Below are 44,367 nucleotides of genomic sequence, written 5' to 3' on the forward strand. Positions count from 1 at the left end.
AGTTTGATGCCCTGTTTCTAACTGCTGTTGTAACTCGGATATTTGAGATTGCAGTTGATTTTGATTTTGATTGGCTGTCTCGATTTGAGTTTGCAATTGCGATTCTAATTCGGAGCGAGTTGCTAAATCAGATTGCAGTTGCGATCGCTCTTGATATACAATTTCTAACTGATTTTCTAATTCGGATACTTGAGCTTGCAGTTGAGCTTGACTCTGATTGGCTGTCTCGATTTGACTTGGGAATTCCGAGAGTTGAGCGAAAAGGTGCGATCGCTCTCTGTTAGCCGTTTCTAATTGAAGCTGCAATTCTGACAACTGAGACAGCAGTTGTTCCCGCTCTCCAAGCACCGTTTCCGATCGACTTTGCAGCTCAGATAATTGAGAATTTAGCTGCATTTTATCTTGGTTGGCAGCTTCTAACTGTGTTTCCAGCTCAAATAATTCAGATTGAGATTGCTGCGGTTGTTGGCTAGCGGTTTGCAATTGAGAGTTGAGTATTTCTCTTTCTTGCTCTGCACTCTCCAGTTGAGCTTGCAAATCTGCAAGTTGAGACTGAAGTTGCTCCCGCTCTTGAATTGAGCGATCGAACTTAATTTGAACTTCCGACAACTGGTATTGTACCTGCAATCTGGTTTGACTAGCCGTTTCCAACTGACTTTCAAATTCCGAAAGCAGAGCGTCAAATTGAGAACGTTGTGCATCAACCGCCTCTAACTCTGCTTGCATTTCCCGGATTTGAGCGTTAAGTTGCGATCGCTCCTGAGTTGCAACTTCTAACTGATATTTAAGTTCGACCACTTCCGCTAACTGAGACTGAGCTTGCTCAGCATTTTCTAGCTGAAACTGCAAATCAGCAATCAGAGCATTAACTTGCGATCGCTCCTCAGCAATTCCCGCCAAAAATCCTTCCAATTCCGACACTTGAGTATTTAACAAATCTTGCTCGCCCGTCACAACTTCTAAGCGACTTTGCAACTGGGACAATTCTGAATTTAGCTGATTTTCATTCTGCATCTTTTCCCGCAATTCCGAAGTTCGGGCATCCAACTGCGACGACAGCTTCGATATCGCCTCCTGCGAACCCTGCATCCGCACCAAATTGCGTGAATTTCGCTTATTCAAAATTAGCCAGCAAACTAATGCCCCGCCTCCAAATCCTATTAATAAAAGTAATGCTTCCATTGGTTTTATCTAATTCATATAAAGTGATTTGCCTTGCAGCTTGCCCTCAAAAAACGGACATCCAGAAATCGCTAACTTACTCAGGCTATCACAACTTGGGCCCTTGCGTTCACTTGGCTCGGCAATTTATATTTATTTACAAAAACCCAACAGGTAAGGTGTGCATTGGTGTCAACAATCGCCTGAAAACCTTTGTATCTCTCGTTTATAGCCGAGTCTCCCTCCCCCTCGCATACCCCTTCAAAAGGCGAGTAGGGGTTGACGCAAGAGCGCTTCCGGTTCCCCCCTTCTTAAGGGGGGTTAGGGGGGATCGAAAACCTAATCGTCAAACAGTAAATCGGCACTAAACTTGACGCGCTTGTTGACACTAAAGTCAGATGTTCTGCACAAGTCCAATTAGCGAAGCAAATCCACAATATGAGGAATAATCCCCATATGTTGAGTCAGCAAATAATCCAACCTATCCGCCAGCAAACTAAAAATTAAATCGTTATAACTCATCCCGTATTCCGCCAAACCCAAAGCCACCAAACTCGTCACATTTTCTCCAGGATGCTTCAGATCCGGTTTCGGATTTGCTTCCAAAACATAAAGCGAGCCATCAGCATCGCTGCGGACATCAATCCGCACCAAACTGTTCAAACTAAACTCCCAATAAATTTTACTAGCCAACTCAATTAACTGCTGTTTTAGTTCAGGTTCCTCCGCGCCCATCAACCGTCCGCGATCGGCCGTAATCGCCTTTTTATCCATAGAAGTAAAGATGCGTTCCTCCGACTCCAAAACTCGTTCTACCGTCGAAAAGGCAAAGGGTTTCGGATTTTTGTAAAAACCGCCTTTAGCATAAGTAACATAGCCGCAAACCGCTACACAAAATTCTCGTCCCGGCAAATATTTTTCAATTAAAGCAGTATTGTGAGTTGCTCGGTGGACTTCGGAAACCGCCTGAGACAAACCTTCAATCTTGTCTACAAAATGAACGTGCAGCGAAGCGCGGCCGGATACTGGTTTAACCACAAAAGGCCCTAGATATTCGCCAAAAGCAATGGCAAACCGCTCGTGCAAATTAGGCTGCAAAATTCCTTGAGAAGGATGCCAAGTCATAAACGGAGCGGTTTTAATTCCGACTGATTGCAGTTCCCGTTTAAAAGCGTGTTTGTTATCTAAAGTTGAACTGTTTAATGGATTGTGACCGACATAAGGCATTCCCAACATTTCCAACAAGGCGGGAGTGTGACAAACTGGATTGTAGCCCTGGACGCCGCCCGTATTCAGCCACACTAAATGGATATTTTGTTGTTTTAGCTGTTGCGGCAAGTTCATGTCGTCAGGGATGACATAGACGTGGTTGAAACCAATTTCTGTTAATGCTTGGGCAATCTCGCGGGCGACTGTTTCGTAACTTTTCCAAGAGCGGGGATTGTGTGTTTTGTAAATCACGGAGTCCGGGCGATCGCAGTTGCCGCCGAATACCACAGCAATTCGCAATTTAGCAAAAAATACCTCTAAATATTGAGGCAGTAAACTCAAGTCATAATGCCATGAATTCATGTTAGTTGATTTTGCAAACATTTAAGTATTTGTTCCTTGTTGTTTCATTTTTTGTCGGTTGAACTGCTAGATTTTGCTAAATATATTCCCGCTAAAACCACGGCCAAAGCGAACCAATTAAATAAGCTCAAACTTTCGGCAAATAGTAACCAGGCAAGAATTGCGGTAATCACGGGTTCTAGCAGCAGGAAAAGCGCGACAAATCCCGATGATAAACGGCCGAGACTGTGGATGAGAAGTCCTTGGCCGAAAGCTTGGCAAATCACGGCTAAAGCAATTACAGCCAGCCATCCTTGCCAAGAATAAGGGAAAACCCGATCGCCCGCCAGCACCACCAGCGGCAAAATCAAGATGCTGCCAATAAAACAGCGCCACATCAAGATAGTTGTCGCCGGGAACTTGGCGCGCAAATGTTCTGCTATCAGTAGATTTCCTGCATAAAACATCGCCGATAACAGCGCAGCAATGTCACCGGCAAAATTGTCTCCCGCTATTTGCAAGTCTTTAGTGCCGATCGCAATTGCACCTCCCAACGCCACCGCCAGTCCCACCAAAAACCTGCTGTCAAAGCGCCTTCCCAACAGCAGCCATCCCCCCAAAGTAGTAAATAAAGGAGTTAAATTCCGCAGTACAGTAGAATTAGCGACATTCGTCTGAGTCAGCGACCAAGCCCACAAACCCAAAGAAGCAGAAGAAACCACGCCTACGGCTGTTAATAAAATGAAATCGCGCAGAGTGTAGGTCGATCGCACTTCCACCTCATCCCCAGACATTCGGCGGCGCGCTTCCCCCGCACCATTCCAGAGTCCAAATACCGCAGTTGCTATCCACAAACGGTTAAAAACCGTAGCATTCGGGCCGATTTCCCGTTCGCTCAACCTAATAAAAATGGCGGCCAGGGACACCGCCAGCAGCGCCGCCGACAAGGAGACGATCGCCCAAACTTTACCTTGACTGTCAGCTAATTCACCGTTTGTTAAATTGTCCGGGTTGCCCGAAACAATAGTTTTGTCTTCTGTTGTTAAGGCGGAGTTTAACTCATTTTTATCCAAAATATTGCGCTGTAGTTCAATATTTTCTTCTGGCAATCCCAGTTTTTTTGACATTGTTAAATTTTCCCATGAAGGCAGAAGGCCAGAATACCCGGCGGTTTCAACCGTACGTCCTATCTTAGGTTGAAGGTTTCACAGAAAGCCTTGTCAACGCCTCCTGGAGCGCCGGCGGCAATTGACGGATAATCTTGCCCTTGTCCCGATCGACACCAACCAAAGTTACCTGTGCAGTCACGTACAATTCTTGAGCGTCGGGCGATCGAATTTCGTAATCCCAAAGTAGCCTCACCCCCTCGCTAGCAAGCATCCGCGTTCTCACTGCCACAGATTGACCCATTTGTACAGAGCGGTGGTAGCGCAGCGAAAGCTCAACCACGGGCAATTCCACACCCTGCGCCACCCACTCTGCATACTCGATGCCGAGAGAGCGCAAACTTTCCACCCGCGCTTCCTCCATCCAAGCCAGATAAGTCCCGTGCCAAACCGCGCCGCTGTAGTCAGTATGGTGGGGGTAGACTCGCACCAAATATTCAAACCAGCCCTCCGAGTCCATCCCGGGCCGCTTTTGAATAGCACCAGCCGCTGCGAGTTCTGGTTGAGTTCGATCGTTCTCTAACACGTTACAAATTGTTCCAAAACGCTACATTTCTACAAATCATAAAGCAAACTTCAAGATTATGCTTAACATTAAGCCACTAGAGTAACAACGCCCTAGTGAGAGCGCTGCACCAGAAAACTCAACTGTTTTTACCCCAAAAACCATGATAGAAAAAATTTTAGTAGCCGTCGCCGGTCGCGGCTTGTGCGAAGAGATGTTTAATATGTTGATGGACATCCCTTCCTTGCAACAAAGCTCTGTCACCGTTCTGCACGTCGTGCCGCAGCAAGTAACTTCCGATGGCATGGCCGACAAGTTGGAAGAAGGAGGTAAAATTTTAGCACAAGCAGTGCAGTCTTTGAAAATAGATCCCAGCAAAGTCAATCCGCGGCTGAAACAGGGAGATCCAAAAACCACAGTTTGCCAAGTCGCAGAAGAAGAAAAATCCGACTTAGTGATTATGGGTTCTAGGGGATTCGGACGGCTGCAATCGATTTTGGAAAACTCAGTCAGCCAGTACGTTTTCCAGCTAACATCCAGACCGATGCTGTTAGTAAAAGACGATATCTACGTCAAAAAAATTAAGCGCGTCATGGTGGCGCTAGACAACTCAGAATCTGCAAAACAGTCATTGCAGCTTGCGCTATCTTTGGTTAAAGAAGTCAGCGGCGGACAGATAATTCTAGTACACGTCACCAAAGATTTGACGGGAAAATCTACTGAAGATTTAACAGCAACTGCTGAAAAAGACCCCGTATTGGCTCCCGGAGTAGCCCTCGCGAAACAAATGGGAGTTAGCTACCGCTGCGTGAGTGCGACAGGTAAGCCCGGGGAAGCAATTTGTCAGATTGCAGACGAGTTGAATGCAGATTTGTTGGTAATCGGTTCCCCCGATCGGCGGCCAAACGTTGCTAAAAACTTCCTGGATCTCGATCGACTCCTAGGAAATTCCCTATCAGACTACGTGCGAGTCTACGCCAACTGTCCCGTCTTGCTAGCCCGCACAGTTGTCAGCTAAACTCTCAACACTAACAGTTAACAAAAAAGCGCCCCAGCAAAAAACTGTTGGCGCTTTTTTTACAACCAGCTTTCGCCAGAAATAAATAGCAGCAGTTGCTACTCTTTTCCGCCTTGACGGCTAGCCGTTTGAATGTACAGAATGATTAGAAAAACACTGGGAACCAATACAAACAGAATGGTTGCCACAAACCCTAAATCGTTAACTTCCATGAAGACCCCCGCCTGTATCGGAAAATAGGAAAACACACACCACTAGGATACCACTCAAAGGCCAAAGGCAAACTGGAAGACAGAAGGAGCCTCGGAGCCACGGAGAGCCCGAGAAGCGGAAAGCGGGAGAATGTCTACTTCTTCTTCCCTCTTCCCTCTTCCCTCTTCCTTCCTTTGGCTACGCGATCGGACAAGTCTTCTTTCTATCCGTTACATCCGTTACATCCGTTACATCCCGTACAGTGCTTCGTTGCCGAACTTCCTTCATCAAGCCCAGCTAAGGCTTCGTCTTGACGCTCACCGGGCCGTTGACCATAGTTTGACAAGCCAACCGATAGTTTTCGGGCTTTTTCTTGAGCTTGCGGTTCTCAAAGTCAGTGCGGGGCGACAGATTTTCACCGCCCTCGACAATTTCCACAATGCAGGTGCCGCATTGACCGATGCCCCCGCAATTCATCATCTTTCCCGAAAACGTGTATAAGTCGATGCGGTTTTCTAGAGCTTTGAATCTCAAATTGGCTCCGTCTGCTGCGATGACTTCCTGATTTTCCTTCACAAACTTGATATTGGCCATTGCCGATCCTTTAACGCAGTTGACATAGAACTCTATTACAAAATATTAACTAATGTGTCGGTTATTAAGAATATTTAGGGCCCAGAAAGTAGAAATTGCTCGTGGGGCAACTCAAAATGCAAAAATCTGGCTCCTGATTTTTGCATTGGTGGTTTTGACTGGACGCTGGGCGTGCGGGGTCAGAAACTCGGTGTATCCCTAGATTTCACGCCGCCAAACCAATATTTTGCCCAGAAACCGGATTTCTGGGTCTTAGTTTTGAGTTGCCAAATACACGATGCCCAATGCCGTTGGCGGTAAAAGGTCGATCGCCCGAACCGAACCCAACCCAACCTAACCTCAAGGAGCATCCGAGAGGTTATTAGTCGGAAGATTGCTCACAGCGCGCTGGAGAGACGAAAGCCCCAGGTTGTAGTTGACAATTGCCGACAATCGGTTTCTCTCAGCCCTAGTCAAATCTGTTTCCGCCTGAATCACATCCGTCTGAGTGCCGACGCCAGCTTGAAACCGGAGTCTGGCCAGACGCAAAGCTTCCCTCGACTGCAAAACTCCGGCTTCAGAAGTTTCGATATTTTCAAAACTCGACTCCAAACCAAAATAAGCTTGTTCGACTTCCCGGCGCACTTGGTTGCGGATTTGGTCAAATCGACTTTCGGCGATCGAGATATCGGCATCCCGCTGTTTCACCCTCGCCTTCACCGCGCCCCCGTCGAAGAAATTCCAAGTCAGATTGGCTTGTACCGCATAGCCACTCGCCCAGCCGCGAGTTGAAAACGGTCTTGTATCGTCAGTAGTTAGCCCTTGAAAGTTGTAGGAACCAGTGACATTAACTTGAGGTAGCCCCCCCGCCCGAATCGATCGCCTCTGTTGCTGGCTGATATTCCTCTGTACTAACTGCTGTTCCAACTCGGGGCGATTCTTAAAAGCCTGGACAATACTCTCTTCCAAAGACAGCCTCCAGGAGCCAGCTTGCTCCACCGGGTCAGCCGCCGTCAAGTTTGCCGACTGACTGATATTCAAAATCTCAGCCAGCCGCCGCTGGGCCACCCGCTGATCGCGACGGGCCACGGACAGTTGCTGCACTTCGTTGGCCACATTTGACTGAGCCTGCAACACAGCAAAGCGGGTTCCCACCCCGGCGCGTTCCAAAGCTTCCGCATCCCGCAAACTTTGCTGGGCATTTCTCACCGAAGCTTGGCGGATAGCAACTTGTCCGTCGGAGTTTTGCAGGTTGTAGTAAGCCTCAGCAGTGTCGAAGCGGAGTTGCTCGGCTTGGCGTTCCAAATCCAGTTCCCGAAAGCGCAACTGTTCCCTAGCGGCGCGGATATTTGCGTTGCGGCGGCCGAAAATGTCGAGGTCGTAGCTCAACTGCAAAGTGTTGTTGAGACCGATCGTGCCGAAATTTTGAAACTCGGGAGAATTGGTCGGGAGTTGGCGGCTGGCGGGTAAATTTGCATTTTGGCGGAGTCGAGTCTGCACCCCAATCTGTCCGCTGGCGCTGACTTGGCGGGTTGCGGCCATTTGAAAAGTCAGATCTGGAAATAAAGCAGCCTGCTGTTCGCGCACGCCCGATCGACTTTGTTCGACTTGTTTCTGGGCGATTTGCAAAACTTGGCTGTTGCGGCGGGCCAGATCGATCGCCTGCTGCAAAGTAATTGACTGAACTTCCTCGATCCTGACATCCTCCGGCTTTGTCGGAAACTGTAGCGGATTCGGGTTGGGTTCCAGGGTAGCCGGGGGCTTGGTGTCTAAAATGCCCTTCGGGGTAAGAGGCGGGAAAGTTTCATTGGGAGTGCCGCGGGGAACTGGTGCTGGCAAATTCGGCGCCGGAACATTGCTGGGGTTGCTCGGAACAGGTTTCTGCCGAGTATTTGCCGGTGCTGGTGTTGGAGACTGCGCCAAATACTCCTGCTGGGTTGATGGGGCAGCCGGAGCAGCCTGTTGGGGCTTTGATGCTTGCTCTGACTCGGTTGGGAGAGTTGCTGCGATCGTAGCTTCCCCGGGCTGCTGAGAGTCGGAGGTTGGTGGGTTTTGGGCGATCGACTGTTCTGGAGCTTCTGATGTTGGTTCTGAGGCTGTGTTCGAGGTCGATCGAATATTCTGCGCTAATTCGATCGGATTGCTAAGGGAGGAACTGTCCTGAGATTGAGCCGGAGGCTGTGCTGAAGCACCCTGTCCGGCGTTGCTGAAAGTAATTGCAGCGCCCACTCCGACCACCACGATTTGACGAAAAACACGCATAATTTTTTAATTACTTTGCAATTCTAGAGACAATTTTAGAGCAAGATTGAGGTCTCAAGTTTCTAGTTTGTTTCCTGAACCCGACAGTTACAAGTCATAATTACCGTACTCGTGTTGCTTGTGAAGGCTTGATGCAAAATTTACAATTGAACTTCAGCAGTTGCCAGACCGATCGCCCCCGAGATTAGTTCCTCTACGCCACTTACCGGCAAAATCCGGGTTTTCAGGGACTTTTCGAGCTGTTCTACGGTCATGTCGTCAAGAAAACGAGGTTCCCCCTGTTTTAGCATCACCGAAGGCAGGAGGATGCCATCTCCCAAGTCTTTTCCCTGCAAAGCTTCGAGTAAATCTTGCCCGGTGAGCAAACCCGTAACAGTGATAGTTTGTCCCCAGTAGCGGCTGGACAGTGCCACCATGTTGACGGACAAGCCGGGAATCTGGTTGAGTTGTTGTGCGATCGGCAAAAAAGCCTTTTCAACAGCATTTCCCACCACCCAAATTAATTTTCTCGGAGAGTCAACTTTCGCCTCTTGATGCTTCTCAAAAGCCGTTTCAAACTGTTGAATAAACTGCCGAATCGAACCCACACCATTACCAATTTGGGGATAATCTGCATAATCAGCCGCCGACGGCAAATCCAAACCAGCAATTAAAAACCACTCATCAGCCAGCCAAATACAGCGCGATTTTGAATCTCCCTCAGTTGCTAAAATGGGATTTAAATCTTCTCCCCCCCTTGACAAGGGGGGGTTGGGGTTAGAATCTCCTTCAGTTGCTAAGATGGGATTTAAATCTTCTCCCCCCCTTGACAAGGGGGGGTTGGGGGGGGTGGATTTTGAATTCCTCCTTTTCGCCTTTTTACCGTTTTTCCCCTGACTTAAAACCCCTTGAATTTGCTGCACTTGCGCGATAACTTCCCGCGCTTTTTCCGGAGTTACAGCAATCAATTCATCTTCCGCAGGACGAAAGCGAGTCAAACCCACCGGCACCACAGCCACCGAAGCCACAGCCGGGATATTTCCAGTATGAAACTTTGCCAAATCTAGCAAAGTGCGTTCCAAATGTTCGCCGTCATTAATCCCCGGACAAACAACAACTTGAGCGTGAATTTGCAAGCGGCGCTCTTGAAACCATTTAATTTGTTCTAAAATCTTCCCAGCCCGAAAATTTTTCAGCAACCTAATTCGCACATCCGGTTCCGTAGCGTGCACCGAAACATAAAGAGGAGAAAGCCGCATTTGTTCGATGCGATTCCACTCTTTTTCAGTCAGATTCGTGAGAGTCAGATAGCTGCCATAAAGAAAGCTGAGGCGGTAGTCATCATCCTTGAGATATAAAGTTTCGCGCTTTCCTGGAGGCTGCTGGTCGATAAAGCAAAAAGGGCAGCGGTTGTTGCACTGAATTAGTCCGTCGAAGAGCGCGGTTTCAAATTCCACACCCAAGTCTTCGTCATACTCTTTTTCTATTTCCAACTTGTGAGTTTTGCCTTTAGCATCTAAAACTTCTAGTTCGAGAAATTCGTCGGCGCACAGGAATTGATAATCGATCAAGTCGCGGGGTTTTTGGCCGTTGATGGCGACGATCGAGTCTCCGACATCAAATCCCATTTCGGCGCAGATGCTGTCGGGGATAACTTTGGTGATTAGGGCTGGCTTGGTTGAGGATTCGCTCATAATTTCGGGATTAATTTTTGAGATTTGATAAATTATTTTTGACAATTTTTTGTAGATTAGGACTTAGGAACGGGTGGCGATAAACCGGGTTTTTACCCAAATACTTGCTTGAGGCCCTCTATCTCGGTTAACAACCCGGTTTCTTTGTTTGGAGTGCGTTCCTAACTATATATTTAAATGTGTAAATATCATTATCATAATTAGCGTTTTTTGTCAATTTATTCGGGCAACACCGAGTGCAGTGATTTGTCAGACTTTATATTTTTTTAGGGTGACTGTATGGATATGCAAAGAATTAGTTCATAATCGCCGTTAACACTCCTGCAATCATTTTACTTTTTGGATGCGACCGGCACCAAAACGACGCACATAGGTTGAACCAACGCGCACGATCCATATCTGAGCAGTGGGGTACTTTGTTCGGAGTCGGCTACAGGCAACTATCTCGTTACTATCGATTTCCCATGCAGATGTCTCAATATCGATCGCCACAATTTTACCTTTGTTACTGGGTTCCACTTGCGATCGCACTATGCGATCGTATATCTCATCGCCAAGTCGTGCAAACTCTTGCTTGCTATAACGGGGTTTCAGAATAGTCATCGCAGTTCTCTGTGGTTGTCAACTTAATTATACACTTTTAACTTTCAGAGGATGCTTGCATTTACCAAATCAACTGAATTGGCTTTAACAAAATAAACTTGTCCTGTCACCGAACATACACCATTATATTTTTTCCATACACTGTCCTGCAATCTGCACCTGAAAAGGTATTCCCGATCGCGTTGGCTGCCATCCGAGTTGCAGTGCTTGCCGTATCCATTGTGCTACATCAGAGGGTCTTACTGGTATTTCACAGTGATTTATACTCCCGTTTTGAGGATGAGGTCGATCGGTGATAATAACTAATACCGAACCTGAATTTTCAGCGTGTTCGACAGCAACATGAAGATTTCCGCCATGAAAGCATTCTTGTGTATAAGTAGGTTGTCTGCGGATGAGCCAGATGAAAGACTCCCCGTCAACAATGATTTTTCTGGTTCCTTTTTTCGGTATTGACATAGTTTGTTTCAACTGAAATATTTCCGCCTTTTGAATAAGCATTGAGAAACCGGGTTTCTGACGAAAAATATAGGTTTTGTGGCAGAGTTTTTGCCAGAAACCCGGTTTCTGACCTCTCGTGCGTAAGTCCTATGTGCTTTCTAAATCTTCCCGGTCTGATGAAAAAGCGGTAATGTTTGTCCGGTCATTGATTGCTGCCAAGATTGGTGAAAGCTTGCGGCTCAATGTCATACTGCTTTGCATGGGCATATCATATCATGTCCGGTCTATTACCAGCGATCGAGACGGTTTGTAGTGTGGACTTTAGTCCGCAAAATCCTGCGGACTAAAGTCCGCACTACAAACTTGTTCGTAGTGCGGACTTTAGTCCGCAAAATCCTGCGGACTAAAGTCCGCACTACGAACTTGATGATGGTTATTTTAGTTACCCACGATCGCATACCACAAACTCACCATCAAACACAAACTCGCTAAATGCTGGGGCATCAAAGATTTAATCGATCGCTTGGCAATTTTTTGCGTCACAAATATTGTCACCAACAATGATACAATTAAAGTGACGCCTTGCAAAAAACTAATCACCGCCGGATCTCCCACAAAACTCGGCAAATCCTCTCTAACTTGTCCGAAAGTGGCAAAAGTTACGGGAATAACTCGCCCGCCTTCCTGCAAGCCCAACCGCCAATAGTGAGCCAAACTACCGCCCCAAACTAGAGGTAGATATCCGTAGGCGAGACAGACAAATGAAAGCGGTTTAGTAATTTTAAATGGCATGGTTTCTGCTTGTCCCAATCGATAAATTGCTTGCATGACTGCATAGGCTACTAGGGGAATCATCGGCGGGATAATTAACACTGCGATCGACAGTCCTAAATGAGGTAAAAATTGCTCTAAATTGATGCCCAGCCCCAACAAACTATTGATCTCCGGTAAGCGGTGGAGATAGATACCGCCTAATAATAGAAATAATAGGGCAACTTCATAACTGTGGGGAACGTGGGTTGTCCATAATTCAATGCCGGGAGGGCGCAAATTTAATTCTACCGATCGATGGGGACAAGCTTTCAAACAAGTCATGCACAACACGCAATCTTTATTATCGGTTAATTGGGCTGGATGGGAATAAACCGGACATCCATCAGTCGTCAATCCTTCCCCAAAACCTGCGCCTCCTTTATAACAATGGTAGGTGCTGCATTCCGCCGCGCAGGTTCCTTGTTGGGCGCGCAGTTCGATAATTGAGAGTTTAGCAAATAAGCCATTCATTCCCCCGATCGGGCATAAATAACGGCACCAAAACCGCCTCTCGAATATCAGCGAAAAAATTACTGCGCCCGCCGTAATTAGCAATAACAAACAACTGGATAAATAGGCAGTATTTTCTAAATTCCACAACTCTTCCCACAGAAATATCATAGTAAATAATCCGAAGAGAAACCAGCCGCCCCATTTTTCGGCTAATTGGCGCGGCCATTTATTGAGAGTTCGCGGTAAAATTTTCAGCGATAGTTTTTGGACGATTTCCCCATAAATCATAAACGGGCAAAAAGCACACCACAATCGCCCGACGATCGGGAATAATAATAAAATTAACGGCCACCACCACGCCCAAAAGATATTTAGGGCAAAATTGTGTTGTCTATCTTGGGGAGCAACAAACAGGATAATTACTACTAATGCAAATACCCAAGTGGTAAACCAATAATTCACGCGATCTGGATACCAATCGCTCCGCAAAAATTGCCTAAATTTGGGATATATCTTGAATAAATTCAGCCGGAACTTTTGTTGTTTCGCCGCTTGGGCCCAGAATACTTCTTCCGTTAATACCTGATTTCCCTGGGCTTGAACTAAAGCGCGATCGACCATTCCCTGCAATTCCTGCAAGTTCCCTGGAAAATCGTAGGCTTGCAAGCGGCGAATTGCTTCCGGCGTTACTTGGGGCTTGACTAATTTCTTTTTGCGACAAATGATGTTGAGATAATAGTTGACTTGTGCCTCTAAATCTGCTTTTCTCACCCGCAATGATGGAACTTTAATCTTATGTTGCGTCAGGTTATCTAGTTGGGGTTGGACGGTTTCTGAAATTAAAATTATCCTGGCTTTACTAGCTCGCGGTGGTGGCGGTATTTGTCCTTCTTTGACAACTGGTGTATAAGTTCCCTCGGTTAATAGTTGCTGAATTTGAGGGCATAATTGAGCTGGCAATTCTTGCACGTCGTTTAAAATTAACGTACCTTCTCCCAACCATTCTAACAACCCAGGTTTACCGCCCAAACGCCCGAATAATTCGGCTCCATTGCTCTGAATCAAGGCACTTTTGATCTGAATTATTGGTTCGCTGCGCCGATCGGACCCGAAATGAATTAAAGCGGCTAAATTATCTTTTTCTAAACCGGGTTCGCCAGAGATTAATACCGATCGCGCGTCACTCGATGCAGTGCGAATTTGTTGCCGCAATTTTACCGCATAACGGCTATTCCCAATGACTCCCCGTTTCGCCTGCGGTACTAGATAGCTGCGGAGGGCATTTTGACGCTCTTTTTCGTAGGCGATTTCTGCTTCTAACTGCTCTAATTTCGCAGCCAAACGTTGGGCGTAGGCTTCGACAATCTGCGGATATCTTTCTAGTAAATTGCGCCAGCGATCGGCACTAATTACCCAAAATTGACATTCTGTACGGGTAATAATTCTACTATCTGCCGGTTGCGATCGCCCGAGGGCGGATAAATTCGCGATCGCCCCCGGTAACAAGCTGCTCGCCCACATCAATCCGGGTTGTTTGCGGCGGTAGCGATCGGCAACTCCCCGTTCTAAAATGTAGAGATTGGTGACAGGCGTATCTTCGATTACCACTCGAAATCCTGGGGGAAAAGTTGTCGCTTGCATTTCACGGGCGAGATCCTGTAAAATCTCGCGGGATAATATACCTAATTCGGTGCTCTCTTCGAGCCAGTTAACTAATGTTTCGGTAGACATCGCTTAGCGCCGGCGAAAGCCGAATCGTGGTAGTTGGTGTAGGATATATCATTGTGCTACATCAATCAATATTAACTGCTGGAACTAGCCTTTTGAGTTTTAGTGTGGTGTGAATTTTTTCTCTTCAGTATAGGCGATCGACACTCCCAGTTCTAATATATTTTTTCTACGCATCCTCGGGCAATCTGCACGTGAAAACGTTTCCCCAGTCGGTGAGGTTGCCATCCTAAAACGATCTCGCAAACTCTACTTGCGGCAGCAATATTTTAATAATTTGCCAATGTTCCCCAGCATCATTTCGGTGGCGAAAACGCGCCGCAGTCAAGCGTTGCAAGTTCGGTTAAAAGCGGTAAATCATCCACGAGTAAAGTTGTTGCTTGTAGTTGACTGTAAGTTATACTGGGGATTGCAGTCATTTACTGTAGAGCTTGAATAAATGCAGGGCAAATTTTTTCGCAAGCCAGAATCAGATAACAGTGATCGCGTCCCCCCGGGTCAATACCTCGCCAACGGCTTTCCCGTTCTGACTTACGGCGATACACCCTCCGTCAGCATTGAGACTTGGGAATTTAAAGTCTGGGGATTGGCAAAACCAAAAACCTTCACTTGGTCTGACTTCCAGGCCATGCCCCAAAGTAACTTTACTGCGGATTTTCACTGCGTCACCCGCTGGTCAAAACTTGACGTGCAGTGGACGGGAGTCAAAGTCACGGATTTTATGAACAGCATAGAAGTCGATCCTAAAGCCCTCCACGTCCTGGAACACTGCTACGGCGACTACACTACTAATATTGCGATCGCCGACTTCCTCCGAGAAGAAAACTTTTTCGCCCACACCGTCTTCGGCGAACCGCTATCCCCGGATCGCGGCGGCCCGATGCGGTTGGTAGTTCCGCACCTGTACGCCTGGAAAAGCGCGAAATGGATTAACGGCCTGGAGTTTACAGAAACCGAACAACTCGGTTTTTGGGAACGCAACGGCTACCACCGGAGGGGCGAACCTTGGGCTGAGGAACGCTACAGCGGTCTTTTTTGATGCGATCGACGATCTATCGCGATTAGGGCTTGCCAATAGCATCTATATATGGTATTGGTTGAGGTGCAATCGGCTCAGCAATTTTGAAAGCAGAAAGCCGCTCTCGATCGCATCTTTGGGATCTGTCACGGCGCGGGATCTGTGTAGTTCCACCAAAAGACCTAAACCGGACGATCGCACGAATGTAAGTAATTTACCCGAGCGATCGACTACTTTAATTCCCATAGGCAAGTCCCAAACAACAAATATTCGCAGTTTCTGGATTAATAGAAAACTTTTATAACTGTCAGATTCCCCAACAGCGACCCCGCTCAAAAACAGGTACCGTCCCACGTAAACGATTGTCAGAGTAGAACCCAAAATTTTCTACCTTAGTTCAAGCTCCCAGATTCAAGGAGCTGCAACTAAATCTAAAATCGACTGACAGTGTTTGTACCTAAGTGTTTGCTGTTAAAGATTTAGACTTGGAATAAAATCTAAAATTAGGATAAACCCACCAAAATCTATTTTGCGGGTTAGCGCTCGCACGACCGCGATTGCAAGGTTGACAGCCATAATTTTTATAATTTTTGGTGTGTATTTTTAGGGGGCGATCGCCCGCTTAGCGATTGGCTAGACAGCATTTATAAAGATATTGTAAAGGCTTCATAAAGAGTTTGTCAAAATTCACATAAAGTCAAAAAAAAAACACAAACTATCAGATAATGAAATTATTAATATCTTGCAACAAAAGGAATCAGGCCATGAATACCAAACTCTTATCCGCCCTGACAGCTACCGCAGCCGCCACCGCTCTATTAGGGGCAGGATCTCCAGCCCAAGCCTTCTCCTTTGGTACCAACGGTATCACATTCGGGCAAAATACAGATGTCAAGTTTAACTTCAAAGAGTCTCACGGTATGTACACTTCCTCTTTGGGAATTTACACCGTGAATGACTCGGTGACATCTCTAGTTCACACCCTGTTTTCGGAAACTAAATCCTCAGACAATGGCGCCGAGAACGAATGGAAAGGATCTTTGGGCAATACAGTCTTGGGTTCGGGAGCAGGAGTATTCACATTCCTGGCAAATCAAGTTTACACTTTGGGACTCAACAGCGGCAGCGACGGCACTGTCTACTCGACCTCTGCCTTGAACGCTGGCACCCAACAAGCCGTGTTTGGCGGCTCCTCGTTGTGGACAGCGCTCGGCAGAGAAACAACCAACACTTTCCAAGCTGCCGGAAGTTACACAGATGGAACAGCTTCTCTGTTTAAGGGAGGCACAGTAATCTCCTTCGACGATCGCGGTAACAGCAACGACACAGACTTCCAAGACTTCACCGTCAGCGCAGAAGCAGTTCCCGAACCGATTACCATGACTGGTTTGGCTCTCGGTTTGGGCGGTTTGGTTGCAGCCCGCCGCCGCCGCGCTAGCAAGACAGTTTGATAATTTTTTGAAACGAAACGATTTGCTTAATTACGTTTGACAAAAAAGAATACGATGTGCAGGCGCGCTGATGGGAAATCGGCTCGCCTTTTGCTTGATTTAAGAAGTCATTAGTCATTAGTCATTAGTCATTAGTCATTAGTCATTAGTCATCAGGAATAAGGAATATTTTTCTGATCTCCCACTCTCCCATTCTCCCACTCTCCCGCTCTCCCCCTCTGACACTCCCTCTTTGGCAACAGCAGTTTGCACGAAGAGCGATCGCAAGGATAAACTTTTGACAGTCTGTTGAGTAGCTGCCGAGACTGCTCGGCTAACAAACTTTGCTGCCGTGTTCGTCAGCACAATAACTACCACAGCCGCTGCTATTGAAGGCATTGCCTCGATCGCTTGACCCAGCAGATTTAACAAGCTAGTTTGGATTTGTTGAATTATCGCGCCCATTGTTAAATTTGAACTAAAAAATTTTAGGCAAATAATCGATCGCTGGCTAATTTCTTATTTGGCCAGACTCTTGTTCATGCTATATTCAAGAAATAATGATATCATAGATTTCATTGTCTGTATTGCTAAGTTCATTCCCCGGAAAAACAGAAAGATGAATTTTGATTTGCAGCAACTGATTAAAAGCTTCGGATATTTGGGAATTTGGGCTATTGTGTTCGCGGAATCCGGATTGCTGTTCGGTTTTTTTCTCCCCGGCGACAGCTTGCTGTTTGCTGCGGGAATTGTGGCGTCGGGGCCAAACTCTATGAATATTTGGACGCTAATTTTTGGGTGTTTTGTCTGCGCGGTGGCGGGCGATAATGTCGGCTATGCAAGCGGACACCGTTGGGGCCGCCGCTTATTTAACAAGGAAGATTCGTGGCTGTTTAAAAAAGAATATTTAGAAAAAACCGAAAACTTCTACGAAAAACACGGCCAAAAAGCAGTTGTACTGGCGAGATTTATGCCGATTGTCCGAACTTTTGCCCCGATAGTGGCGGGAGTGGCGGCAATGAAATACAAAACTTTTATGTTTTACAACCTGATCGGCGGGTTTTTGTGGACGGTGGGGCTAACGCTGCTTGGTTATTATTTGGGAAAAATGATTCCGCCGGATAAAGTAGATGAATATTTACTGCCGATTGTTGGCGCAATAATTGTACTTTCTTTTGTGCCTTCGATTATTCATATAATTCAAGAACGCCGCGCTAATAAGTAGAAAGAAGTTCGGCAACGGATTCTGTAACGGATGTAACGGATGTAACGGATGTAACGGATGTAAGAAATTTCAGTTTGATGGAAGTCGTCAAGGGTGAAGTCGGAAGAAGGGATACATAGCAAGCTTTTTGGCCATGGGCGTTTGAGGTTTAATTAGGTGGAATTACTTGATAAAAAACATTCAGTTCGCTCTAAAGTAAGGTTTGAAACTAAAGTTGAAAATTTCAGATTTATCGAGGCAAGTAAATATAAAATCGCTAAAATATAAAATCGCTAAAATATAAAATCAATAAAAAATCTAAAATAAATCTAAAATCTAAAATCTAAAATCTAAAATCGACTGACTCTGGCTGTGTGGGTTACTCCCCGGTGCTGATATCGCAAAGCAAGTCGATCGCGCACAATCAAAATTTAAGATCCGCATCACCCACCCGGAGATAATAAAAATGCAACACTTGCCCCCAGATAGGTAAATCTGCTAAAACTAACAAAGTTTGATGATTTCTGGGAAATAACATACATGGTAGCTACATCCGTCAAGATTCAACACGAAGTAAAAGACTTGTCCCTAGCCCCTTTGGGCAAGCAACGCATCGAGTGGGCAGGGCGGGAAATGCCCGTTTTGCGTCAAATTCAAGAACGCTTTGCTAAAGAAAAGCCTTTTGCTGGGATTCGCTTGGCTGCTTGCTGCCACGTAACCACAGAAACCGCTCATTTGGCGATCGCCATCAAACTCGGCGGTGGCGACGCCGTACTGATCGCCAGCAACCCCTTGAGCACCCAAGATGACGTAGCCGCTTCCTTAGTTGAAGACTACGGCATTTCCGTCTACGCCCTCAAAGGAGAAGACGCCGCTACCTACGAACGTCACGTCTACACAGCCCTAGACCACCGTCCCAATATTATCATCGACGACGGCAGCGACGTGGTAGCAGCGCTGATCCAGCACCGCCCCAAGCAAATTGCTGACTTGATCGGCACCACCGAAGAAACCACCACCGGCATCGTGCGCCTGCGCGCTATGTTGAAAGACGGCGTGCTGACTTTCCCCGCGATGAACGTCAACGACGCGGATACGAAGCACTTCTTTGACAACCGCTACGGCACAGGTCAATCTACTCTAGATGGCATTATCCGCGCTACCAATATTTTGTTAGCTGGTAAAAATATTGTGGTTGCAGGTTACGGCTGGTGCGGCAAAGGCACGGCACAACGGGCTCGCGGCATGGGCGCCAACGTAATTGTCACCGAAATCGATCCGATTCGGGCGATCGAAGCAGTGATGGACGGTTTCCGCGTGATGCCAATGGACGAAGCAGCCACCGTCGGAGATATTTTCATCACCGTCACCGGCAACAAACACGTCATTCGTGCCGAACATTTCGACACCATGAAAGACGGCGCAATGGTTTGCAATTCCGGTCACTTCGACATCGAAATTGACCTCAAATCCCTCGGTGCAAAAAGCACTGGCGTGAAGACAGTACGTTCTTTCACTCAAGAATACCGTCTCAATAATGGCAAGTCGATTATTGTCTTGGGCGAAGGCCGTTTGATCAACTTGGCAGCCGCCGAAGGACACCCTAGCGCCGTGATGGATATGAGCTTTGCCAACCAAGCTTTGGCCGCCGAATATCTTGTCACAAACAAAGGCAAACTAGAGCCAGGTATTCACTCAATCCCTGTGGAAGTTGACAGAGAAATCGCGCGTCTCAAATTGGAAGCAATGGGTATTTACATTGATACCTTGACTCCCGATCAAATTGAGTACACCAACTCTTGGACTTCGGGCACTTAATCCTAGTATTCTCGTTCCCAGGCAGAGCCCAAGGCGTGACAACTTAACCCTTTAGTCTGCAAGTCCGTCCGCCAGGGGTTGAAACCCCTGGCTAATAGCTAAAGTCCTCTTGCATAGGACTAATAAGTTCTTTAGTCCTATGCAAGAGGACTTTAGCTTTGAGGCAGGGAATTCATTCCCTGCCGGAATGTCGGTTTTACGTTAAGTTGTCACCAATCAGCTCTGCCTGGAAATGAGATATTCTTCCTTCTGCCTTCTGCTGTACCTATTACCAATTCTTAAATCAAAATGGTTGAATGGATAACTAACACAATGCAGTCGATGGGCTATCTCGGCATTGCACTGTTGATGTTCTTAGAAAATTTGTTCCCGCCGATCCCCTCAGAATTGATTATGCCGCTGGCAGGATTCACCGCATCGAAGGGCGATATGGACTTAACCCTGGCGATCGCAGCAGGGACAATCGGCACCATTCTCGGAGCACTTCCCTGGTACTATGCCGGCAAATTATTGAGCGAAGAACGCTTGAGAAATTTAGCAGACAAATATGGCAAATGGATTACAGTATCCGGTGCAGATATTGACAAATCAAATAGATGGTTTAACAGACACGGCAACAAAGCCGTATTTTTGTGTCGCCTCGTACCGGGAGTTCGCACTCTGATTTCCCTGCCCGCCGGCATCAACAATATGGCTTTAATCCCGTTTTTAGTCTACTCAACAATCGGCACAATTTTGTGGGTGAGTTTCCTCACTTTTGCCGGATATAAATTAGGTGAAAATTATGCACTTGTAGATGATTACCTCGCTCCCGTTTCCAAAATAGTTGCCGTGACTATTGTCATCGGCTTTATTTTGTGGGTTGTGAAAAAGAATATGCAGAAGGAAAAATATCGCAAATAAAGACATCATCAAAAGAATCTGCGTTTATCTGCGTTCATCTGCTTTGCTGTGCGGTAAAAAATAAAGTCATCCAAATTTTTGGCAATTATTTAGAAAAATTTGAGGTTTAGACAGATAATCGTGGCAAAATAAGGAGAATTGCTATCCGCACTGTTAAGATATGTACGAAAAGATTGTAGCCCCCACAACTGGTTCTAAAATTACATTCAAAGACGGTTCGCCGATCGTCCCCAACGACCCAATTATCCCCTTCATACGCGGTGACGGTACGGGCGTAGACCTCTGGCCAGCATCCCAGAAAGTCATGGATACTGCCGTAGAAAAGGCTTACGGAGGCCAGCGGAAAATCAACTGGTTCAAGATTTACGTAGGCGACGAAGCCTGCGATGTCTACGGTACTTACCAGTATTTACCCCAAGATTCCCTAGACGCCATCAAAGAATACGGCGTCGCCATCAAAGGCCCGCTGACAACCCCAGTAGGTGGCGGAATTCGATCGCTCAACGTAGCATTGCGCCAAATATTTGACCTCTACGCCTGCGTGCGGCCCTGCAAATATTACGATGGCACCCCATCGCTGCACAAAACTCCCGAACTGCTAGATGTAATTATTTACCGGGAAAATACAGAAGATATTTACCTGGGAATTGAATGGAAACAAGGCAGTGAAATCGGTAACAAACTCATTGAATACCTCAACAATGAGTTAATTCCTGCAACGCCAGAACACGGCAAAAAACAAATACGCCTCGATTCTGCGATCGGCATTAAACCAATTAGCAAAAGCGGTTCTCAGCGCTTAGTACGGCGGGCAATTACCCACGCTTTGCGGTTGCCAAAAGACAAGCAGCAAGTAACCTTGGTGCACAAAGGCAACATCATGAAATACACCGAAGGAGGCTTCCGAGATTGGGGTTACGAGTTGGCAACCACGGAATTTCGCGCGCAGTGCGTGACAGAAAGAGAATCTTGGATTCTGGGCAACAAAGAACACAATCCCGAGATTAGCTTAGAAGACAATGCCCGCCAAATCGATCCGGGCTACGACGCTTTGACACCCGAAAAACAAGCCGTAATTTGTAAAGAAGTTGCCGATGTTCTGTCGGCAATTTGGGAAAGTCACGGTAGCGGGCAGTGGCAGGAAAAAATCATGGTCAATGACCGAATTGCTGACAGTATATTCCAACAAATTCAAACTCGACCAGCCGAATATTCGATTTTGGCAACGATGAATTTAAACGGCGATTATTTGTCCGATGCTGCCGCAGCCATTGTCGGCGGATTGGGCATGGGCCCCGGTGCGAATATTGGTGATGAATGTGCAGTTTTTGAGGCGACTCACGGCACTGCACCGAAACACGCCGGTCTCGATCGAGTTAATCCCGGTTCCCTGATTTTGTCGGGGGTAATGATGTTAGAATATATGGGATGGCAGGAAGCGGCAGATTTGATTAAGAAGGGTTTGGGCGCTGCAATTTCTAATGGTGAAGTTACCTACGATTTGGCAAGGTTGATGGAGCCTCCGGTGCCGGAACTCAAGTGTTCGGAGTTTGCTGAGGCGATTATTAAGCACTTTGCTGATTGAGTTTGAGGGATTTTTGAACCGCAGATGAACGCAGATAAACGCCGATAAGATTGGTAATATGTTTGTGTATTTGCGGTTCAAAAAATTGCTATTTTTGTATAGATGGAACAGCCATACCGCGCTCAACGGCGGGACGTTTCTGCAAGGTTTCTACCCAACGTTTGAGGTGGGGATGGTTGTCGAGGGTTAATCCTTGAAATTCGTAAATAGCAACCCACGGATAAGTCGCCATATCGGCGATCGAATATTCGCCGCAAATGTATTCGTATTTTGCTAGTTGATTGTCTAATACTCCGTAAAGCCGCAGGGTTTCTTTTTCGTAGCGTTGAATTGCATAGGGAATTTGTTCGGGTGCAAAGCGTTTGAAGTGGTTTAGTTGACCGAACATGGGCCCGACGCTGGCCATTTGAAACATCAGCCACTCCATGACTTGAAAGTATTTGTGTTTGTCTGTGGGCAGAAATTGACCACTTTTTTCGGCAAGATAGATCAGGATGGCGCCTGACTCGAAGACTGTGATGCCGTTATCGCGATCGACTATAGCGGGTATTTTGCTGTTGGGGTTGATGGCGATGAATTCCGGGCTAAATTGGTCGTTTTTGCTGATGTCTATGACGTGCACGTTGTAGGGTAAACCTATTTCTTCGAGCATGATCGAGACTTTGCGGCCGTTGGGTGTGGTAAAAGTGTAGAGGTCGATCATAGTTGACAGTTGATAGTTGACAGTTGACAGTTGACACGAAGGAAGAAGGAAGAAGATCGATGTGAAGAAGGAAGAAGGAAGAGTTGACAGTTGACCTAGGGACAGTTGACAATCAAAATCTTCAATTCCCAATCCCCAATCCAAAATCCAAAATCCAAAATCTAAAATCGTTTGACAGTTGACAGTTGACAGTTGACAGTTGATAGTTGAGGGCAAGGTTTTTAAGACGGGAATTTATACCCTGTTCTAAAAACTTGCGGAATCCTGCGATGCCGGATGGGAAACCCTATTTTTTGGTATGATTATATTATAGTGATTTAAGGCGTATGATTAATAATAATGAATATTCTGGAAATTCTCAAAGATGACTACCGCAGATTTCCTGAAAATCAGACTTACAACATTTATGCAAAAGATGTTTATTTTGAAGATCCAGTGAATCGATTTACTGGAGTCGATCGCTACCGAAAAATGATCGGGTTTATGGGAACTTTTTTTCAACAGATTAAACTAGACTTGCACGATATTTCTCAGTCGGGAGATACTATAGACACTCGCTGGACTCTGAGTTGGATTGCGCCGTTACCTTGGAAACCGAAAATGGCAATTAGCGGTAGGAGCGAACTGAAGGTTAACAGCGACGGTTTAATCGTTTCCCACGTCGATTACTGGAACTGTTCGCGGCTAGACGTGCTCAAACAACTGGTATTTGCGATCGACAAATAACCGCTTTTCAGTAGTTTTTCACGACTGATTACGGCTGAGATTGGAGGACTGAAGTCCTCACTACAAACTTTACGACTCTGAGCGATCGGGGTTTTTAACGGAGATTCAAGCTTTGAACTAAGTTTTTTGCTTGAAAACCGCGTTTTGGGCGATCGGGCTATTGACGTTAGCCGATCTTTGTGTTACAAGTATACTACATGATAACTCAAGTTAAATATATTTAAACAAAAATGCCCTACGAAAAATTAGAAATATCCACCCCAAAACCCGTATTATCCTGGGCAAATCACGCCCTGGGCGACAAAGAAACCAAGATTGCCGCCAATGTAGCATCTTTGCCATTTGTATTCAAACACGTCGCCCTAATGCCCGACGTACATTTAGGAAAAGGAGCTTTAGTCGGCTCAGTAATTGCCACAAAAGAAGCAATTATTCCGGCTGCTGTGGGCGTGGATATTGGTTGCGGAATCATGGCCGTAAAAATGCCATTTAACGCCAAGAAATTAGAAGGAAAACTCAAACAAATTCGCCTCGATATCGAAGCAGGAATTCCCGTCGGATTTGCGGAAAACAAAGAAGTCGAAAAAACTGTTACTAACTGGCAAAGATGGGGAGATTTCAAGGAACTGCATCAAGGAGTGCAGCGCCAAGATAATAAAGCTTTAAAACAGTTAGGTTCCCTCGGCGGTGGCAATCATTTTATTGAGGTTTGCGTTGATACGGAAAACTCGGTTTGGCTGATGCTGCACTCTGGTTCGCGCGGTATCGGCAATCTGCTAGCCCAACACCACATCGACACTGCCAAAGACTTAGCTAAACTCGCAGAAATTAGTTTGGCTGACAAAGATTTAGCTTATTTTGTAGCGGGTACGCCGGAGTTTGCTGCTTATTGGCACGATTTGCAGTGGGCGCAGGATTATGCGAGTTTTAATCGCGATATCATGATGAATCGGTTTAAGAAAATTGTGGAAAAGCATCTCGCCGGTGGCAAAGTTACCAAGCCGCTGTTACAGGTGAATTGCCACCACAATTATGCGGAAAAAGAGGTGCATTTTGGGGAAGATGTGTATGTGACTCGCAAGGGTGCTGTGCGCGCGCAAGTTGACGATTTGGGGATTATTCCGGGTTCGATGGGGGCGAAGTCTTTTATTGTTAAAGGTAAGGGAAATGTTGAAAGTTACTGTAGTTGCAGTCACGGTGCTGGACGCTTGATGTCTCGTACTAAGGCGAAGAATGTATATACTCTCGATGATTTGATCGAGCAAACAAAGGGTGTTGAGTGCCGCAAGGATGAGGAGATTATTGATGAAATTCCGGGGGCTTATAAGTCGATTGATGAGGTGATGAGTCAGCAGTCGGATTTGGTGGAGGTTGTGGCGACTCTGAAGCAGGTGGTTTGCGTGAAGGGATGATATGATGTGCGATGGATTACCATAACAAAAACAGTTCGTAGTGTGGACTTTAGTCCGCTCTTTTTGCGGACTTTAGTCCACACTACAAAAACGGTTCGTAGTGTGGACTTTAGTCCGCTCTTTTTGCGGACTNCTTTAGTCCACACTACAAAAACGGTTCGTAGTGTGGACTTTAGTCCGCTCTTTTTGCGGACTTTAGTCCACACTACAAAAACGGTTCGTAGTGTGGACTAAAGTCCGCTCTTTTTGCGGACTTTAGTCCACACTACGAACTTATTTTATCGCGGTCAATCGACCGGACAGGATAGGAGAGGGAGAATTTGGTGCGATCGCCCGATCGAATTTCTGATGGTACACTTAGAAGTAGGAGTCGATATAAATTAAGGCTTAAGGAAAACTGTCATGCTAAATATTGAATATCTTACCAACCAAGACGGCGAGGCGATCGGAGTAGTGATTCCGATTGATTTATGGCGACAACTGTTACCTAACGGAGAAGCTTCAGAGGAGAATCTGGCGGAAGCAGTAGAAGATTATTGCCTGAACAAAGCGATGAATGAAGCTGTGAATACCACCTTGCTAGGTAGAGCCGAAGCATTAGCTTATCTTGAGGAGTAATTATCTTGGAAGTTCAAGGTTTTATGTAACATTTGCAATCTTGATTATTTGAGAAATTTGTCTGTTTAGATTCGGCTGCGTAAGCGAGGGCCGCTTCGACTTGAGTTTTGGTAAGTTCGTATTCTTGCATCACATCTTCCTTTCCCATGCCTCCTGCAAGCGATCCTATCACTATAGATACAGGCACGCGAGTTCCAGTGATGACAGGTACACCATGATGGATCTTAGGATCTACGCTAATGTGTGGTGCGATCGACCTATTTGCCTCTGATAGTAGTTGATTCTTCTTTATCGCACCAGGGGATCTCGGCTTCTTAACTCCCCGTTTACTCCCAATATGTCTCCCAATCATTTTTAAACGCTTGTTGCAGTTTTTTCATGTAAGCCATAGTTTTAATCTTGACCATCCAGATACTGTTAGCCTTATCCTTTCCTTTACAAACAACTCCTTCGGCTACACCGTATTTTCCTTGACGCACTTCATCAATAAATTTGCCTGTCAACTTTCCGCGATACACAACTCTAGCAATGTTTACTAAACTGAAATCTCGAACGAATTGCTCGGGTTCGACCATACCTCGATCGCCCTGCACGTCTAAAAGCACCAAATTTTTGGGCTCATCCTGTTTGTGCATTCCTGCAAAGGAATTAGCGCCAAAAAACTCTGTGAATACCGCGATTTCAGGGCTGTGATATTCTGGGTTCGCCTTAAATACAACTTCTAGAGATTTCGCGAAGTCTCTGGCAAAAATCTGCGGCGCTTCCTCCAAACCCGGATGTGCTGCGTTAAATTCTGCAATTCCCCGATCGTCTAAATCAAATCTGTCGCGACGTGTTCCAAACGCATACCACCCAAGTTGCTGTTCCCAAACCCAATGCAGGTTAGTGCCATCGTACTTTTCAAAGGCTATGCACTTATCTAATGGAGCGTTTTTGCTGTCGGGAATTTTGGGATAGGCAAGTTGGATTCTTGTCACTTTTTTGACTTGCTTTTGATGCTGAATTTAAGAGCGTAGTTTATATTGTCTTCGGTTAGTTAACTGCGATCGAGGTTTTTGTAGTGAGGAATGCGAGTCTTTGGATTTATGCGGACTGAAGTCCTCACTACAAACCTATTTTTTGGTTGTTGAACCGGGGATCGTAATTTTCTGAACCTTTTTCTTAACAAGCCATTTGCTGCCACTCTCTTTCTAGCAAGCGCAGCAGTGTTTCATCGCCTTTGGCTGCGGCTACTTGTTTCCTGCGATCGAGAATACTGCAAATATGCGCCCGGTGAACTTGCGCCACATCCGCAGCAGTTGGCGAAGTTTCCACCGCCGCGCCAGGTGCGCTAGCTGCTGCGACATCCTGCTGGACTTGAAAATCTCGCTTTGTGGTAGAGTTTACGCCCCCATATTTTTTGGGGACGGGAACGTGTCTGGGATACCGATAGTTCCAGTCTTGACCCCGATATTTGCCCGCGACTTCCCCTTCGATCATCTCGACTGTGGGAATGTCGTACTCGTAGTTAGCACCGCGATAACTCAGTTGCATATTTTTCAATCCTTATACAGATATAAAAAAGGGAAATTTTGTCTGATGTACTTTTTTTCCTAAAACTTTTTAAGTTTCTGTATTCAATTATACTGTTTTTTACACAATTTAGCTACTGTTTACAAAAATTAATATTTTGAGGGTGAAAAGGCAGGAAAAAACCCGCCGCAGCGGGTTTAATCGAGCTTTGACTAATTCGATCGTACTCAAAGCGAAACCGATCGAGATCCGAAGAACTACCCGACTGTCACTTGATCGGTTTGCACGCCTGTGGCGCCCTCTTCAGCAGAGGCAATGGCCACCAACTTGTCAAGAATTTCCTGACTGGGAACTTGACCTTTGAGAACAACCGTGCCGCTGAGCTGAGCCACCCAAACAGTCTCGATATCAGCAACTTCAGAATCGCCGTCAAAAGCCAAAGCCACCCGCTTCGCCAGGCCGCTTTCGTCAAAATTTCCGTCTGGGCCGACTTTAGCAGGAGCAATCGATTGCGCTTCGGCTGCTTGCTGTACTACTTCTGCCATCGGTTGAGCCTGCTCTTCAGGCTTTTCGAGTCCAAACAGTCTTTTAAACCAACCCATAGAAGTTGAGTCTCCAGAAAATACACTTTTTCCAAGATAGCTCTAGAATTCCAAAAGACTCCTAATTGTTGCAAAACTAAGCGAAAATTCTCAAAATGTTTTTCCGCTAGACTTGCAAAATATAAAATCTCTACTGGTATCCCGATGTTGATGTTGCTCTTTTATGTAGGGGACGATCGCTATGCCTTGGATAGCAGGCGCGTAGTCGAAGTAGTTCCCACTGTCACCTTGAAAAAACTTCACAGCGCGCCGGAATACATTTCCGGTTTGTTTAACTACCGAGGGCATCTCGTCCCGGTCATTGATTTGTGCCAAATGCTACAGGGCACGGCTGCCCGCGCTTACTTGAGCACGCGCATTGTGTTAGTCAATTGCCAGTTTCCCGATACTTCTGAGGGGAACGGCGACAGTTTGCGCGGCCCGGTAATTTTAGGGCTGATGGCGGAAAGGGTGACAGAAACTCTCGACAAACCAGAAACCGAATTTGTTAGTCCCGGGATTAAGATTGACAGCACTCCCTATTTGGGAGAAATGATTGCAGACGATCGCGGTATGATTCAATTTGTTAGGGTAGAACATCTGCTGCCTGAATCCCAAAAAACTTATCTGCTTCCCCAGCAGGAAGACTGAGATTTAGTCATTAGTCATTAGTCATTAGTCATTGGTCATTGGTCATTGGTTATTGGTTATTAGTTATCAATACTTCGGACAGTTTTTCAACGACCCTGTAAGCATTAGGGAGGAAGCCCTGGCATTTTTAATAAGTTTTTGAAACTCAGGGCGCTTACTTAGAGATTGAAAAAATAGTCAGACCTATAGCCATCAACGGTTTGAGATACTCGATTAGAGCTAAAACTGTCCGAAGTATTGGGTTATTGGTTATTCGTTATTCGTTATTCGTTATTGAATAGCAACTGCCAACTGTCAACGGTCAACTGTCAACTGCCAACTGCCAACTGTCAACGGTCAACTGTCAACTGTCAACTGTCAACTGAATGAACGCAAATCTACGAGCTAAAATCAATGACACAAGTAGCAATTGAAGCTCTACTCAGACAAAAAATTGGTTTAGATGCCCTCACTATTGGCTCTAATACAATTACTAGAGCCGTCAACCGTCGGATGGCAGATTGCGGTTTAACGGATATCGGTATTTACTTGACAAAATTGCAAACATCCCCTCCAGAATTGGAAGAATTAATCGAAAGTGTAGTGATACCGGAAACTTGGTTTTTTCGCGATCGCGAACCTTTTGTTTTTTTGAGCCGCTACGCCCTTGCGGAATGGTTGCCCAAAAATCCCGGCAAAACCCTGCGCGTGTTGAGCCTTCCTTGTTCGACGGGGGAGGAACCTTACTCGATCGCGATCGCTCTACTAGACGCTGGTTTAAATCCGATCGACTTCAGCATCGATGCGGCAGATATCAGCAAAGTTGCTCTCAAAAAAGCCGATCGCGCAGTTTACGGCAGAAACTCTTTCCGCGATAAAAACTTAGACTTTCGCGATCGCTATTTTACTGCGCTGCCGGGAGACCTTTATCAGTTGAACGACTCAGTGAGAAGGAAAGTTAATTTTATTCAGGGGAACATTCTAGACAGCTATTTTTTAGTCGGCCAACTTCCTTACGATGCAATTTTTTGTCGTAACGTGTTAATTTACTTTGATAAAGCAGGCAGAAATCAGACAATTCAACTTTTAAACCGCTTGTTGAAAAAAACAGGGATATTGTTTTTAGGTCACTCGGAAAGCGGGCAGAAACTGCCTCCTCAATTTGTCTCTGTGCGTCATTCCCTAGCATTTGCTTACCGCAAAACAGATATTTCGGACAGCCCGCAAGTGCAGGTTCAAAAACAACCGACTAATATTAATTATTCGCGGATGGTTGGGGAGTTTAAACACGCGGAAAATAGGGAAAATATTCGCAGCGATAAGTTGCCAAGTATTAACAGTAAATCCTCTACTTCCCCTCAAAAATATCCGAGAGAGAATGAGAATTCGGGGATTTTGCCAATTCGGGCGATCGCCCCGCCACCAGATCCTGCTAAGTCTGCGAGTGCCGATTTAGACGCAGCGCGCCGTTTGGCCGATCGCGGACAATTGCAGGAAGCTGCCAAAATGTGCGAAACTTACCTCAGTCAAAATCCCACGAATGCTGACGCTTACGTTTTATTGGGCCAAGTTTACCAAGCAACGGGCGATCGCCAACAAGCCGAGCAATCTTTCCAAAAAGCAACTTACCTCAAGCCGGATCACTATGAAGGACTAATTCACCTAGCTTTGCTCAAAGAAGAGCGAGGAGATCGTGTCGGTGCTGCGATCGTCCGCCGGCGCATTCAGAGAATGGAAAAATAGCCTAATAAGTAATAACTGAGAATCGAAGCATGAACAATATTTTTAAGCATATGACTTTGCAAAGACGCATGATCGCTGCGTTTGTGTTCATGGGGGCGATCGTCCTGGTGGTGGCTTTAGTTGGTGCCAGCGGTAATTTTCGGCTGTCCGGACACCTGGTGTCCCTCGCCAACAATGCTTATCCGAGCACCGTGGCCTTGTGGAAAATCAACGAAGGACAAACACAGGTACAGTCTTCCGATCGAATGCTGCTCAACGAAGCAATCAATCCTGACCAAAGACGCCGAGAAATCGCGAGAATAAATAATGCTTGGACTCAAATAGATCGAGGTTTTAAAGAATACGAAAAAATCCCCCGCGACGACAGCGAAGACAAACTTTATCAAGAATTCAAACCGCTGTGGCAAAGGTGGACTGATGCTCACAAACAATTCCAACAACTAAATACAGAATATGAAAAATTTGGCATTTTCAACCCAAGACAAATCCAAATTAATTTGCTTCAAAATGGCAAAACTAAATCACCTGAACTAGCAACTGCAGCTTCAGCAGTTGAGGTGCTTAACAGAATGAACGAACAAGCTTTGAATGTGAAAGTAACTACATTTCAAGCTGCGACTGATGCAATGCTGGAACTCCTCAACTACAATCGCAAATTAGCAGCAGATTCGGCCTCATCTGCCGCCGAAGATATCACTCAAACTCGGTTCTGGGTGATTTTAGGCACGCTGCTGGGCCCTTTAACCGCTGTACTGTTTGGACTGTACTTTAGCAATACGATCGCCAAACCGTTAGGGGCTAAAATTGCCGGAGTTGTGGATGTAGCAGAGAAAATGTCGATCGGCGATTTGACTTCAGAAGTTCATGTCAGCGACACCAAAGACGAAATCAGCAAATTGCAAAACTCCTTCCGCAGCATGAATCGCGGTTTAGCCGCATTAATCAAGCAAGTCCAAACATCGGGAATTCAAATCACTTCATCAGCCACCCAAATAGCAGCTTCTGGGAAACAATTAGAAGCCACAGTCAACCAACAAGCAGCCTCCACCAACGAAGTTGTAGCTACTGCAAAAGAAATCGCAGCCACCAGCGGTAAACTCGTAAAAACTATGGATGAAGTTTCCCATATGGCAGAATCAACCGCCCGGGAAGCTGGTACCGGTCAAAAAGAGTTAGTTCGCATGGAAAATACCATGAAACTGTTGGGAAACTCTACCAACTCTATCTCTAACAAACTCGGAATAATTAGCGAAAAAGCTAACAATATCAACAGCATTGTTACCACAATTACTAAAGTAGCAGACCAAACTAATTTACTTTCCTTAAATGCTGCGATCGAAGCCGAAAAAGCCGGAGAATACGGCATGGGTTTTGCCGTCGTCGCCCGCGAAATTCGCCGCCTAGCCGACCAAACAGCCGTTGCCACATTAGATATTGAAAGCATGGTAAAAGAGATGCAGTCAGCCGTTTCTACTGGGGTGATGGAAATGGATAAATTCTCCCATGAAGTCAGCCGGGGGATGGAAGATATTCGCAACATCGGCGTGCAATTAGCCCAGATTATTGAGCAAGTACAATCTCTCACTCCCCGCTTCGATTCGGTAAATCGAGGTATGGAAGCTCAATCAGAAGGCGCTCAGCAAATTAGCGAAACGATGGCGCAGTTGGCCGAAACTTCTCTGCAAACTGCTGATGCTTTGCGGGAAATCAATAGTGCGATCGCCCAGTTGAACGAAGCAGCCCAAGGAATGCGGCACGAAATTTCGCGATTCAAAGTCAGTTGACAGTTACTCGTACCCCTGCGTGACAAAGAATGCAACTATCAACAATTTATCAACCCCGATAATCGTCTGTATAGAACAATCTAAAATCTAAAATCTAAAATTGTATCAGTTATTGCTAGGACGCCAAGGAGATGTAAATTAAGTGCATAAGAAATCAACTATCAAACAAATTTTGTGGCAGGGATTGGGGACAATTTTTATGTTAATAATTATAGCGAATCTTGTGGCACTGCACACTAAAAATACTTTAGTTAAGTCTTTAGATAACGTTACTTTAAGCTATAAACTGTTGCAAGAATTGGCACAGTTGGATATGCTGTTGGTGGAAGCTGAAACTGGCCAGCGCGGTTATCTGTACACGGGAAAAGAGATTTTTTTAGACCCGTACAATGAAGCAAATGCGAGCATTAACGTGCAACTAGCCGAGTTGAGAGAGAAGATGAGAAATCCCGCACAACAAGAAAAACTCGGCCAATTGCAAACCCTGATTAAAGAAAGAATCGATTATTTAGAAAAAACTATTCAACTCCAAAAATCTGGTCGAGAACAGGAGGTAAAAAAAATAGTAAGCGCTGGAACAGGACTAGAAATTATGGCGAAGCTGAGGGGGAAAATTACAGAAATAAAGGAAAGTGAAAATCGATTCTTGGATGAAAAAAAGAAATTAGCCCGGGAAGCTGAGATTTTTTCAACTTACTTTGCTCTTTCCAGCACTTTGATGATTGTGGGAGTGGGTGCGTTAATTTCTTGGGTAATTATCCGGAACATCGCCCAATCTTTGGGAATAGCAGTAAAAGTAGCAGAAGAGGTATCGGCTGGCAATTTAACTGCCAATATTTCAGCAACTTATCCGGGGGAAGTCGGCCAACTGCTCGCCGGATTCCAAAGCATGACTGAAAGCCTAAATTCCTTAATCGGGCAAGTGCAAAATTCCGGGATTCAAGTGACTGCTTCCTCTAAGGAAATTGCCGCCTCTGGTAAGGAATTAGAAGCGACTGTTACCGAACAAGCAGCTTCGATTAGAGATGTGGAAGCTACTACAAAAGAGATTGCTGCTATTTCTCGGCAACTGAAGAAAACAATGGAGGAAATCACTTCTACATTCCAAACTACCACAATCGCGGCAGAGGGCGGGCGGCGGAATTTAAGCCAGATGGAAAATACCATGCGGGATTTAGCAACTGCCACGACTTCTATTTCTAGCCAACTTACCAATATCAGCGAAAAAGCTAACAATATTAACCGAATTATTATTACGATAACTAAAGTTTCCGACCAAACTAATTTACTTTCTTTGAATGCTGCGATCGAAGCAGAAAAAGCGGGAAAATATGGTATGGGTTTTGCTGTCGTCGCCCGAGAAATTCGGCGTTTAGCCGATCAAACTGCTGTTGCTACTTTGGATATTGAAAAAATGGTTAAAGAAATGCAGGCAGCAGTTTCTACTGGGGTGACGGAAATGAATAATTTTACTGAAGAAGTAAATGATAGCGTTGAGGATGTGGAAAGTGTGAGCTGGCAACTGACTGAAATTATCGAGCAGGTGCAAGCTATCACTCCGCGTTTTGAAGTTGTAAACCAGAGTATGGAGGCTCAATCGGAAGGCGCTCAGCAAATTAGCGAGGTGATGGTGTATCTGAGTCAAACCTCGTCGCAAACGGCGGGGGCTTTGCGCGAAATTAACGGTGCTATCTCTCAATTAAATGACGCCTCTCAAAATCTGCGTCAAGAAATTTCTCGGTTTAAAGTAAGCAGTAAGGAAGCAAAAAATGTTTAAAAATATCAGTTTCAAAAAGCGGCTGAATGCAGCATTTATCTTTCTAGCGGTGATTGTTTTAGCTGTGGCTTCTATCGGTTGGAGCGGCACTTCTCGACTCGGCGGACATATTGATACGCTAGCTAATAATTCCCTGCCGAGCATTAGTGGATTATGGAAAATTAATGAAGGACAAACGCAAATTGAGTCGTCGGAACGGGCTTTGCTGGATCTGGAACTCAGCCCAGAGGAAAGGAGAACTGAATTGACGAGAATTCAGAAAGCTTGGGAGCAGATTGCTGACGGTTTCAAAGAGTATGAAACCACATCCAGAACGGCGGATGAAGATAAGGTATACAAAGAATTGCAGGCTAAATGGGATATCTGGAAGAAAAATCACGAAGCTTTTTTAGATTTAAATAAAAAATTTGAGAGTTTGGGAATTCTCAACCCGTTTAAAAGGCAGATCGAACTGATTAGCCAAGGGAATACTAAGTCGCCCGATATCGAGGCTGCTAGAAGGGCTGGGGCGCTTTACAATCAATTGAGCGATCGCGCCAAAGCGAATCGGCCCTCGTTTCAAGCAGCTACTAACTTAATCTTGGAAGATATAAAAATTAATGAAACTACGGGACAACTAGCTAAACAGCAGTCAAAAAACGATATTACTCAAACCACGTTCTGGGTAATTTTGGGCATGATTCTCGGGCCGCTAACGGCGGGACTGTTTGGACTGTTTCTCACGAGCGCGGTTTCCCAAACTCTGGAAAATCAAATAGATCTGTCGGGCCTCAGAATTAGCGGTTCTACTAACCAAATTGCCTCCTCCGGGAAGGAATTGGAAGCGACGATGAACGAACAAGTGGCTTCGACTAATGAGGTAGTAGCTACTGCTAAAGAAATTGCGGCTACTGCTATGCAACTTGTGAGGACAATGGATGAAGTTTCCCAGATGTCGCACCAAGCTGCTCAATCTGCCGGCGGGGGTAAACAAGAAATTGGTCGCATGGAATCCACGATGAATAAATTAGCAGATTCTACCAGTGCCATCTCGGGTAAATTGGGCGTGATTAGCGAAAAAGCTAATAATATTAACAGTATTATTACGACGATTACGAAGGTGGCGGATCAAACTAATTTGCTTTCGCTCAACGCGGCTATTGAAGCGGAGAAAGCGGGAGAGTACGGGTTGGGTTTTGCTGTTGTTGCTCGGGAAATTCGCCGACTGGCGGATCAAACGGCGGTGGCTACTTTGGATATTGAAAATATGGTTAAAGAAATGCAGTCTGCTGTGGGTGTTGGTGTGATGGAAATGGATAAGTTTACTAATGAGGTGCGCCGGGGGGTGGAAGATGTGCAAACTATTAGTTTGCAGTTGGAGTCGATTATTCAGCGGGTGGAAGCTTTGACTCCGCGTTTTGAGGAGGTGAATGAGGGGATGGATGCACAGTCTCAGGGTGCTCAGCAAATTAGCGAGGCTATGGTGCAGTTGAGTGAGGCTTCTTCGCAAACTGCGTCGGCGCTGCGGGATATCAATGGGGCGATCGGGCAAGTGAACGATGCTACACTCGGTTTGCGTCACGAAATGCTAGCGTTTTTAAAGTAAATAGGGAGTCGGCGGATCTAGTCGGTTTTTTAGCTAGTCAGACGGGAATCCCCACACGCTTGTCGCTTCGATTAGTGTGGGATGAAAGGCGCGTGAACCGAGGATTCCACATCTTCATGTCCTCGTCAGCATAGCGGGCGAGCAATGAAGGTGTGGATGACGAGATCAACAAATCTTTATCTGCTAGCATCATTACTCGACACAATTATTAAATTACTACTTGACTTTATCTAGTATTTTCTGGTATTTTTATTACCAGAAAATGCGTAAAGGTCGTAGCGCAATGAAAGTAACGTATCAGTATCAGTTCTATCCCGACACCAATCAAAAATTAACCCTCAACCATTGGTTGAGAATTTGTCGCTATTGGTACAACAGACAGCTAGGCGATCGATTTGATTGGTGGGAAAGAAACCGCACTGCTATAAATGCTTGTCCATTGGTTGCTAGCATCTCTGCGCCTCGCGAAAAGCCCAACTACTACTCTCAAAAGCAACAATTGCCCGCCCTCAAAAAAGACCTAGTAAAAGTCTTCCACAGTGGTGAGCTATTGGACTTCAAGCAGGTAGATTCAACTATCCTGCAAGATGTTTCTAGACGAGTAGATAAAGCCTTTGAACGGTTTATAGTAGGGGATAGTAAAGGCGGTCGATCGGGTAAACCCCGATTCAAGACTGAAGCTGATTACCGGACGATGACTTTTTCTACGGCTAACAGCGATTGGATTAAGTTGGTTCGCAAGAATTGGTTTTATATCCGATTGCCGAAGTTGGGCGTCATAAAAGTTCGGAGGCACCGCCCAATCCCCGATGGATTTACCGTCAAGCAAATTAGTGTAACTAGAAAGGCTGATGGTTGGTTCGCCCAGATAATGCTTGAAGACGCTTCAGTACCCCAGTTTATTTCTGACAAAGTTACCCCAAACTGGGATAACTCAATTGGGTTAGATGCGGTGCTGCATGAAGATGTCTATTTAGCAACGTCATCGGGCGAAAAGTTGCCTTCATTGAAACCGCTTCGCAAAAACCAAGCTAAGTTAGACCGCATTTCAAAAAAGCGGAATAAGCGGAAGCGTGGCTGTAGCGCCCGACGGAAATTAGCAAAAAAAGAAGCGAGACAGCACCAAAAAATAGCGCGTTCTCGCCAAGACTTCCACTATAAAACAGCTCACAAACTTGTCAGGTCTGGAGCTAAATTCTTTTTTCACGAAGATTTGAACTTAAAAGGCTTAACGAAGCGGAATAAAGTTAAGCAAGACGATGAGGGTAACTACCTCCCAAACGGTCAATCAGCCAAATCAGGACTAAACAAGTCTTGGCTGGATGCTGCGTTTGGTCAATTTTTCAAGACGCTGGAATACATAGCCGAAAAAGCTGGATCAGCCGTCGTTCCGCAAAAACCTGCTTATACCTCAATGCTTCTGTGCTATCGGAATGAAATCGTTTTCACCGATTGCGGTATGCGAAGCTATTGGGACGAGCAACATTCTTTAATGGTCGATCGCGATATCAACGCTTCGATTAATTTGAAGAAATTGGGGTTGGACATTTTCCCCAAAATAAAACGCCGTAGTGGGAATCTTTCTGTAGTAGGAACTATAGATGACAGTACCGCGAAGGAAATTTTGGATACCCTTCATCGGGCTGCAAAGATGCCCACGTCATAGCACCACGAGGCTTGACGTGGGAGTATGTCACAAGAATAACAGGTGTAGCGAGGCTCAGTCTAAAATCTATTTTTTTGTACAATAGTTATTGTAGGGTGCGGTCGAGGGCTGAATGTGACGATCGCAAAACTAAACATTTCCCCCCGCTGGCCACCCTACGGTTAGTTAGATCGACTGGTGCGTGATACACGCCTTACGGTTAGTTAGATCGACTGGTGCGCGGTGCACACCCTACAAACTAAAATCTAAAATCTAAAATCTAAAATCTAAAATCGAATGACTGATGATTGCTGGAATCGGATCGGAGTTGGGGGCGATCGCACTTGTCCCCAATTAAAGACATTTATTCACTGCCGCAACTGCCCTGTCTATTCCGACGCGGGCCGCAGTTTGCTGGAACAGGAATTGCCGGCAGGGTATCTGGAAGAGTGGACTAATTTATTGCGATCGAGTCAAGGAGTAACTAACGCTGTCACGGCTGCGGGTACTATATCTGTAGGTATTTTTAGGCTTAGCGGCGAATGGTTGGCTTTACCGGCCCAACTGTTTAAGGAAGTGACGCAGATTTCTGTTATCCACACTTTGCCTCACCGCAGCAATAATATACTTATCGGTTTGGTGAATATTCGCGGCGAAATCCAGTTGTGCATTTCGCTAAAAGCTCTTTTGGGATTGGAAGCGGCAGATGCTAGCCGACAAAATATTAGTCCTGTTGTTTACGAGAGGATGGTAGTTGTTGAGAGAGAAGGCAGCCGCTGGGTGTTTGGGGTGGATGAAATTTACGGCATTCACCGCATTCTTCCGGAACAAATCAGAAATGTTCCGGCTACTGTTTCTAAGGTGCCAGAAACTTATACTAAAGGGATTATAAATTGGCAGGGGCAAAGTGTTTGTTATCTGGATGATGATTTGCTGTTTTATACGTTGAATAAGAAGATTATCTAATCAATTGGGCATAGGGTATAGGGCATAGGGCATAGGAATTATTCATCTCTCTCTTATCTTCCTTTGCGTCAGACGCGCCTTCGCGGTCTAATCATTACGATGCCACTGGAATTAATCTAATTTACACAATCTGTTGCCGAATTTATCTTTTATTTAGGATTAATAAAAAATGAGCAATCAAGATATGAGCAATTTCTCCATGATGGATTTATTTCGCATGGAGGCGGACACCCAAGTAGCAGTATTAAATGAGAACATTTTGGTATTGGAAAATAACCCAAATTCTCCTGCTGAATTGGAATCTTTGATGCGGGCGGCTCACTCGCTCAAGGGCGCGGCGCGGATTGTGGGATTGGATGCTGCTGTGCAAATCGCTCACGTGATGGAGGATTGCTTTGTGGCGGCGCAGGCTGGATCGATCGCCCTAGATGCACCTGATAAGATTGATGTGATGCTGCGGGCGATCGACCTTTTGGCCCAAATCAGCCAGATTCCGGAAACTGAAATCGCAAATTGGCTTCCGGTTAACCGATCGCAAGTTGAAACCTTAGAAACTGCCATCTTAGCAATTATCAATAACGAACAATTAGATTTTGGCAGCCCAGATGAACCAGAAACAATAGAACAAGAGACCATTGTTGAAACAGAAAGTCTGCCGGAATGGGAGCCGCAATTACCTGTTGATTTTACCGCAGCAATAACAGACAATGTACAATTAAATTCTGATATTACTCATGAAATATTGCCAGAGTTTCCGCCGATTGAAAGTCGAGAAACTCGTCTGCTGAAAACTGATTTATCGATGTTAGCTTTATTTGCCGGAGAAGTAGAAACCCAATCAATACTATTAAACCAAACTTTACTATCGCTCAAAAATAACCCCAATGAATATTTAGACTTAGACTCCCTTGTCAAATCCGCTCATTTAATTAAAGGTGCTGGCAGAATAGTTCAGTTCCATGAAGTTGTTAAACTTGCGAAGGCGATAGAAGATACATTTGTGGCACTTCAGAAACACAAAGCTAGCTTAAATGCCAGTCAAATTGACACCCTGCTCGCTGGAGTAAATTTTCTGGTAAATATACAGGAGATTCCGGTGCTGGCAATCGAAGCTTGGCTGGCACAAAGAGAGGGAGAAATAGATAAAATAGTCGGAGATATAAGTATTATTTGTGAAACTGTCCCACCTCAAAAATCTGCAATAACAGCCGCTGTTTCTTCTGAACAACCTCCGCAAGAAAGGATTTCCCAAAAAACGCCGACACCACAACCAAAGCCTCAAAATAATGCTTCCGAACCCACAAAGAATAGCGGTCAAATTTCCTCCGCTGCCAATTCTACAGCAGTAGCTGTAGAGCAAAGACCGACTAAAATTGTTAGCGCAAAACCTGCAACTTCAAATCTCAGGGAAAATGCTCAAAAGCCTAAAACCGCTGACCGCGTAGTGCGAGTAAATGCGGAAAACTTAAACCGGATTATGGGTTTGGCGGGCGAATCTTTAGTAGAAGCAAAATGGCTGCAACCGTTTGCTGATTCATTATTAAAACTGAGAACCAACCAAGGACAACTGTATAATTTGTTGGAAAAGTTGCAGGAATCTTTAAGCGATTCTGTTCTGGATCAGCGTTCGGAAGATTATCTCAGCAGTGCTCGCAAAAAAGCTAATGATTGCCGCCATATTTTGTCCGATCGCCTCAACGAACTCGAACTGTTTGCCCGCCGTTCTGCCAACTTGTCCGATCGCTTGTACCGAGAAGTTATTGCCAGCAATATGCGACCGTTTGCTGACGGCGTTTCAGCTTTTGGGCGAATGCTGAGAGATTTAGCCCGACAGTTGGGGAAGCAAGTAAAATTTGAAGTTATTGGCAAATCTACTCAGGTAGATCGAGATATTTTAGAAAAATTAGAAGCACCGCTAACGCACATTTTGCGTAACGCTCTCGACCACGGTATTGAACTCCCAGACGCGCGTTTGGCTGCGGGAAAATCTGCCGAAGGTACGATCCGGCTGGAAGCTGCACATCGGGGCGGGATGCTATCAATTACTGTCTCGGATGATGGAAAAGGAATAGAACCGGAAAAACTCCGCCAAAAAATTGTCACGAAAGGTATGGTAAGTGCGGAAATGGCTGCGAAATTGACTGAACCGGAATTGATGGATTTTCTATTTTTGCCGGGTTTTTCTACTGCTAGTCAAGTGACGGAAATTTCTGGCCGCGGTGTTGGTTTGGATATTGTGCAAAGTATGGTGCAGGAGGTTGGCGGCATTCTCCGGGCGACATCTCTGCCGGAAAAAGGTATGAGTTTTCATTTGCAGTTGCCGCTAACTCTGTCGGTAATTCGGACGCTGTTGGTGGAAATTTCGGGGGAACCTTATGCTTTTCCGCTGACTCGGATCGATCGCATTGTGATGGTTGAGTCTGCTGATATTGCGATCGCCGAAAACCGACAGTATTTTACTCTCGACAACCAAAACATTGGTTTGGTGACAGCTTATCAAGTGTTGGAGTTACCAGCGCCACCTGAGAAGTTGGATTTGCTGCCGGTGATCATTGTCAGCGATCGATCTAACAGTTACGGTTTAGCTGTGGATAAGTTTCTGGGGGAACGCGATTTAGTTGTCAGGCCTTTAGATCCGCGTTTGGGTAAGGTAGCGGATATCAGCGCCGCTGCTTTTATGGAAGACGGTGCGCCGGTGCTGATTGTCGATGTTGAAGATTTGGTGCGATCGACTGATAAACTGCTGACTGAATCTCGGTTGCAGAAAGTCAGTCAAACTGCACAAACTGCTGAATCAACAACTCGCAAGCGCGTTTTGGTAGTGGATGATTCGATTACTGTTCGAGAAGTAGAGCGAAAACTGTTAGAAAATCAAGGATATGAGGTTGAAATAGCTGTTAATGGTATGGATGGTTGGAATGCTCTGCGTACCGGGCAGTTTGATTTGGTAATTAGCGATGTTGATATGCCGCGCATGACGGGGATCGAGCTGGTCAGTCAAATTAAAAATCATTCGGCGCTAAAGTCGATTCCGGTAATTATTGTTTCTTACAAAGACCGCGAGCAAGATAGAATCAGAGGATTGGAAGTGGGAGCGGATTATTATTTAACTAAAAGCAGTTTTCACGACGATACGCTGTTAAATGCGGTGGTTGATTTAATCGGTGAGGCTTAAAAAAATCTAGGATTAAGTTTTTTAATTAAAAAATAAAAATGCTATCAATTCCGGCGCTGCCGGAATGACAAGCGAGGAGACGGCAGTGCCGTTTCCCTACCTCGATTTATTGTAGGGACACGGCATCTTGAGTGTCCTGATTTCGGGTAATATTAATTCTGATGCAACCGGAATTGATATGAGACCAAAATGTGCTATTAAATAGTTAGCTGTATCAGTCATGTTTTAAATAAAGTTCCGAAGCCTAAGAAACTGGATCGGCGGACTTCGACAACTACCCGCAACTGAAAATTAATTAACTATGAGCAATTTCAACATGAAAATAGCGATCGTCAACGACACGTTGATTGCTGCTGAAGCTTTGCGCCGAGTTTTGGTGACGGTACCGGAGTATGAAATTATTTGGATAGCGGCGGATGGGGCCGAAGCTGTGTCCAAGTGCGCCCGCAATACCCCGGATTTGATTTTGATGGATTTGATCATGCCGGTGATGGATGGCGTTGAGGCGACGCGCCTGATTATGAAGCAATCTCCCTGCGCGATTCTGTTGGTGACATCTTCGGTAACAGGTAATGCCAGCAGGGTTTTTGAAGCTATGGGATATGGAGCTTTGGATGCTATTAATACGCCGATTTTGGGGTTGATGGGCAATTCCCAAAGCGGCGGTGTGGAATTGTTAAAAACTATTTCTAAGGTTGCTAGATTGATTGGTAAAACTAACTCGACTTCTATATTTCAGAATGCAACTCCCAAATGCCTGACTCCGCCGCTGCTGGCGATCGGCTCTTCGACTGGCGGGCCCCAAGCTTTGGCAACTCTGCTATCGGCTTTACCGGGAAATTTGTCTGCGGCTGTGGCGATCGTCCAACACGTAGATGCTGAGTTTGCTCCGGGTTTGGCAGATTGGCTGAGTCAAAAAAGTAAGTTGGCGGTGAGTGTGGCAGTTGCCGATCGACCTTTGGAAGTCGGTAAGGTGGTTATTGCTGCTACTAACGACCACTTAGTATTACAATCAAACTTAACACTTAAGTATACGAAGGAACCTTTAGACTATCCTTACCGCCCTTCAGTAGACACTTTTTTTGATAGTGTCGCTCAATACTGGCCGGGCAAAGGGGTGGCAGTGCTGTTAACCGGCATGGGCAAAGACGGCGCTAAAGGACTCAAAGTTTTGCGATCGGCCCGCTGGCACACGATCGCCCAAGACCGCGCTACGTCAGTAGTTTACGGGATGCCGAAAGCTGCTGCTGATTTGAATGCGGCTGTGCAGGTTTTGCCGATCGAGGCGATCGCCCCAGCCTGCATGAAATATCTCGTCTAGAGAAAATACTAGAGATGTTTGGGCCATAAAGCTTAAGCTGTTGAGCACAATGGCCGATGGCGTGCCAGACTCTCACTGATGATAATCTATCTATGGGGTGATGTTTTGGGAAGTCGATCGCGCTTTTATCTTGCAGTAGTCCGTAATTTCGCGGAATGCTGCGGTTACCGGGCACCTGCTAGCAAGCAGCAGTCGGCTGACCCAACAATTAGCGATCGTAGCCCTTGCAATCAATGTCAAGCGTGCTAGGCTGTGTAAAGATTTTGCAAAAATCAGCGGATAAAACTTTACCAACCTGGTATTATCACCTGGTAAGCGTACTTAAATAATACCGGGTCGCTATTGACACTTAGAAAATATTTAAGTAAAAGTTTCGATCCTCTCCAGACAATGGCCGTTGCCCGATCTAGTTATGAACTTAACTCACTCTCAGGCTATTGAATTCGATCGCGGTTGTGCAGTAAATCAACCAGAAAGCCAAATATTCAACCGCAACGTGGTAACGTTGAAGTTTGAGGATAGGGGAAACAATGGGAAAAACCCAGTTACCGCCAGAGATAGCGCCATTCTCAGTAACCTCAAATTGGAGAGAAGCCGTCACTCGATTGACTTAAATTTACCTTTAAATTCAGAAATAGAAAAATCATCCAGCTTGACCGAATACAGTGTGACAGTTTTACTGATTGACGATCAGGAAATGATCGGCGAAGCGGTGCGCCGAATGCTTGCTAATGAAAAAGATATTAAATTTTATTACTGTAACGATCCAGCTCAAGCAATTAAGAAAGCATTAGAGGTGAAGCCAACAGTCATCCTCCAAGATTTAGTAATGCCAGAAATAGATGGATTGCAGTTGCTGCGCTTTTTTCGAGCCAATTCGCTGACGCGAGACATTCCGATGATCGTGCTCTCCAGTAAAGAAGAAGCGGAACTAAAAGCGCAAGCATTTTCCTTGGGTGCTAACGATTATTTAGTAAAACTGCCCAATCCAGTCGAACTCATTGCTAGAATCCGCTATCACTCCAAAGCTTATATGCACCTGCTGGAAAGGAATCTCGCCTATCAAACCATGCAGGATTATTTACAAAAATTAGAGATAGAACAAAAAAAATCCCAGGAGTTGCTGTTAAATATATTGCCAGAGGCGATCGCCGAAAGATTAAAAAAAGAACAAGGTGTAATCGCCGACGAATTCGCAGCAGTTAGCGTAATGTTCGCGGATATTGTTGGCTTCACCCAGTTGTCGGCATCAATATCGCCTAAAAAATTAGTACATTTACTCAACGATATATTTTCCAAGTTCGACGATCTCGCCGAACAACACGGTTTAGAAAAAATTAAGACAATTGGCGACTCTTATATGGTAGTGGCGGGGCTGCCAAATCCGAGAGCAGATCACGGAGATGCGATCGCGGAAATGGCCATAGATATGCAAGAAGCCATAGTTCAATATAGAGAAGAGTTCGGCCTCACTATTAGCATCCGCATCGGCATTCATTCGGGCCCAGTGGTAGCCGGAATCATCGGGACGAAAAAGTTTATTTACGATTTGTGGGGCGATACGGTAAATACCGCTTCCCGCATGGAATCTCACGGTATCCCGGACGGAATTCAGATTACGGAAGCAACTTATTCACTCATAGAAGACAAGTATGAGTTTGAAAAACGCGGTTTGATCAGTGTTAAAGGTAAGGGCCAAATGGCAGCTTATTTGTTGAAAGGAAGATTGGAAGTTGATTTTTAATTGAATACGCTTGGGATCGGATAAGACGGCGGTTGAAACCGCGCCTATACAAACGATGTCCGGATGGTGCGCGGACTAAGAGAGGATAACGTATTTTAGCCGGGTTTTCAACCCGCGCACCATCCGGGTTTTGCCTGTATAGACGCGGTTTCAACCGCCGAACGTAATTTTCACTGTCTGTTCTTCAACCCGCGCACCATCCGGGTTTTGGCTGTATAGACGCGGTTTCAACCGCCGTCCGATCTTGTGACCCACATTCCGCAGATGTGGGTCGGTTTTTTTATCAGTTGTGAAAACTTGGAATCCAAACGCTTTTGGGCTGAAATTATGCAGTATTAGCGTCACAGA

The 44,367-nt window shown here is 45.6% G+C and carries 40 protein-coding genes and 1 pseudogene; 21 read left to right on the plus strand and 20 right to left on the minus strand.

All coding sequences use genetic code 11. From position 1 onward, the window contains the following. From JGK39_RS22785 to JGK39_RS22800, 4 genes and pseudogenes are all read right to left on the minus strand, one after another. Nucleotides 1–1,182: pseudogene (locus tag JGK39_RS22785) on the minus strand (hypothetical protein); the annotation flags it as partial. Nucleotides 1,183–1,578: 396 nt separating this feature from the next. Then, nucleotides 1,579–2,733 carry an ATP-grasp domain-containing protein gene (locus JGK39_RS22790; protein ID WP_293257990.1) on the minus strand — a complete coding sequence of 385 codons (1,155 nt, stop codon included), beginning with the start codon at nt 2,731–2,733 and terminating at the stop codon, nt 1,579–1,581. Nucleotides 2,734–2,777: 44 nt separating this feature from the next. Next, on the minus strand, nt 2,778–3,839 hold the full coding sequence (locus JGK39_RS22795; protein WP_293257992.1) for a DMT family transporter: 1,062 nt from the start codon (nt 3,837–3,839) through the stop codon (nt 2,778–2,780). Nucleotides 3,840–3,903: 64 nt separating this feature from the next. Continuing rightward, nucleotides 3,904–4,404 carry a thioesterase family protein gene (locus JGK39_RS22800; RefSeq protein WP_293257994.1) on the minus strand — a complete coding sequence of 167 codons (501 nt, stop codon included), beginning with the start codon at nt 4,402–4,404 and terminating at the stop codon, nt 3,904–3,906. Between the two features lie 142 nt (nt 4,405–4,546). Between JGK39_RS22800 and JGK39_RS22805 the strand changes: the two genes are divergently transcribed. Continuing rightward, on the plus strand, nt 4,547–5,401 hold the full coding sequence (locus JGK39_RS22805; RefSeq protein ID WP_293257996.1) for a universal stress protein: 855 nt from the start codon (nt 4,547–4,549) through the stop codon (nt 5,399–5,401). 98 nt (nt 5,402–5,499) lie between these two features. Here the strand turns inward: JGK39_RS22805 and psbM are convergent, their stop codons facing one another. The 8 genes from psbM to JGK39_RS22845 form a co-directional block, all read right to left on the minus strand. Beyond that, complete coding sequence (gene psbM, locus JGK39_RS22810; protein WP_193970859.1) at nt 5,500–5,613, minus strand: photosystem II reaction center protein PsbM; 114 nt, start codon at nt 5,611–5,613, stop codon at nt 5,500–5,502. Nucleotides 5,614–5,890: 277 nt separating this feature from the next. Then, complete coding sequence (locus tag JGK39_RS22815) at nt 5,891–6,187, minus strand: 2Fe-2S iron-sulfur cluster-binding protein (protein WP_293257998.1); 297 nt, start codon at nt 6,185–6,187, stop codon at nt 5,891–5,893. A gap of 339 nt (nt 6,188–6,526) precedes the next feature. Further along, complete coding sequence (locus JGK39_RS22820; RefSeq protein ID WP_293258000.1) at nt 6,527–8,428, minus strand: TolC family protein; 1,902 nt, start codon at nt 8,426–8,428, stop codon at nt 6,527–6,529. A gap of 140 nt (nt 8,429–8,568) precedes the next feature. Continuing rightward, nucleotides 8,569–10,101 carry a DUF512 domain-containing protein gene (locus JGK39_RS22825; protein ID WP_293258002.1) on the minus strand — a complete coding sequence of 511 codons (1,533 nt, stop codon included), beginning with the start codon at nt 10,099–10,101 and terminating at the stop codon, nt 8,569–8,571. Between the two features lie 327 nt (nt 10,102–10,428). Beyond that, nucleotides 10,429–10,704, minus strand: coding sequence for a hypothetical protein (locus tag JGK39_RS22830; RefSeq protein WP_293258004.1), 276 nt, complete (start codon nt 10,702–10,704; stop codon nt 10,429–10,431). A gap of 123 nt (nt 10,705–10,827) precedes the next feature. Continuing rightward, a complete protein-coding gene (locus JGK39_RS22835) occupies nt 10,828–11,205 on the minus strand; it encodes a hypothetical protein (RefSeq protein WP_293258006.1) in 378 nt (125 codons plus the stop codon). Nucleotides 11,206–11,432: 227 nt separating this feature from the next. Next, on the minus strand, nt 11,433–11,603 hold the full coding sequence (locus JGK39_RS22840) for a hypothetical protein (protein WP_293258008.1): 171 nt from the start codon (nt 11,601–11,603) through the stop codon (nt 11,433–11,435). Next, complete coding sequence (locus tag JGK39_RS22845; protein ID WP_293258010.1) at nt 11,584–14,142, minus strand: sigma 54-interacting transcriptional regulator; 2,559 nt, start codon at nt 14,140–14,142, stop codon at nt 11,584–11,586. Before JGK39_RS22845 ends, JGK39_RS22840 begins: the two co-directional genes overlap by 20 nt. A 436-nt stretch (nt 14,143–14,578) precedes the next feature. Here JGK39_RS22845 and JGK39_RS22850 point away from each other — a divergent pair, with 436 nt between their 5' ends. Beyond that, complete coding sequence (locus JGK39_RS22850) at nt 14,579–15,178, plus strand: sulfite oxidase-like oxidoreductase (RefSeq protein ID WP_293258012.1); 600 nt, start codon at nt 14,579–14,581, stop codon at nt 15,176–15,178. Between the two features lie 42 nt (nt 15,179–15,220). Here the strand turns inward: JGK39_RS22850 and JGK39_RS22855 are convergent, their stop codons facing one another. Next, nucleotides 15,221–15,403: a hypothetical protein gene (locus tag JGK39_RS22855; protein WP_293258014.1), complete on the minus strand. Its 183-nt coding sequence runs from the start codon at nt 15,401–15,403 to the stop codon at nt 15,221–15,223. A gap of 518 nt (nt 15,404–15,921) precedes the next feature. Here JGK39_RS22855 and JGK39_RS22860 point away from each other — a divergent pair. Further along, nucleotides 15,922–16,608, plus strand: coding sequence for a PEP-CTERM sorting domain-containing protein (locus tag JGK39_RS22860; RefSeq protein WP_293258016.1), 687 nt, complete (start codon nt 15,922–15,924; stop codon nt 16,606–16,608). A 138-nt stretch (nt 16,609–16,746) separates the two neighbouring features. Here the strand turns inward: JGK39_RS22860 and JGK39_RS22865 are convergent, their stop codons facing one another. Then, the gene (locus tag JGK39_RS22865; protein ID WP_293258019.1) at nt 16,747–17,052 is read right to left on the minus strand and encodes a hypothetical protein; all 306 of its coding nucleotides are present in this window, start codon (nt 17,050–17,052) and stop codon (nt 16,747–16,749) included. A 154-nt stretch (nt 17,053–17,206) separates the two neighbouring features. On the opposite strand from JGK39_RS22865, the gene JGK39_RS22870 reads away from it, so the two are divergent. The 4 genes from JGK39_RS22870 (at nt 17,207) to JGK39_RS22885 (ending at nt 22,097) form a co-directional block, all read left to right on the plus strand. After that, nucleotides 17,207–17,812, plus strand: a complete 606-nt coding sequence (locus JGK39_RS22870; protein WP_293258021.1) for a VTT domain-containing protein — start codon at nt 17,207–17,209, stop codon at nt 17,810–17,812. 519 nt (nt 17,813–18,331) lie between these two features. Continuing rightward, nucleotides 18,332–19,609 carry an adenosylhomocysteinase gene (gene ahcY / locus JGK39_RS22875; RefSeq protein ID WP_293258023.1) on the plus strand — a complete coding sequence of 426 codons (1,278 nt, stop codon included), beginning with the start codon at nt 18,332–18,334 and terminating at the stop codon, nt 19,607–19,609. Between the two features lie 288 nt (nt 19,610–19,897). Then, on the plus strand, nt 19,898–20,512 hold the full coding sequence (locus JGK39_RS22880; protein ID WP_293183920.1) for a DedA family protein: 615 nt from the start codon (nt 19,898–19,900) through the stop codon (nt 20,510–20,512). Nucleotides 20,513–20,672: 160 nt separating this feature from the next. After that, nucleotides 20,673–22,097, plus strand: a complete 1,425-nt coding sequence (locus JGK39_RS22885) for an NADP-dependent isocitrate dehydrogenase (protein ID WP_293258025.1) — start codon at nt 20,673–20,675, stop codon at nt 22,095–22,097. 88 nt (nt 22,098–22,185) lie between these two features. Here JGK39_RS22885 and JGK39_RS22890 read toward each other — a convergent pair whose 3' ends face one another. After that, the gene (locus tag JGK39_RS22890) at nt 22,186–23,016 is read right to left on the minus strand and encodes a glutathione S-transferase N-terminal domain-containing protein (protein ID WP_293258027.1); all 831 of its coding nucleotides are present in this window, start codon (nt 23,014–23,016) and stop codon (nt 22,186–22,188) included. 123 nt (nt 23,017–23,139) lie between these two features. Between JGK39_RS22890 and JGK39_RS22895 the strand changes: the two genes are divergently transcribed. The 3 genes from JGK39_RS22895 (at nt 23,140) to JGK39_RS22905 (ending at nt 25,556) form a co-directional block, all read left to right on the plus strand. Further along, entirely contained in the window at nt 23,140–23,526 is a 387-nt protein-coding gene (locus JGK39_RS22895; protein ID WP_293258029.1) for a DUF2358 domain-containing protein, read from the plus strand. A 230-nt stretch (nt 23,527–23,756) separates the two neighbouring features. Next, entirely contained in the window at nt 23,757–24,938 is a 1,182-nt protein-coding gene (locus JGK39_RS22900) for an RtcB family protein (protein ID WP_293258031.1), read from the plus strand. 402 nt (nt 24,939–25,340) lie between these two features. Next, the gene (locus tag JGK39_RS22905) at nt 25,341–25,556 is read left to right on the plus strand and encodes a hypothetical protein (protein ID WP_293258035.1); all 216 of its coding nucleotides are present in this window, start codon (nt 25,341–25,343) and stop codon (nt 25,554–25,556) included. Between the two features lie 13 nt (nt 25,557–25,569). Here the strand turns inward: JGK39_RS22905 and JGK39_RS22910 are convergent, their stop codons facing one another. The 4 genes from JGK39_RS22910 to JGK39_RS22925 all read right to left on the minus strand — a co-directional run bounded on the left by JGK39_RS22910 (nt 25,570) and on the right by JGK39_RS22925 (nt 27,670). Continuing rightward, on the minus strand, nt 25,570–25,908 hold the full coding sequence (locus JGK39_RS22910) for a DUF433 domain-containing protein (protein WP_293258037.1): 339 nt from the start codon (nt 25,906–25,908) through the stop codon (nt 25,570–25,572). Next, a complete protein-coding gene (locus JGK39_RS22915) occupies nt 25,883–26,533 on the minus strand; it encodes an RNA ligase family protein (protein ID WP_293258039.1) in 651 nt (216 codons plus the stop codon). Before JGK39_RS22915 ends, JGK39_RS22910 begins: the two co-directional genes overlap by 26 nt. A 184-nt stretch (nt 26,534–26,717) precedes the next feature. Next, on the minus strand, nt 26,718–27,089 hold the full coding sequence (locus JGK39_RS22920; RefSeq protein ID WP_293297452.1) for a DUF4278 domain-containing protein: 372 nt from the start codon (nt 27,087–27,089) through the stop codon (nt 26,718–26,720). A gap of 236 nt (nt 27,090–27,325) precedes the next feature. Continuing rightward, the gene (locus JGK39_RS22925) at nt 27,326–27,670 is read right to left on the minus strand and encodes a BON domain-containing protein (RefSeq protein ID WP_293258043.1); all 345 of its coding nucleotides are present in this window, start codon (nt 27,668–27,670) and stop codon (nt 27,326–27,328) included. 150 nt (nt 27,671–27,820) lie between these two features. Here JGK39_RS22925 and JGK39_RS22930 point away from each other — a divergent pair, with 150 nt between their 5' ends. The 11 genes from JGK39_RS22930 to JGK39_RS22980 all read left to right on the plus strand — a co-directional run bounded on the left by JGK39_RS22930 (nt 27,821) and on the right by JGK39_RS22980 (nt 44,019). Further along, entirely contained in the window at nt 27,821–28,300 is a 480-nt protein-coding gene (locus tag JGK39_RS22930) for a chemotaxis protein CheW (protein WP_293258045.1), read from the plus strand. 393 nt (nt 28,301–28,693) lie between these two features. Continuing rightward, the gene (locus JGK39_RS22935) at nt 28,694–30,022 is read left to right on the plus strand and encodes a protein-glutamate O-methyltransferase CheR (RefSeq protein ID WP_293258047.1); all 1,329 of its coding nucleotides are present in this window, start codon (nt 28,694–28,696) and stop codon (nt 30,020–30,022) included. Between the two features lie 29 nt (nt 30,023–30,051). Next, nucleotides 30,052–31,806, plus strand: coding sequence for a methyl-accepting chemotaxis protein (locus tag JGK39_RS22940; protein ID WP_293258049.1), 1,755 nt, complete (start codon nt 30,052–30,054; stop codon nt 31,804–31,806). 199 nt (nt 31,807–32,005) lie between these two features. Beyond that, on the plus strand, nt 32,006–33,583 hold the full coding sequence (locus tag JGK39_RS22945) for a CHASE3 domain-containing protein (RefSeq protein WP_293258051.1): 1,578 nt from the start codon (nt 32,006–32,008) through the stop codon (nt 33,581–33,583). Beyond that, the gene (locus JGK39_RS22950; RefSeq protein WP_293258053.1) at nt 33,576–35,168 is read left to right on the plus strand and encodes a methyl-accepting chemotaxis protein; all 1,593 of its coding nucleotides are present in this window, start codon (nt 33,576–33,578) and stop codon (nt 35,166–35,168) included. Before JGK39_RS22945 ends, JGK39_RS22950 begins: the two co-directional genes overlap by 8 nt. Before the next feature lie 283 nt (nt 35,169–35,451). Continuing rightward, the gene (locus JGK39_RS22955; protein WP_293258055.1) at nt 35,452–36,834 is read left to right on the plus strand and encodes a transposase; all 1,383 of its coding nucleotides are present in this window, start codon (nt 35,452–35,454) and stop codon (nt 36,832–36,834) included. A 276-nt stretch (nt 36,835–37,110) separates the two neighbouring features. Further along, on the plus strand, nt 37,111–37,779 hold the full coding sequence (locus JGK39_RS22960) for a chemotaxis protein CheW (RefSeq protein WP_293258057.1): 669 nt from the start codon (nt 37,111–37,113) through the stop codon (nt 37,777–37,779). Between the two features lie 169 nt (nt 37,780–37,948). Further along, nucleotides 37,949–40,954: a hybrid sensor histidine kinase/response regulator gene (locus tag JGK39_RS22965; RefSeq protein ID WP_293258059.1), complete on the plus strand. Its 3,006-nt coding sequence runs from the start codon at nt 37,949–37,951 to the stop codon at nt 40,952–40,954. Between the two features lie 301 nt (nt 40,955–41,255). Continuing rightward, nucleotides 41,256–42,275, plus strand: coding sequence for a chemotaxis response regulator protein-glutamate methylesterase (locus JGK39_RS22970; RefSeq protein ID WP_293258061.1), 1,020 nt, complete (start codon nt 41,256–41,258; stop codon nt 42,273–42,275). A 78-nt stretch (nt 42,276–42,353) separates the two neighbouring features. Further along, on the plus strand, nt 42,354–42,524 hold the full coding sequence (locus JGK39_RS22975) for a hypothetical protein (RefSeq protein WP_293297456.1): 171 nt from the start codon (nt 42,354–42,356) through the stop codon (nt 42,522–42,524). Between the two features lie 163 nt (nt 42,525–42,687). Continuing rightward, nucleotides 42,688–44,019, plus strand: a complete 1,332-nt coding sequence (locus tag JGK39_RS22980) for an adenylate/guanylate cyclase domain-containing protein (RefSeq protein ID WP_293258063.1) — start codon at nt 42,688–42,690, stop codon at nt 44,017–44,019. Between the two features lie 150 nt (nt 44,020–44,169). On the opposite strand, the gene JGK39_RS22985 is transcribed toward JGK39_RS22980, so the two are convergent. After that, nucleotides 44,170–44,367, minus strand: a 198-nt coding sequence (locus tag JGK39_RS22985) for a hypothetical protein (protein ID WP_293258065.1), incomplete at its 5' end; no start/stop codon positions are given.

Origin of the sequence: Microcoleus sp. PH2017_12_PCY_D_A, from assembly GCF_020738565.1 — a bacterium.
GTDB lineage: Bacteria > Cyanobacteriota > Cyanobacteriia > Cyanobacteriales > Microcoleaceae > Microcoleus.

Excerpts from the sequence above, each read along its gene's own strand:
- JGK39_RS22825 (WP_293258002.1), bottom strand. The coding sequence starts at position 10,101 with ATGAGCGAATCCTCAACCAAGCCAGCCCTAATCACCAAAGTTATCCCC.
- JGK39_RS22920 (WP_293297452.1), bottom strand. The coding sequence starts at position 27,089 with ATGCAACTGAGTTATCGCGGTGCTAACTACGAGTACGACATTCCCACA.
- JGK39_RS22955 (WP_293258055.1), top strand. The coding sequence starts at position 35,452 with ATGAAAGTAACGTATCAGTATCAGTTCTATCCCGACACCAATCAAAAA.
- JGK39_RS22895 (WP_293258029.1), top strand. The coding sequence starts at position 23,140 with ATGAATATTCTGGAAATTCTCAAAGATGACTACCGCAGATTTCCTGAA.
- JGK39_RS22950 (WP_293258053.1), top strand. The coding sequence starts at position 33,576 with ATGTTTAAAAATATCAGTTTCAAAAAGCGGCTGAATGCAGCATTTATC.
- JGK39_RS22925 (WP_293258043.1), bottom strand. The coding sequence starts at position 27,670 with ATGGGTTGGTTTAAAAGACTGTTTGGACTCGAAAAGCCTGAAGAGCAG.
- JGK39_RS22900 (WP_293258031.1), top strand. The coding sequence starts at position 23,757 with ATGCCCTACGAAAAATTAGAAATATCCACCCCAAAACCCGTATTATCC.
- JGK39_RS22795 (WP_293257992.1), bottom strand. The coding sequence starts at position 3,839 with ATGTCAAAAAAACTGGGATTGCCAGAAGAAAATATTGAACTACAGCGC.
- JGK39_RS22965 (WP_293258059.1), top strand. The coding sequence starts at position 37,949 with ATGAGCAATCAAGATATGAGCAATTTCTCCATGATGGATTTATTTCGC.
- JGK39_RS22840 (WP_293258008.1), bottom strand. The coding sequence starts at position 11,603 with ATGCGATCGTGGGTAACTAAAATAACCATCATCAAGTTCGTAGTGCGG.
- JGK39_RS22820 (WP_293258000.1), bottom strand. The coding sequence starts at position 8,428 with ATGCGTGTTTTTCGTCAAATCGTGGTGGTCGGAGTGGGCGCTGCAATT.
- JGK39_RS22940 (WP_293258049.1), top strand. The coding sequence starts at position 30,052 with ATGAACAATATTTTTAAGCATATGACTTTGCAAAGACGCATGATCGCT.
- JGK39_RS22865 (WP_293258019.1), bottom strand. The coding sequence starts at position 17,052 with ATGGGCGCGATAATTCAACAAATCCAAACTAGCTTGTTAAATCTGCTG.
- JGK39_RS22930 (WP_293258045.1), top strand. The coding sequence starts at position 27,821 with ATGTTGCTCTTTTATGTAGGGGACGATCGCTATGCCTTGGATAGCAGG.
- JGK39_RS22830 (WP_293258004.1), bottom strand. The coding sequence starts at position 10,704 with ATGACTATTCTGAAACCCCGTTATAGCAAGCAAGAGTTTGCACGACTT.
- JGK39_RS22980 (WP_293258063.1), top strand. The coding sequence starts at position 42,688 with ATGAACTTAACTCACTCTCAGGCTATTGAATTCGATCGCGGTTGTGCA.
- JGK39_RS22845 (WP_293258010.1), bottom strand. The coding sequence starts at position 14,142 with ATGTCTACCGAAACATTAGTTAACTGGCTCGAAGAGAGCACCGAATTA.
- JGK39_RS22870 (WP_293258021.1), top strand. The coding sequence starts at position 17,207 with ATGAATTTTGATTTGCAGCAACTGATTAAAAGCTTCGGATATTTGGGA.
- JGK39_RS22860 (WP_293258016.1), top strand. The coding sequence starts at position 15,922 with ATGAATACCAAACTCTTATCCGCCCTGACAGCTACCGCAGCCGCCACC.
- psbM (WP_193970859.1), bottom strand. The coding sequence starts at position 5,613 with ATGGAAGTTAACGATTTAGGGTTTGTGGCAACCATTCTGTTTGTATTG.
- JGK39_RS22850 (WP_293258012.1), top strand. The coding sequence starts at position 14,579 with ATGCAGGGCAAATTTTTTCGCAAGCCAGAATCAGATAACAGTGATCGC.
- JGK39_RS22975 (WP_293297456.1), top strand. The coding sequence starts at position 42,354 with ATGATAATCTATCTATGGGGTGATGTTTTGGGAAGTCGATCGCGCTTT.
- JGK39_RS22945 (WP_293258051.1), top strand. The coding sequence starts at position 32,006 with ATGTTAATAATTATAGCGAATCTTGTGGCACTGCACACTAAAAATACT.
- JGK39_RS22855 (WP_293258014.1), bottom strand. The coding sequence starts at position 15,403 with ATGGGAATTAAAGTAGTCGATCGCTCGGGTAAATTACTTACATTCGTG.
- ahcY (WP_293258023.1), top strand. The coding sequence starts at position 18,332 with ATGGTAGCTACATCCGTCAAGATTCAACACGAAGTAAAAGACTTGTCC.
- JGK39_RS22835 (WP_293258006.1), bottom strand. The coding sequence starts at position 11,205 with ATGCTTATTCAAAAGGCGGAAATATTTCAGTTGAAACAAACTATGTCA.
- JGK39_RS22790 (WP_293257990.1), bottom strand. The coding sequence starts at position 2,733 with ATGAATTCATGGCATTATGACTTGAGTTTACTGCCTCAATATTTAGAG.
- JGK39_RS22970 (WP_293258061.1), top strand. The coding sequence starts at position 41,256 with ATGAGCAATTTCAACATGAAAATAGCGATCGTCAACGACACGTTGATT.
- JGK39_RS22880 (WP_293183920.1), top strand. The coding sequence starts at position 19,898 with ATGGTTGAATGGATAACTAACACAATGCAGTCGATGGGCTATCTCGGC.
- JGK39_RS22910 (WP_293258037.1), bottom strand. The coding sequence starts at position 25,908 with ATGATTGGGAGACATATTGGGAGTAAACGGGGAGTTAAGAAGCCGAGA.
- JGK39_RS22935 (WP_293258047.1), top strand. The coding sequence starts at position 28,694 with ATGACACAAGTAGCAATTGAAGCTCTACTCAGACAAAAAATTGGTTTA.
- JGK39_RS22805 (WP_293257996.1), top strand. The coding sequence starts at position 4,547 with ATGATAGAAAAAATTTTAGTAGCCGTCGCCGGTCGCGGCTTGTGCGAA.
- JGK39_RS22905 (WP_293258035.1), top strand. The coding sequence starts at position 25,341 with ATGCTAAATATTGAATATCTTACCAACCAAGACGGCGAGGCGATCGGA.
- JGK39_RS22960 (WP_293258057.1), top strand. The coding sequence starts at position 37,111 with ATGACTGATGATTGCTGGAATCGGATCGGAGTTGGGGGCGATCGCACT.
- JGK39_RS22885 (WP_293258025.1), top strand. The coding sequence starts at position 20,673 with ATGTACGAAAAGATTGTAGCCCCCACAACTGGTTCTAAAATTACATTC.
- JGK39_RS22815 (WP_293257998.1), bottom strand. The coding sequence starts at position 6,187 with ATGGCCAATATCAAGTTTGTGAAGGAAAATCAGGAAGTCATCGCAGCA.